General features: G+C 57.1%; 53 protein-coding genes and 1 tRNA gene (2 of these 54 running past the window's edge). 25 read left to right on the top strand and 29 right to left on the bottom strand.

Features of this window, described 5'->3' with window-relative positions; genetic code table 11:
• On the bottom strand, positions 1-1231 hold the 5' portion of the coding sequence (gene purD / locus B3759_RS08975) for a phosphoribosylamine--glycine ligase (RefSeq protein WP_291365604.1). The gene continues 50 nt to the left of window position 1, outside the view; 1231 of the gene's 1281 nt are visible here — the first part of the coding sequence; it begins with the start codon at positions 1229-1231; its stop codon lies beyond the left edge, outside the window.
• Positions 1232-1306: 75 nt separating this feature from the next.
• Here purD and xseA point away from each other — a divergent pair, with 75 nt between their 5' ends.
• Positions 1307-2779, top strand: a complete 1473-nt coding sequence (xseA, locus tag B3759_RS08980; RefSeq protein ID WP_291365605.1) for an exodeoxyribonuclease VII large subunit — start codon at positions 1307-1309, stop codon at positions 2777-2779.
• Positions 2776-3021, top strand: a complete 246-nt coding sequence (locus B3759_RS08985; RefSeq protein ID WP_291365606.1) for a hypothetical protein — start codon at positions 2776-2778, stop codon at positions 3019-3021. The genes xseA and B3759_RS08985 overlap by 4 nt, the downstream gene beginning before the upstream one ends.
• Positions 3022-3271: 250 nt before the next feature.
• Here B3759_RS08985 and B3759_RS08990 read toward each other — a convergent pair whose 3' ends face one another.
• The 7 genes from B3759_RS08990 to B3759_RS09020 form a co-directional block, all read right to left on the bottom strand.
• Entirely contained in the window at positions 3272-3961 is a 690-nt protein-coding gene (locus B3759_RS08990; RefSeq protein ID WP_291365607.1) for a fumarylacetoacetate hydrolase family protein, read from the bottom strand.
• Positions 3962-4188: 227 nt separating this feature from the next.
• Positions 4189-6705: a glycosyltransferase gene (locus tag B3759_RS08995; RefSeq protein WP_291365608.1), complete on the bottom strand. Its 2517-nt coding sequence runs from the start codon at positions 6703-6705 to the stop codon at positions 4189-4191.
• 214 nt (positions 6706-6919) lie between these two features.
• Positions 6920-7609 carry a hypothetical protein gene (locus B3759_RS09000; protein WP_291365609.1) on the bottom strand — a complete coding sequence of 230 codons (690 nt, stop codon included), beginning with the start codon at positions 7607-7609 and terminating at the stop codon, positions 6920-6922.
• A gap of 3 nt (positions 7610-7612) precedes the next feature.
• Positions 7613-9604 carry a squalene--hopene cyclase gene (shc, locus tag B3759_RS09005; RefSeq protein WP_099347241.1) on the bottom strand — a complete coding sequence of 664 codons (1992 nt, stop codon included), beginning with the start codon at positions 9602-9604 and terminating at the stop codon, positions 7613-7615.
• 110 nt (positions 9605-9714) lie between these two features.
• A complete protein-coding gene (gene hpnE / locus B3759_RS09010) occupies positions 9715-11019 on the bottom strand; it encodes a hydroxysqualene dehydroxylase HpnE (RefSeq protein ID WP_291365610.1) in 1305 nt (434 codons plus the stop codon).
• 6 nt (positions 11020-11025) lie between these two features.
• Positions 11026-11928 carry a presqualene diphosphate synthase HpnD gene (gene hpnD / locus B3759_RS09015; RefSeq protein ID WP_291365611.1) on the bottom strand — a complete coding sequence of 301 codons (903 nt, stop codon included), beginning with the start codon at positions 11926-11928 and terminating at the stop codon, positions 11026-11028.
• A gap of 108 nt (positions 11929-12036) precedes the next feature.
• A complete protein-coding gene (locus B3759_RS09020) occupies positions 12037-12987 on the bottom strand; it encodes a squalene/phytoene synthase family protein (protein WP_291365612.1) in 951 nt (316 codons plus the stop codon).
• 122 nt (positions 12988-13109) lie between these two features.
• On the opposite strand from B3759_RS09020, the gene B3759_RS09025 reads away from it, so the two are divergent.
• Positions 13110-13529 carry an NUDIX hydrolase gene (locus B3759_RS09025; RefSeq protein ID WP_291365613.1) on the top strand — a complete coding sequence of 140 codons (420 nt, stop codon included), beginning with the start codon at positions 13110-13112 and terminating at the stop codon, positions 13527-13529.
• A gap of 68 nt (positions 13530-13597) precedes the next feature.
• Here the strand turns inward: B3759_RS09025 and B3759_RS09030 are convergent, their stop codons facing one another.
• Together B3759_RS09030 and hpnA are read right to left on the bottom strand one after the other, a co-directional pair.
• Positions 13598-14752, bottom strand: coding sequence for a glycosyltransferase (locus B3759_RS09030; RefSeq protein WP_291365614.1), 1155 nt, complete (start codon positions 14750-14752; stop codon positions 13598-13600).
• 12 nt (positions 14753-14764) lie between these two features.
• The gene (hpnA, locus tag B3759_RS09035; protein WP_291365615.1) at positions 14765-15760 is read right to left on the bottom strand and encodes a hopanoid-associated sugar epimerase; all 996 of its coding nucleotides are present in this window, start codon (positions 15758-15760) and stop codon (positions 14765-14767) included.
• A 265-nt stretch (positions 15761-16025) separates the two neighbouring features.
• Between hpnA and B3759_RS09040 the strand changes: the two genes are divergently transcribed.
• Entirely contained in the window at positions 16026-17081 is a 1056-nt protein-coding gene (locus B3759_RS09040; protein WP_291365616.1) for a lysylphosphatidylglycerol synthase domain-containing protein, read from the top strand.
• 5 nt (positions 17082-17086) lie between these two features.
• Complete coding sequence (locus tag B3759_RS09045) at positions 17087-17992, top strand: prephenate/arogenate dehydrogenase family protein (RefSeq protein ID WP_291365617.1); 906 nt, start codon at positions 17087-17089, stop codon at positions 17990-17992.
• On the opposite strand, the gene B3759_RS09050 is transcribed toward B3759_RS09045, so the two are convergent.
• Positions 17983-19329: a glycosyltransferase family 87 protein gene (locus B3759_RS09050; protein ID WP_291365618.1), complete on the bottom strand. Its 1347-nt coding sequence runs from the start codon at positions 19327-19329 to the stop codon at positions 17983-17985. The two genes, B3759_RS09045 and B3759_RS09050, sit on opposite strands and share 10 nt — an antisense overlap.
• A gap of 232 nt (positions 19330-19561) precedes the next feature.
• Here B3759_RS09050 and B3759_RS09055 point away from each other — a divergent pair, with 232 nt between their 5' ends.
• Positions 19562-20206 (top strand): 2OG-Fe(II) oxygenase family protein, encoded by a 645-nt coding sequence (locus tag B3759_RS09055; RefSeq protein ID WP_291365619.1) that lies wholly within the window; start codon positions 19562-19564, stop codon positions 20204-20206.
• Between the two features lie 237 nt (positions 20207-20443).
• On the opposite strand, the gene B3759_RS09060 is transcribed toward B3759_RS09055, so the two are convergent.
• Positions 20444-20529 (bottom strand) — tRNA-Tyr (locus tag B3759_RS09060).
• A gap of 81 nt (positions 20530-20610) precedes the next feature.
• On the opposite strand from B3759_RS09060, the gene rlmB reads away from it, so the two are divergent.
• A complete protein-coding gene (gene rlmB, locus B3759_RS09065; protein WP_291365620.1) occupies positions 20611-21477 on the top strand; it encodes a 23S rRNA (guanosine(2251)-2'-O)-methyltransferase RlmB in 867 nt (288 codons plus the stop codon).
• Between the two features lie 114 nt (positions 21478-21591).
• Here the strand turns inward: rlmB and B3759_RS09070 are convergent, their stop codons facing one another.
• The 11 genes from B3759_RS09070 to B3759_RS09120 all read right to left on the bottom strand — a co-directional run bounded on the left by B3759_RS09070 (position 21592) and on the right by B3759_RS09120 (position 32643).
• Complete coding sequence (locus B3759_RS09070) at positions 21592-21729, bottom strand: hypothetical protein (RefSeq protein ID WP_291365621.1); 138 nt, start codon at positions 21727-21729, stop codon at positions 21592-21594.
• Entirely contained in the window at positions 21729-22685 is a 957-nt protein-coding gene (locus B3759_RS09075) for a heme o synthase (RefSeq protein ID WP_291365622.1), read from the bottom strand. The genes B3759_RS09070 and B3759_RS09075 overlap by 1 nt, the downstream gene beginning before the upstream one ends.
• A complete protein-coding gene (locus B3759_RS09080) occupies positions 22682-23947 on the bottom strand; it encodes a hypothetical protein (protein WP_291365623.1) in 1266 nt (421 codons plus the stop codon). The genes B3759_RS09075 and B3759_RS09080 overlap by 4 nt, the downstream gene beginning before the upstream one ends.
• Positions 23948-24131: 184 nt before the next feature.
• The gene (locus B3759_RS09085; RefSeq protein ID WP_099347232.1) at positions 24132-24878 is read right to left on the bottom strand and encodes a class I SAM-dependent methyltransferase; all 747 of its coding nucleotides are present in this window, start codon (positions 24876-24878) and stop codon (positions 24132-24134) included.
• Positions 24879-25629: 751 nt separating this feature from the next.
• Positions 25630-26610 (bottom strand): glutathione synthase, encoded by a 981-nt coding sequence (gshB, locus tag B3759_RS09090; protein ID WP_291365624.1) that lies wholly within the window; start codon positions 26608-26610, stop codon positions 25630-25632.
• A gap of 68 nt (positions 26611-26678) precedes the next feature.
• Positions 26679-27194 carry a transcription elongation factor GreB gene (greB, locus tag B3759_RS09095; protein WP_291365625.1) on the bottom strand — a complete coding sequence of 172 codons (516 nt, stop codon included), beginning with the start codon at positions 27192-27194 and terminating at the stop codon, positions 26679-26681.
• Positions 27195-27219: 25 nt separating this feature from the next.
• Positions 27220-28086 carry a flagellar motor stator protein MotA gene (gene motA / locus B3759_RS09100; RefSeq protein ID WP_010666247.1) on the bottom strand — a complete coding sequence of 289 codons (867 nt, stop codon included), beginning with the start codon at positions 28084-28086 and terminating at the stop codon, positions 27220-27222.
• A gap of 52 nt (positions 28087-28138) precedes the next feature.
• A complete protein-coding gene (locus tag B3759_RS09105) occupies positions 28139-29377 on the bottom strand; it encodes a flagellar motor protein MotB (protein ID WP_291365626.1) in 1239 nt (412 codons plus the stop codon).
• A gap of 83 nt (positions 29378-29460) precedes the next feature.
• Positions 29461-30969 carry an ArnT family glycosyltransferase gene (locus tag B3759_RS09110; RefSeq protein ID WP_291365627.1) on the bottom strand — a complete coding sequence of 503 codons (1509 nt, stop codon included), beginning with the start codon at positions 30967-30969 and terminating at the stop codon, positions 29461-29463.
• Between the two features lie 22 nt (positions 30970-30991).
• Complete coding sequence (locus tag B3759_RS09115) at positions 30992-32131, bottom strand: glycosyltransferase (protein WP_291365656.1); 1140 nt, start codon at positions 32129-32131, stop codon at positions 30992-30994.
• A gap of 11 nt (positions 32132-32142) precedes the next feature.
• Complete coding sequence (locus B3759_RS09120; RefSeq protein ID WP_010668531.1) at positions 32143-32643, bottom strand: Lrp/AsnC family transcriptional regulator; 501 nt, start codon at positions 32641-32643, stop codon at positions 32143-32145.
• A 215-nt stretch (positions 32644-32858) separates the two neighbouring features.
• On the opposite strand from B3759_RS09120, the gene trxB reads away from it, so the two are divergent.
• Complete coding sequence (gene trxB, locus B3759_RS09125) at positions 32859-33821, top strand: thioredoxin-disulfide reductase (RefSeq protein ID WP_291365628.1); 963 nt, start codon at positions 32859-32861, stop codon at positions 33819-33821.
• Between the two features lie 83 nt (positions 33822-33904).
• A complete protein-coding gene (locus B3759_RS09130; RefSeq protein WP_291365629.1) occupies positions 33905-34789 on the top strand; it encodes a LysR family transcriptional regulator in 885 nt (294 codons plus the stop codon).
• 68 nt (positions 34790-34857) lie between these two features.
• Here B3759_RS09130 and B3759_RS09135 read toward each other — a convergent pair whose 3' ends face one another.
• Positions 34858-35013 (bottom strand): hypothetical protein, encoded by a 156-nt coding sequence (locus B3759_RS09135; protein WP_291365630.1) that lies wholly within the window; start codon positions 35011-35013, stop codon positions 34858-34860.
• 45 nt (positions 35014-35058) lie between these two features.
• Positions 35059-35541 carry a manganese-binding transcriptional regulator MntR gene (gene mntR / locus B3759_RS09140; RefSeq protein WP_291365631.1) on the bottom strand — a complete coding sequence of 161 codons (483 nt, stop codon included), beginning with the start codon at positions 35539-35541 and terminating at the stop codon, positions 35059-35061.
• Between the two features lie 440 nt (positions 35542-35981).
• On the opposite strand from mntR, the gene B3759_RS09145 reads away from it, so the two are divergent.
• Positions 35982-37985 carry a TonB-dependent receptor gene (locus B3759_RS09145; RefSeq protein ID WP_291365632.1) on the top strand — a complete coding sequence of 668 codons (2004 nt, stop codon included), beginning with the start codon at positions 35982-35984 and terminating at the stop codon, positions 37983-37985.
• 475 nt (positions 37986-38460) lie between these two features.
• Positions 38461-40233 carry a putative bifunctional diguanylate cyclase/phosphodiesterase gene (locus B3759_RS09150; RefSeq protein WP_291365633.1) on the top strand — a complete coding sequence of 591 codons (1773 nt, stop codon included), beginning with the start codon at positions 38461-38463 and terminating at the stop codon, positions 40231-40233.
• A gap of 93 nt (positions 40234-40326) precedes the next feature.
• On the opposite strand, the gene B3759_RS09155 is transcribed toward B3759_RS09150, so the two are convergent.
• The gene (locus B3759_RS09155) at positions 40327-41301 is read right to left on the bottom strand and encodes a 2-hydroxyacid dehydrogenase (RefSeq protein WP_291365634.1); all 975 of its coding nucleotides are present in this window, start codon (positions 41299-41301) and stop codon (positions 40327-40329) included.
• 284 nt (positions 41302-41585) lie between these two features.
• On the opposite strand from B3759_RS09155, the gene aat reads away from it, so the two are divergent.
• The 3 genes from aat to B3759_RS09170 all read left to right on the top strand — a co-directional run bounded on the left by aat (position 41586) and on the right by B3759_RS09170 (position 43690).
• Positions 41586-42257, top strand: a complete 672-nt coding sequence (gene aat, locus B3759_RS09160; protein WP_291365635.1) for a leucyl/phenylalanyl-tRNA--protein transferase — start codon at positions 41586-41588, stop codon at positions 42255-42257.
• A gap of 62 nt (positions 42258-42319) precedes the next feature.
• Positions 42320-43075 carry a hypothetical protein gene (locus tag B3759_RS09165; RefSeq protein WP_291365636.1) on the top strand — a complete coding sequence of 252 codons (756 nt, stop codon included), beginning with the start codon at positions 42320-42322 and terminating at the stop codon, positions 43073-43075.
• A 9-nt stretch (positions 43076-43084) separates the two neighbouring features.
• On the top strand, positions 43085-43690 hold the full coding sequence (locus B3759_RS09170) for a hypothetical protein (RefSeq protein WP_291365637.1): 606 nt from the start codon (positions 43085-43087) through the stop codon (positions 43688-43690).
• Here B3759_RS09170 and B3759_RS09175 read toward each other — a convergent pair.
• On the bottom strand, positions 43663-44262 hold the full coding sequence (locus B3759_RS09175; RefSeq protein ID WP_291365638.1) for an acyltransferase: 600 nt from the start codon (positions 44260-44262) through the stop codon (positions 43663-43665). The genes B3759_RS09170 and B3759_RS09175 overlap by 28 nt on opposite strands.
• A 471-nt stretch (positions 44263-44733) precedes the next feature.
• Here B3759_RS09175 and B3759_RS09180 point away from each other — a divergent pair, with 471 nt between their 5' ends.
• Positions 44734-48024 carry an efflux RND transporter permease subunit gene (locus tag B3759_RS09180; RefSeq protein ID WP_291365639.1) on the top strand — a complete coding sequence of 1097 codons (3291 nt, stop codon included), beginning with the start codon at positions 44734-44736 and terminating at the stop codon, positions 48022-48024.
• A gap of 288 nt (positions 48025-48312) precedes the next feature.
• Here the strand turns inward: B3759_RS09180 and B3759_RS09185 are convergent, their stop codons facing one another.
• Positions 48313-48600 carry a hypothetical protein gene (locus B3759_RS09185; protein WP_291365640.1) on the bottom strand — a complete coding sequence of 96 codons (288 nt, stop codon included), beginning with the start codon at positions 48598-48600 and terminating at the stop codon, positions 48313-48315.
• Positions 48601-49156: 556 nt separating this feature from the next.
• Here B3759_RS09185 and B3759_RS09190 point away from each other — a divergent pair.
• The 5 genes from B3759_RS09190 to B3759_RS09210 all read left to right on the top strand — a co-directional run bounded on the left by B3759_RS09190 (position 49157) and on the right by B3759_RS09210 (position 53188).
• A complete protein-coding gene (locus B3759_RS09190; RefSeq protein WP_291365641.1) occupies positions 49157-49621 on the top strand; it encodes a MucR family transcriptional regulator in 465 nt (154 codons plus the stop codon).
• A 104-nt stretch (positions 49622-49725) separates the two neighbouring features.
• The gene (sppA, locus tag B3759_RS09195; protein ID WP_291365642.1) at positions 49726-50700 is read left to right on the top strand and encodes a signal peptide peptidase SppA; all 975 of its coding nucleotides are present in this window, start codon (positions 49726-49728) and stop codon (positions 50698-50700) included.
• 19 nt (positions 50701-50719) lie between these two features.
• Positions 50720-51016, top strand: coding sequence for an integration host factor subunit beta (locus tag B3759_RS09200; RefSeq protein ID WP_010666494.1), 297 nt, complete (start codon positions 50720-50722; stop codon positions 51014-51016).
• A gap of 190 nt (positions 51017-51206) precedes the next feature.
• Complete coding sequence (locus tag B3759_RS09205) at positions 51207-51509, top strand: hypothetical protein (RefSeq protein ID WP_291365643.1); 303 nt, start codon at positions 51207-51209, stop codon at positions 51507-51509.
• 224 nt (positions 51510-51733) lie between these two features.
• Positions 51734-53188, top strand: coding sequence for a mannose-1-phosphate guanylyltransferase/mannose-6-phosphate isomerase (locus B3759_RS09210; protein ID WP_291365644.1), 1455 nt, complete (start codon positions 51734-51736; stop codon positions 53186-53188).
• A gap of 84 nt (positions 53189-53272) precedes the next feature.
• On the opposite strand, the gene B3759_RS09215 is transcribed toward B3759_RS09210, so the two are convergent.
• A complete protein-coding gene (locus B3759_RS09215) occupies positions 53273-54118 on the bottom strand; it encodes an EcsC family protein (RefSeq protein WP_291365645.1) in 846 nt (281 codons plus the stop codon).
• A 201-nt stretch (positions 54119-54319) separates the two neighbouring features.
• On the opposite strand from B3759_RS09215, the gene B3759_RS09220 reads away from it, so the two are divergent.
• From B3759_RS09220 to B3759_RS09240, 5 genes are all read left to right on the top strand, one after another.
• On the top strand, positions 54320-54817 hold the full coding sequence (locus B3759_RS09220) for a hypothetical protein (RefSeq protein WP_291365646.1): 498 nt from the start codon (positions 54320-54322) through the stop codon (positions 54815-54817).
• Between the two features lie 102 nt (positions 54818-54919).
• Positions 54920-56257 (top strand): autotransporter strand-loop-strand O-heptosyltransferase, encoded by a 1338-nt coding sequence (locus B3759_RS09225; protein ID WP_291365647.1) that lies wholly within the window; start codon positions 54920-54922, stop codon positions 56255-56257.
• Positions 56258-56420: 163 nt separating this feature from the next.
• A complete protein-coding gene (gene rpmI, locus B3759_RS09230) occupies positions 56421-56624 on the top strand; it encodes a 50S ribosomal protein L35 (RefSeq protein ID WP_010669172.1) in 204 nt (67 codons plus the stop codon).
• 14 nt (positions 56625-56638) lie between these two features.
• Positions 56639-56998: a 50S ribosomal protein L20 gene (rplT, locus tag B3759_RS09235; protein WP_010669173.1), complete on the top strand. Its 360-nt coding sequence runs from the start codon at positions 56639-56641 to the stop codon at positions 56996-56998.
• A 442-nt stretch (positions 56999-57440) separates the two neighbouring features.
• A protein-coding gene (locus B3759_RS09240) for a hypothetical protein (protein ID WP_291365648.1) crosses the window boundary here: on the top strand, positions 57441-57671 show its 5' end (the start). Its footprint extends 1137 nt past the window's final position; only the first 231 of its 1368 coding nucleotides appear in the window; the start codon lies at positions 57441-57443; the stop codon falls past the right edge of the window.

Raw genomic sequence — 57671 nt, forward strand, 5'->3', positions numbered from 1 at the left:
CTTCTTTCCAGCGAATGGCTGCAACCCCTTGATAGGCGGCGTCAATGGCCTCCTTCATGGTCGGTGCAATCCCGCAGACCGCCAGCACGCGCCCACCGGACGACACAAGATGCCCCTGTGGATCACGCGCCGTACCCGCCTGAAACACCTGCACGCCCGGCACGGCTTCCGCACGGTCGATCCCTTCGATCAGGCCGCCCTTGGCATAGTCGCCGGGATAGCCTTCCGCCGCCATGATCACCACGGCGGACGCATCGTCGGAGAACGTGACCTGCACTTCGTCCAGCGAGCCCTTCGCCAGCGCCACCAATGCGGGCAGCAGATCGGATGTCAGACGCGGCAGCAGCGCTTCCGCCTCCGGATCACCGAAGCGGACATTATATTCGATCAGCTTCGGCCCTTCGGCGGTCAGCATCAGCCCCGCGAAGATCACGCCACGGAACGGCGTTCCGCGCTTCACCATCTCCGCCAGCATCGGACGCACCAGAATGTCGAGCGCCTTTTCCTGCGCTGCACGGTCGAACCCGGCTGGTGGTGAGACTGCCCCCATGCCGCCGGTGTTCGGGCCGGTGTCACCATCGCCGATGCGCTTGTGATCCTGCGCCGCGCCGATCAGCACCGCCGTTTCACCGGAGCAGAAGGCGAAGAGCGAGACTTCCTCGCCCACCAGACATTCTTCGATGACCACCGAGTGGCCCGCATCGCCCAGCTTGTTGGATGTCATCATGTCGGTGACGGCGTCTTCGGCTTCCGCTGCCGTCTGCGCCACGACCACGCCCTTGCCCGCTGCCAGACCATCGGCTTTCACAACAATCGGCGCACCACGACGACGCACGAAGGCAATCGCATGAGCCGGGTCTGTAAAGCGTTCCCATTTGGCGGTCGGAATGCCTGCCGCGTCGCACACTTCCTTCGTGAAGGTTTTGCTACCTTCGAGCTGTGCCGCCGCTTTTGTCGGTCCTGCGCAGGGAATCCCGACCTCAGCGCAGGCGTCCGCGAGGCCAGCGACCAGCGGCGCTTCCGGTCCCGGCACGACGAGGTCGATGCCTTCTTTCTGTGCGAACGCCACAAGCGCCGGAACATTGCCTGCCGCGATGGCGACATTCGTGCCGCACAGGGCCGTGCCCGGATTTCCGGGAGCGATATAGAGCTGTGTGAGAGCCGGCGACTTTGCCAGCGCCGCCGCGAGCGCGTGCTCACGACCCCCCGAACCAACCAGCAGGACTCTCATCGCATCACCTTCTTTCCGGCCACATGGATTGCGGCTCTTGTTGAGAACGCTGCGTCTGTAGCATAGGGTCGCGTCATGGACGATGGCTCTCCGACACCTCCCGCTCCCTTTCCCGGCGTCAATGTGCCGGAATATTCGGTCTCCGAGATCTCGGGGGCGATCAAACGGACCCTCGAAGGGACGTTTGGACGGGTGCGCGTGCGTGGCGAGATCACGGAATTCAAGCGTTACAGTTCCGGCCATCTCTATTTTTCGCTGAAGGACGAAGGCGGCAAGATCTCCGGTGTCGTCTGGCGCGGTTCCGTGTCACGCCTCGGGCTGGTGCCGGAAAACGGACTGGAGATCATCGCCACAGGCCGCGTCTCTTCCTATGGCGAGCGCTCCAGCTATCAGCTGATCGTCGAGAAAATGGAGTATGCGGGTGAAGGCGCGCTGCTCGCCCGCATTGAGCGGCTACGCCTGAAACTCGCGCAGGAAGGTCTGTTTGACGCCGAGCGCAAGCGCCGCATCCCTCGCCTGCCGCGCGTGATCGGTGTCGTTACCTCCATGCAGGGCGCGGTGCTGCATGACATTCGCACCACCATCGCCCGGCGATTCCCTCGTCACCTGCTGATCTGGCCTGTCGCCGTGCAGGGTGAAGGGGCCGCTGCGCAGATTGCCGCTGCTGTTGAAGGTTTCAGCCTGCTTGGTCGCCCCGGCTCCGGTGAGAATCTGCCGCGTCCTGATGTGCTGATCGTCGCCCGTGGTGGTGGTTCGCTTGAAGACCTGATGGCTTTCAATGACGAAGCCGTTCTGCGTGCTGTTGCCGCCTGCCCGATTCCGGTCATTTCCGCGGTCGGGCATGAGACCGACACCACGTTGATCGACTTCGTTTCCGACATGCGTGCCCCCACGCCCACAGCCGCCGCCGAACTGGCCGTGCCTGTGCGTGATGAACTGTTGGCCGACCTCACCCATCGCGTCGCCCGAATGGGAAGTGCGCTGAACCGGATCGCTCAGACCGCGCGCCTGCGGCTGGATCGTGCGGCCTCGGGTCTGCCGGATCTCCCTTCCCTGCTCAGCACCGCCCGTATGCGTCTCGATGACCGGTCACACAGACTGGACTTGGCCCTGCCCGCGCTTCTGGAGCGGCGCAAGGCAGCTCTTGTAGCGGCAGAACGACACATGCCTGCTCCTTCGGCCCTGTTCAGTGACCGCCGTTCCCGTCTGTCTCTGGATAACGCCACTCTGGGCGCCGCCATGACGGCTGCCCGCCGTGCCGCAGAAGCGCGTCTGGGACGCCAGCGTCTAACAGCCGCTCCGTTGCAGGCCTTGTGCCGCGAACGACAAGCGCGCCTCCTGGGCGTCGGGAATGTGCTGGAATCTGTCTCGCCTCGCGCCGTTCTCGATCGTGGCTACGTTCTCGTCCGTGATATGGCGGGCGATGCTGTCACACGGGCCGCCGGGCTGAATCCGGGCCAGCGTGTTACACTCGTTTTTGCTGATGATGAGCGTCTCGCCCGCATCGAAGCCCGCAAGGATACGGCCCAGGGAGCCCTTGATCTATGAAAAACATATTCAAAAACCTGAAGTCCATTAAACCGGATTTCAGCAGGATTGCTTCCCCTGATGCCGATGGCGCGGAAAGCCGTCCTGAAAAACTGATGTTCATCATCATGATCGTGCTCGCCTCCGTCTCCATGCTTCTCTACATCGGCGGCTCGTTCGTAAATGCCCTGCGTGTGTCGGAACAGCCTCCGGCTGTGGAGCAGACCGCTCCAGCGGCGCAATCAAACAGTACGCAGAAATAGTTTGCTTATCTGATCGGAAGCTTTTTACAGCTTGCAAGGAGAAGACAATGCAGGCCTCTGCCCTTCTTCTCCTCTGGTTTCATAAATCGGGATCAAAGGGACAGTGTCCCTTTGTGGGGTTCGGAGCAAAGCTCCCGAAACCACCTCGCCCGTGTTTGCACGATATATTAATACCTTTTCCGGACAGGCTTGAGGGATTTTTTCCTCCCCAAGCTCGTTTGGCCTGACTTCATTTCATCAGCAAGAAGCTTCAACGTTCCGTGTAGCGCACATGAAGTTTTCCGACGCCTTCACACTCTCCCTCAAGCCTGTCACCGACTTTCACCGACCCCACGCCTGACGGTGTTCCGGTAAGGATAAGATCACCCTGACGCAATTCGACAAAGCTTGAGAGAATGGAAATGATTTCCGGAATTGACCAGATCAGATCACTGATATCGCCCTGCTGACGGACCGTCCCGTTGACTGAGAGACTGATGCGCCCCTTTATCAGATGCCCAGACTGCGTCACCGGCACGATCGGGCTGATCGGGCAGGACTGATCAAAACCTTTACTCAGATCCCATGGCTGTCCGGATTTCTTGGCGACCGCCTGAAGATCGCGCCGTGTCATATCCAATGCTAGGGCATAGCCGAACACATGATCCAGTGCTGCCTGCACCGGAATATTCACGCCCTGCTGACCGATTGCTACCGCCAACTCAATTTCGTGGTGGAGATTTTCCGTATGCAACGGATAGGGAAGAACTTCTTCCGTTGTCACTGCATCGGAGGGTTTTGCAAAGAAGATTGGAAGATCATGCGCTGGATCGCCACCCATCTCCCGTGTGTGTTCGCCATAATTACGTCCGACACACCAGATCCGACGCACAGGGAACCTTGCGTCGGCCTCAAGGACAGGGATGGACGGAATCACGAGAGGCTCAAAGAGATAATGCATGAGAACAGATCCATTCTTTTGGGAAAGAATAGCATCACCTCACAGCCAGTTTCATTGATGATTAAATCTGCTCTCAGGATTGTGTGGTAGCGAGATCCTGTTCATCTGCCGATTTAAAAACACCTGATCAAGCACATTCAAGTTGCCATAGAATCAAAAACACCCGCCTCAAAAAGACGGGTGTTTCCAAAAGCCGGTTAACCCGACCACCAACTGATATTCTCGTCTTATTCAGGCGTGACCAGATCGTAATAGCTCTGATCAAGCATGAAGTGCGGCGAGTAGGCCGGATCGTGCTGGTAAATCGCGTGATCACCCCACTGCTGGTGCATATGCTGTGTTTCGGCAAAGAACCGGGCCTCATGCTCAGGTCGGTCATCGCTGCCACGCGACACGCTCTCATGATGAACAGCCATGAAGTTGTTGCACTGGATAATCCGCCAACCGGCTTCACGCATCTTCAGGCAGAGATCGACGTCGTTATAAGCGACTTTCAGATTCACCTCGTCAAAGCCACCAACTTCGCGGAAGGCTTCGGCGCGCACCAGCATGCCGGCCGCTGTAACAGCCGTGACTTCATGAGACAGGATCGCACGGGAAATATAGCCGTATTCGTGCGCCTGCAGCCCGCGATGCACATGCGAGGCTACGCCATCAGGGCCGACCACAACGCCGACATGCTGAATTGCCCCGTTGGGATAAACAAACTTTCCGCCAACAGCCCCGATATCCTCGCCAGCCATCGCCTCTCCCACAATGGTTTTCAGCCATTTGGGATCGTCCACGAAAAGATCGTTATTCATGAAGAAAAAGAATTCGGACGAACTTGAAGCGGCAGCCAGATTGTTCAGACGTGAGAAATTGAATTCCTCCTGAATCGAAAGAACCTGAACCCGTTTATTGCGGGATATTTCCTTGCAGAAGGCAAGCGCGTCTTCATCCGTCGACCAGTTATCGATCAGAATGATGTCGTAAGCCTTGTAGTCCGTGTGTTGCAGAATGCGTGACACACATTCCTTCGTCAGTTCAGCCTGATTACGGAACGGAATAATGATCGAAACCGTCGGTTCACGGTTTATGCCCCACCACACATTGTAGATGGTCAGATCATTGATCGCCTCGACCCGTGCATCATGCCCGACACGCCTCAGATGATCCGCAACCGCCCGGACGCCAGCATTCACAGCATACTGCTTGTTGCTGATCGTCATCGCTGTTGAGTTTGGAGTCTTTCGCCAGTGATAAAGGACTTCCGGAACATGCATGAAGCCTTCTCGCGGCACGATCTCCGTCAGGCGCAGCATCAGATCATGATCCTGTGCGCCATCATAACTGGCGTTCAGATCACCGACCTGTTCCAGAACCTCTTTACGCACCATGGTGAGATGACAGATATAGTTGCAGCCCAGAAGATACCGGTAATCAAAATCGGGCTTGAAATTCGGCTCAAGGAAATAGCCCGCCTGATCAACCTTGTCCTCGTCTGAGTAAATTACCTGCGGATCAAGTCCGGCAGCGGCCTGCAACATGGCTTCCAGCGCCACATCAACCATGGCGTCGTCATGATCAAAGAATGCGACCCATTCGCCTTTTGCCGCTTTGACACCCTCGTTGGTCGCGCCCGAAATGCCCAGATTTTTCTTGAGACGGATCAGCTTGATCCGCGGATCATTCCGGCAATACTCCGCCATCCTCGCCGCGACTTCCAGAGACTTTCCGCCATCATCAACAATGATGAGTTCCCAGTTGCTCCAGGTCTGCGCCATCACCGATTCAACTGCGGCGATGAAATCCGTCATATCCGGTTTGTAGGTCGGGCAGATGACACTCACCAACGGTCCCTTGGCAAGAAAATCAGGGCCAAGCTGCTGTCGACGTTCCGCCACCCGGGCTCGTAGCACATTGAAGTACCGTCGTGCCCATTGGTCATAATCGCCAAGATTGAACCGCTGTTCGGGAAGAAGATTGCTTATCGTTGCCCGCAGGGAAGAGATCTCGCGGTGCATTCTCGCAATGGTCTCGCTGACACTGAGGAGATGCTCTTCCAGCTTGTTGTCGACCAGTGATGTGGTGATAGGGCTTCCCATCAGTTCCACATCACCCGGGACAGCCACAAAGCGGATCGTCCTCGTGCCTGTCTGACGACGATGTTTCGGAATGACTAGCTCGAAGCCGCAGTTGGCGTCACCTCCTACAGCGGAAGCGACATCACCGCGAAAACGATCGGCACGAATACGGGCGAACGGCGCACCATCAATAAAGACAGCGACTTCGCACTGACCTTCCCGCGTGCCTTCTGCCGTATTGATACGCTGCACCCACCCGCGCAGTGCGCCGCGTGTGAAACCATCCACGCAGGATTCGTAATTGAACTGCGGCTCAAGGGTGACTGCAATATCTTCATCCTTGATCGTACCATCATCTGTCGCCAGACACGGCACGACAGAACGGTTTGGGAAACGCAACCCAATCCGGTGCTCTTTGCTGTCAGCAAGAAAATCTGGAAGCTTGAAGCAGAAACCCAGATTGGGCGTCATGACCCCAATATTTTCCTGCACATCCGGTCGAGGCAGATCGCAGACTACTGAACCGATTTCCTGACCGTCAGCAATGACGTGAAGTGTGGCGGGCACACGGGGGGCAGCCAGATTGCAGGCCCAGCCTTTTACTTCCAGACCATCCAGATGATCAAAATAACCAATAAACTGTGTAATCTGACGGGAAGTCGGCAAGGGAGCTTTCATGAAAATCCTCGTTTCCCTGACATGCGCTACAAAACGCACGCAGGACAAATCACTGTCTGGAAGGGCACATTAAAAACATCCCTTCCGCAGAACATACCAATTCAGAACACACTCTTCATGCAGAACAATCTGGAAGAGGCCAGAAACGTCACGACCACAAGGTATTTCCAGGCATAATTCCTGACTCCCTGCAGAGGCCTCGTCTTCTGCGGCATCACGATGATAAGCTGGAAGCCTTAACTTCAAGAAAACGCTGCATCGATTTACGCGCCTGGGATGCGTCACTCCCAAGACGGATCAGACTGCCAATTTGCAGAGGGTTACGCAGCAGCGAGGCCATCAGCGCCCCTGCCCCCAGACCACCGTCAGGCGAAAGCGCAATGCCAGCAGCAGGCGGTAGTGTCCGGTCAGCCGGATCGCACACCACGCGCAGCACACCGAAAGGTCTTTTCGTAGCCTGAGCTGCCACCGCCAGAAACCCACTCTCCATATCAAGAGCGCAACAGCCGCTTTCCAGAGCCAGATGCTGCTTTTCTTCAGCAGTCAGAACAACAACATCACTATGCAGAAGCGCCCCCGCCACCACGCCTGAGCCTCCATCCGCTCCCAGACGACGTCGCACAGCAGGTGAACAGGGATAAAGCTTGCCGTCTTTTACGACAGCGTCCGGCACAAGAATCGTGCCGGGCCTGAGCGCGGGATCAAGTCCCGCCGCCAGTCCGAACGACACGACAGACGGCACGCCCGAAGCAATTAGCCGGGCAGCGCCTTTCTCTGCGCCCTCTCGTGTGGCGCCACTGATCGCGACCGGCGAGCCGGGAAAGAACTGCCGCAGAAGAGAGGCCTCAGCCTTCAGTCCCACAAGAAATCCGATATCGGCAGGAGAAAGAAGGCTTTTGTTCATGGCTCAGAAACCGTAGCTCACTTCACCGGAGTTGCTGCTCTGAAGATTGCGGTAGCGCGACACAGCCAGCAACGGGAAGAACTGCTTGTAACCATGATACTTGAGGTAGAACACCTTGGGGAAACCAACGGCGTTGTAGGGCTCTTCTTCCCACTCGCCATTCTCTCCCTGCTGTTTTGACAACCACGCGATACCACGCTTCACCGCCGGATCGTCACGACGACCGACCGCCATCATCCCCAGAACCGCCCATGCCGTCTGAGATGGCAGGCTTTCCTTATACCGACCGCGGGGACCATCTTCGTAGCTTTCACAGCCCTCGCCCCAGCCACCATCAGGGCGCTGGACGGAACGGAGCCATTCAACGGCGCGCACCACCATCGGGTCATCATGGGAAACACCGGCGGCGTTCAATGCGCACAGGACAGACCATGTGCCGTAAATGTAATTGGTGCCCCAGCGACCAAACCAGGAACCGTCCTGTTCCTGATCGCCGCGCAGATAGTCCAGAGCCCGTTCGATCACCGGACGGTCTTCGGCGTGACCAAGCTGTGCGAGGAACGAGATGCACCGCGCCGTCACATCGGCTGTCGGAGGATCAAGAAGCGCACCGTGATCCGAGAACGGAATATGGTTCAGCAGTTCCTTGTCATTATCGACATCGAACGCGCCCCATCCGCCATTGGTGCTCTGCATCCCCACAATCCACTTGCGGGCACGCTCAATCGCTTCGTCATTGGCCGGATCATTCTGACGATGGAGCAGCATACCAACAACCGCCGTATCGTCCACGTCCGGATAATAGTCATTGCGATACTGGAAAGCCCATCCACCCGGCTCGAGGTCTGGCCGGTTAATCGCCCAGTCACCCTTCACATCGAGAATCTGACGGTCACGCAGCCATTCAGCCGCCTTCGCCATCTTCTCCTGCGTTTCCTTCTGGGCGATGGGGTTGGGACCACTACCTGCTTCCATCATGGCATGACCCGCCAGACCGGTATCCCAGATGGGCGACACGCAAGGCTGGCAGTACACTTCGTCGCCATGATCGACCAAGAGCGCCCGAACCGACTCCCACGCCGTATTGGCGCGCGGATCGCTGTCGGGCACACCGAGCGCACGATACATCATCACCGTATTGGCCATCGCCGGGTAAATAGCGCCAAGACCATCAATGCCGTTCAGACGCGGCTCGATGAAGTCGACCGACGCTCTGATGGCCTTCTTGTGCACCTTCTGCGGGATCAGCTTCACGACCGGACGCAGCACCTGATCCAGCACCTTGAAAGCATGTCCCCATTTGGAACGATACGGTCCCTTGATCCAGTCCTTCACCTGATCCGGCGGGGTGACGAACAGTTCCTGCACATGCACGCCACGCGGATTGACCGCCACAGGACGCAGCGCCGCCAGCACCAGCAGCGGCGCGATCACGGTGCGTGACCAGTAGGACATGTTCCAGACGGAGAAGAACGCCGAGCGCGGCAGCAGCATCAGCTCGACCGGCATGACCGGTGTGCCGTGCCAGGGAATTTCCCCGAACAGCGCCAGCTGAAAGCGTGTAAAGACGTTGGTGCGTTCAGCGCCACCGTGATCAAGAACCGCCTGACGGGCGCGCTGCATATGCGGCGCGTTGATGTCGTCACCGATGCATTTGAGCGCGTAATAGGCCTTCACCGTAGCGGAGATGTTGAATTCTCCGTCATGGTAGAGCGGCCAGCCGCCGTGCTCACCCTGAATACGCCGCAGATAGACGCCAATCTTGTCTTCCAGAGGCTGATCGATCCGATCAAGGAAATGCTCAAGCAGGACATATTCCGCCGGAATGGTCGCATCGGCTTCCAGCTCGAAAACCCAGTGACCGTCGTCGTTCTGCTTGCCGCCCAGTGCTGCATGAGCACGCTCGACCACACGATCCAGTTCACTGGCGGTCAGCTCGCTGACGGCCGACCCTGTGTTCTCGGTAGTGGCAGAGTTCGTTACATCGTCCAGCATGGCCTGCAGTCATTCCCCCAGTAGAAACACGTCTCTTCAGAAATCGTGTCAGTCGTTAACGCAATCCACGGCCTAACCGTGATAACCGAATCAAAACCAGTCAGACCCCATCAATCAGACATGGCCCCACGAAGCCCAAGCGCCTTCACGGCGGCGACGCCGGAGCGAATGGAACCGTCAATGGTGGCGGGCAAACCCGTCGCCGTCCAGTCCCCCGCCAGCGCCAGATTGACAAGCCCTGTCGCAGCACCGGGCCGTTTCCGCAACTGCGCGGGGGTGGCGGCGAAGGTTGCGCGCTTCTCCCACACCAGTCGCTGCAAGGGCGGCTCAGCGGATAGCGGTCCTGCCAGAAGTCCGTCCATCGCCTGACTCACTTCCTGCCAGATCTGCCGTCCAAGCTCCTCGGGATCCCGGTCGGCGTAACGGTTCGCCGCGCTGACCGTGACCGAGAGGATGTCATCCTTGAGGAAAATCCACTCCGTCACGGCACCGACGACACCGACAAAGCGGGTCTTCGCAAACGCCCCCACCGGCACCGGTGGACGCTCAAGACGGAAATGCGCGTTGAAAATGCCTTCAAACTCATCGGGCACCACCAGAGCAGGCAGCGCCTCTTTCAGCAGACCAGCCGCCACAGGCGCGGTCACAGCCAGAATGACAACGTCATCCTCGCCAACCTCGATTCGTTCATCAGGGAAATTCAGGGCCGTAACGCGGCCGTTCATGGTTTCAATGCCGGTGACGCGCCGTCCGGTACGCACTTCCGCCTTCAGAATGGAAAGATGCGCCAGCGCCGGGTCGACCAGACTCTCGGACAGGCCCACCTTCGGGAAACGCGGCAGACAGGCGCGTCCTCCCTTGGCCAGCGATTCGTTAATGACGTGGCCGAGCAGTGCCGCACTGGCTTCATCGCTCGGCGTGTTGAGAGCGGCGATGGAGAACGGATCAAGCAGGCGACGCGAGAATTCACCCGGCAACAGACAGTCCGACACAACCTGATCCGGACTCGCACCGATAAGGCGTTGCAGACTGAGCAGTTCGCCGAGCCGCATACCGGGAACACGACGGGTCGGACTGAACACCCACCAAGGCACGCGCCCCATGGAGAGATCCAGTGTCCAGACACAGGGCTTCTGGAGATCGACAAACGGGAAAATCGGCTCGTCCGGCCCCTGTAACGTGTCCAGCGCGCCGATAAGTCCCATATAGCGGAAGACAGCTTCGTTCGCCGTCAGCAGCAGATGGTTGCCGTTGTCGATCCGGCAACCGAGCTTCTTGTCCTCATAGGAACGCGCCCGGCCACCACAGGCCGGTCCGGCCTCATGCACAATGACATGCTGGCCGCTACCCGCGACCTCCACGGCAGCCGAAAGTCCGGACAGACCACCACCGACAATATGAACCCGACGCGCCATCCCTGATCAGGCCGCGAAAGCCTGCACGACGCCAACCGCCTTGCTGACCTTGGAAACCGCCAGCGGCGTGCGAACATGATCCCAGCCACGCTTCATCAGCGCATTCAGGATCGACAGATAACAGCCGCCCATCATGCGAGCCGGCACCATCGCCTTGCGATCACATTTCTTCATGGCACGGAAGGCCTGCCGGAAGTGATCCTGAGCCCGGACCGCCAGAATCTGCATCACACCCGCGAGGCCAGGAGCCGACAGAGCCTTCTGCGGATCGGCAGGCACATCAAAGCGGGCCAGCAGTTCCTTCGGCAGATACAGACGGCCAATCCGCGCGTCTTCAGCCACATCACGCAGAATGTTGGTCAACTGGAGGGCGCGACCAAGGTGATAGGCAACCCGCTCGGCGTGCTTCGAACTGTCGCCGAACACATGCACGGAGAGCCGTCCGACAGCGGAGGCCACGCGATCACAATAAAGATCCAGCGTCTCTTCGGTCGGAGCCACGATCGGCCCTGTGGCGTCCATGATCATGCCGTCGATCACGTCGTCAAAATCTTTCTGCTTCAGCGAGAAGAAGCGGATGGAGGCATGCAGCACCCGGTCCAGCGCATCCTGCGGCTTGTCGTCGTAAAGGCGGCCAATGCGCTCACGCCACTCATTGAGGCGCGCTTCCCGGGCCTGTGCATGCTCCGGGCCGCTCAGGGACGGCACATCGCCGTCCGCGATGTCGTCCACCATCCGGCAGAAGGCATAGATCGCATACATGCCATAACGACGGTATGGCGGCAGAATGCGCATTCCCGCCGCGAATGACGTTCCGGCCTGCCGCACGATGGCCTCGACCCGCGCAAGATCGGTCGGGTCACAGCCGAGCGGCGTGGGTTCGTCATGCGTTCCGATTACGTCAGTCATGGCATCCTTTCCCGGACGGTTCCGCACCGCCCAATAGTCCAGCGGGAGCAGACACTCCCCTGTCTTGTCAGTCCTGCCTGCCGGACCAATCCTGTTCTGGCAGGCATATCAGTTCTTCCAGCTCCCGAGGGCCGCAACCGCCGCCCGTGCGAAATCAGCCTTTGTCAGCGCCACCCGTTCCGCCAGCGGATCTCCCACCCGCAGACGGGCCGCCAGCAGATGCGCCAGCCTTACAACAGCGCCGCAATACATCCGCATCCGGCGATCCCTTACATGACGCAGCAACCCGAGAGCCTCTTCGTTCAGGCGATCTGTCTCGTCGAGCAATATGTCGAAAACGCGACGCAATGACGGGGAGGTCGTGTTTTCCAGAACAGCCTCTACACCGAGCCCCTGCGCCTCAAGAAGGTCCAGCGGCACATAGCACCGCTTCAGAAGGAGAAGGTCTTTCTGACAATCCTGAAGATGATTGAGAATCTGGAGTGACGTGCAGAGCGCGTCGGACGCCGGGAATGTCCTGTCACTCTCGCCATGCAGTCCCAGCAGAAAGCGCCCGACCGGATTCGCGGAGTAGCGGCAATAAAGGTCGAGTTCAGCCTGAGAGGCGTAGCGCGATTTGACGGCGTCTTCCCTGAACGCAACCAGCAGATCGGTTGCGACCTCGAACGGAAGCCCCGTGCGCAGCAGCATCTCCCGGACGCGTGCGGCGGAGCGGGCGTCCTTGCGGTCGGGCGCCTGAGCCCGACCGTGTACGATGTCTTCCATCGCATCCAGCCGCGCCACCTTTTCCTCGGGTGTCAGCCGATCGCTGTCGGTCACGTCATCGCTGAAGCGGGCGAAATCATAATAGGCATGCACATGGCTGCGCATGGCAGGCGCAAACAGCACCGAGCCGACCGGGAAATTCTCGTCTGACTGCCCCTTGCCGGACGAGACATCAGGCGCACGCCACGGATCAATTTTGTCACGGGCGACAGCAGCGCGCACGTCTTCAACTGACAGGCTTTCTGACAGAAGGGTTGGCTCCGCGTGTGCGGCTGATGAGGAATCCGGAAACATGGCGGGGTGGTTTACACGCTCCGGAGCCTGCTGCCTACACTTACCACCACGTTACTTCCGCTGGATCACAGATGGACTGTCAGTGGCATCATCCGGCAAACAGATCGCAGGAGCATCTCATCATGACAAATCCCCCTATTCCACGTGTCGGTTGCGGCGCTGCGATCTTCCGCAAAGACCAGCTTCTTCTTGTCAAAAGAAAGCGCAATCCCGAAGCCGGACACTGGGGTCTGCCCGGCGGCAAGGTCGATCCTTATGAAAAGGTCGCTGACACGGCGGCGCGTGAGATAGAGGAGGAACTAGGCATCCAGATCCAGGCTCCCGAACTGCTCTGTGTCGTGGACCAGATCGACAGAACAGCCGGACAACACTGGGTCGCGCCGGTTTTTCTGGTGGAAGCCTTTATCGGCGAACCCGCCATCCGTGAACCGGAAGCTCTCGCTGAAATGGGCTGGTTCGACCTGTCCTCCCTGCCCTCACCTCTCACCGAGGCGACCCGGCAGGCGCTTCAGGCTCTTCAGGGACGTTCAGGATATCGCTGACAGAAAACGGTTCAACGACCAGCCATTGGCGGATTGCGGGCCTTAACCCGCAACCGTGCCCGCAGACATCATCCTGCGTGGGTCGCCTCGGTGTAAGCCCGGTTCTTCCACCTCACGCCCCGACCGCGATGGTGATCGACAGCCGAGCCGACCGTCGCAGCCGTGTAGAATATCGCAACGACTGGCAGCAGCAGCGCCCAGAAAGGCGACATGCGGAAACGTCGCAGGGTCGGCATGTAGGACGCCATCGACGCCATCCATGCCAGTGCCGCCAGCTTGCGGGCCTGCCCTTTCCCGAACAGTGCCAGAAAGACGGGCAGAATCCAGACGAGCAACATTCCCAGCACCGTTCCGACAAGGATCAACGGGGAGTAATGCAGCTGAACGTATGCCGTGCGGGCAATCATACGCCAGATGTCACGCGGATGCGGATAGGGGCGGATCGAGCGTGCGAGACAGGAATGACCGAGATAGATCCGGCCACCCGAGCGCTTGACATGCGCTGCCAGCGTGCAGTCGTCGATCAGAGCACCGCGCAGGGCAGCAATACCGCCAATGCGGGTCAGCGCAGCACGGCGAATCAGGATTGTGCCGCCCGCCGCCGCTGCTGTCCGGCTTTTAGGATCAGCCACCTTGGCGAAGGGATACAGCAGCGCGAAGAAAAACACGAAAGCTGGCACCAGCGCCTTTTCAGCCGCGCTGACGCAGTTCAGTTCCACCATTTCGGACACCATATCGAGCCCTTCACGCTCGGCTTTTTCCACCAGCGTGGAGATATGGGCCGGATCGTGCTCGATATCGGCGTCCGTCAGCAGAATGTAGCCATCATCTTCAGGACACTCTGCCCGGACACGCGCCACCCCCTGTTCGACGGCCCAGAGCTTGCCACTCCAGGCTTCGTCAGGACGATGCTGCCCGTCCACAACCGTCAGTTTGCCTTGTGGGTCCGGCAGACCCCGCGCCAGATCCCCCGTGCCGCCCGAGCTGCGGTCGTCAGTCAGGACAATGCGATACTGTCCTGCGTAATCCTGCGTCAGAAGTGACGAGAGGCAGGATTTTATGGACTCAGCCTCATCCCGCGCAGGCACCACCACACTGACCGGAGGCAGTGTTTTATGTGCCTTTCCGGGGCGCAGAATGGGGCCAGCCTGCCAGAATCGTCCATGAAAGCCGAGAAGAGCAGTCCAGATCAGTGCCGAGAGACCGGCCAGATAAACCAGCATACGTCCCCGCTCTTATTTCAGCATACCAGCCTGACGGAACCAGTCTATCGCGTCCTTGACGGCGTCATACGCCGGACGTGGCGCATAGCCGAGCTCGTGAATAGCCTTGTCCGAGGAGAAGAACATCTTCTTGCGTGACATCGCCAGCATCTCCCGCGTCACGCGGGGTTCGATGCCAAATTTGCGGGACAGCCATTCGGACGCCACAGCAACCGGCCAGATCACCTCCTGCGGCAGGACAATCCGGGGCGGCTTCACATGCGCGATTTCCGCGACCATGCGGAACAGGTCGCCCAGCAGGTAGTTCTGACCGCCAAGGATATACTGCTCACCCACGACGCCGCGCTCCAGAGCCAGCGCATGACCTTCCGCTACATCATCGACATGCACGATATTCACGCCTGTATCGACATAGGCGGGCATCCGGCCTGCAGCGCAGTCGAGAATCATCTGTCCCGTCGGTGTCGGCTTGATATCGCGCGGACCGACGGGCGTGGACGGATTGACGACGACGGCCTTCAGTCCTTGATCGCGCACCATGCGAAGGACTTCCTGCTCGGCACGATATTTGGACTTCTTGTAAATGCCGATGACAGAGTGCTCGTTAACAGGCGTTTCTTCCGTCGAGATCGTGCCGTCACCGATCAATCCCAGCGCCGCGACTGAAGAACAATAGACGATCTTTTCCACGCCAGCAGCCTGAGCGGCCTGCATGAGCAGACGGGTGCCCTCGACATTCGCCGCCATCATCGGAGCCGGATCAGGCACCCACAAACGGTAGTCCGCCGCGACATGAAAGACGTAACGACAGCCCTCGACCGCCTTCGCAAAACTGGCAGGATTGGAAAGATCGCCTTCCACCAGTTCGGCTGGCATATCAGCGATATTGCGCCGATCGCTACCGGCACGGACCATCAGGCGCAGGGCATGACCACGAGCCAGAAGCACGCGGGCCACAGCAGAGCCCACGAAGCCGGTAGCTCCTGTCACAAGAGTTGGCGCGGTCATGGAATCCCTTTCCCCTCAGGCATCATGGTCAAAACATGTCATTCTGCTTTATCCTGAGGAGGATGGTTTAGACCAGAGGGGCACGATAAAAGCCTGCAGCCCTGTTACACTGGCGCATTCCGACCGGGTAGTGTAAGGACTTCGCCCTGTTTTGGAGAAGGGTCGCACATGCCGTGCCGGACCTCCTATTTCGATCTTTTCCGGACAGATTCGCCTCGCGTCCGGCCGAAGCCATGAGCGACAACCGACGGATGGTCTGATACTCTTGAAAAAACTTACCATCCTTCTCACCCTCCTCGGGCTTGCCGCGATTACGGCTGCAATGGCGTGGAACGGCTTTGACTCCGTCGTGGCGGCTGTCTCACGGATCGGCCTTGTCGGTTTTCTCCTGACGATCCTGGCACAGCTCGCCGTGGACGCCGTTCTTGGCTGCGCCTGGTATGCGGCGTTTCCCTCCATGACCTACAGGCATCTGATGGTCGCCCGCATGATCAGGGACGCCGCCTCGACCTGTCTTCCCTTTTCCCAGCTGGGCGGCATCGTGCTCGGCATCCGCGCCACCAGCCGTCACCACGCCGTGGAAACCTCCTCGATCGAATGGCCGGAAGCCGCGTGCGCCAATGTGGTCGACATCACGACAGAGGTGCTGGGACAGATTGTCTTCATCCTGCTGGCCGTCACGCTTCTGGCCGTCGGCAGCGCGTCCAATCCGCTGGTCAAGCCCGTCATCATCGGCGCTCTTCTGCTCACTGCGGGCGCTACCGGTTTCATCTGGACGCAGCAGCGCGGTGGAACAGCCGTAAAACGCACGGTGCGCCTGCTGGGCAAACACATTGCCGGACAATGGCAGACGACGGTCATGGACGGTGCCGGAACCTTGCAGGACTGGATGGAGAGGGCATGGTCGCACCCTGGCCGGATTTCCGCTTCCGCCGCCATTCATCTCGTCGGGTGGATCTGTAGCGCAGGCGTGCTCTGGCTGACCGTTTACCTGATGGGGGCCTCTCTGAGTTTTCCTGACGCCATCGCCATTGAAGGCGTCACCTGCGGTCTGATGTCGGCTTCCTTTCTGGTTCCCGCCGCCCTTGGCGTGCAGGAAGGCGCTTATATGACGCTGGGCCACGCTTTCGGACTGGACGCTTCCCTCTGCCTCGCCTTGTCCCTGCTGCGTCGTGGTCGGGAAATCAGCATTGGAATCCCCATGCTGGTATGGTGGCAGTATTCGGAGATGCGGGCGCTCAAAGCCCGCACAGCGAAAACGGAGGCCCGGACTCTTCCGGACCGGATGCCCGACGCCCTGACAGACACGACGGAAGGATGATGCCTATGACCGATTCTTCCGACGCATCCACTCCTCTGTTCGACACGCTGGTCGTCATCGGCCCGGGTCTGATCGGAGCCTCCGTGCTGCATCGCGCCCGACGCGACAGGACGATTGCACGACGTCTCATAGCCGTGGACATCAATCCGGCGTTTCGTGAGCGTGTGCGCGAACTTGGCATTGCTGATGAGGTCACAGGCGATGCGGCTGCTGCCGTCGCCGACGCTGACTGCGTGATGCTCTGCGTGCCGGTCGGCGCGATGGGCGAAGTCGCCGCAACCGTCATCCCGGCCATGAAGCCCGGTGCGATTCTGACGGATACCGGCTCGACCAAAGTGGCTGTGATCGAGGCCATTCGTCCCTTTCTCCGCCCGGACGTTCCCTATGTTCCGGCACATCCGATGGCCGGCACGGAATATTCCGGACCGGATGCCGGGTTCGCCACGCTCTTCGATAATCGCTGGTGCCTGCTGACTCCGCTGCCGGACAGCACGCCGGACAGTGTTGAAGCCATCACGACGCTCTGGCAGCTTTGCGGCGCCCGCACACGGGATATGACGCCGGAACACCACGACAGGGTGTGCGCCATCGTCAGCCATCTCCCCCATCTGCTGGCCTTCACCATTTGCGGAACGGCAGACGATCTGGCTGATGAAACCCGCTCCGAAGTGCTGGAATTCGCAGCCAGCGGCTTTCGCGATTTCACGCGAATCGCAGCATCCGATCCCATCATGTGGCGGGACATCTTTCTGTCCAATCGGGAAGCCATTCTGGAAATGCTGTCACGGTTTCTGGAGGATGCTCAGGCGATGGCCCGCGCAATCCGCTGGGGCGATTCCGATTATATCGTGGACCGGATCGAGCGCGGACGCAGCATCCGGCGCAGTCTGCTGGAAAACCGTCAGGCCTGAACGCCACCACTGCTCCGTGTAGCCACAGGCGCGGCTTCCGGGTGCCGCCGACTGAGCCGGTTTGTCTTCGATACGATAATCCGTTTGAGATCCGACCATTTGTCCGGAGCGATGCGCCGCGCCAACACGCACAGCAGAGCCGCACAGATAATCGGTGTGGGACCGACATGCGTCAGCTCAGCAAACAGCCTTGCCCCCAGCAGATAGATATAGGCCAGAAACAGAATAAATTTCTCGCCTGACCACCAGCCAGTCCGCTGCGCCTGCAACAGCAGCCATCCCATCGGAAACGCCAGACAGGCCAGATCGTAATCCAGCAGGAATGGTGAACAGAACGGCATCGCGGCGATCATCACCGCCACCTGTCCGGATGCGACCGCCCTCTCGCCAAGCTCGGCCACACGCCTGCGCAAATGGGCTACAAGCCATCCAGCGAGGCTCAAAGCCGATACCGCCGCCGTTATCTGCGCGCCATAAGCCAGCCATGCAGGCGCATGCAGCAGATGCGCGGCGGCAAAGACACTCTGCATTTTCCATGACTGGACATAGCCGTGCGAGAACGCCCCCTGAGCCTCATGGCTCATGCGCAGAAAGCCGTTCCAGCTGACAGCGCCAAAAGCGAGCCATGACGCCGCAATCAGGCCCAGACCGGAGCATATTCCGCCAGCAACAGCATGCCATCGCCGGGCGCAAAGCAGGACCACTGGTGCTGCCACCAGCAATTGCGGCTTGATCACCAACCCACCAAGGCACAGCCCCGCCACAAAAGGATGCTCCGCCAGCAGCACCATGGCCCAGCCGAACAAAGAACCGGTGAGAAGACCGTTCTGCCCATTCGCCACACCGATCACCAATCCCGGAAAGGCCAGAATCGGCAGAAGCGCCCAGCGGTGCGGCAACAGCCGCCGAAGGGCGCGCACGAAGAGAGTGCCCGTGAGGATCAGAAACAGCGCGACCGAGAGACGGTAAGGCACCAGCGCGAGCGGCACGCAAACCAGCAGAAAGGTCGGAGGGTAATAGAAAGCAAAGTTGCCGAAGGAGAGACCGGGAAAAGCGGCAAGCTCAACCAGATGGTGCTTCGCGCTGTCATATATCTCGGCCACATGCCCCTGCAGCACCTGCCGGGAAGCCGCCCAGAAACTGACGAAATCGGCGCAGATCGGCTGCCCCTCGAAATCGGTGCCCCAATGTGAAACCACGATGATGGAAAGAAACAGGCCCCATCCGTAGACACCAAGGATGCGACAATACGCCAGCGCCCGCCCGCGATTCAGCCAGTCAGCCTGTAGAAGGGTTCGCCCGAGCGCAGCTTTCAGTCTCTTTGGCCGCCTGTCCATACCTTGCCTGATGCGATGATATTTTCCGGCACCATCAGACAGAAAGGTTAACGAATTACTGTTTTATTCAGACGGCATGACATTGGGTGATGATTTTTAATCTTGTCATCGCATCAAACGACCATGTGAATACGTCCATGTGACACGCAGACAATGCAGACATATGATGCCGTGCTTACAAAAGCAGAACACGGCCTCTATTCAATATGAAGGGGTCAAGGAGTTCCGGAACATGACTGTCGCCGCCCTGAATCTTGATTTTGCCGCTCTGGCGGCCAAGCCGGTCGAGCAGGCTCCTTTTCCCCATGTGGCCGTCGAGCATTTCATTCCGCAGGATGAACTGGCCGTTCTTCAGACATCCCTGCCGCAGATCACTTCCGGGGGCTCCTTTCCGCCCGAGGCGCTGGCGTTAACGCCGCTCATGCAGAATCTCATTACGCAGCTTGAAGGTCCGAAACTGCGAGAGATCATTGCCCGGAAGTTCGACCTTAATCTCGACGACGCGCCCACCATGCTGACCATCCGTGGACGCACCCGTGAGAAAGACGGTCGTATTCACTGCGATTCCACTGCCAAACGCGTGACGATTCTTCTCTATCTCAACCCGCCATCAGCCGCATTCGGACGTCAGGAAGGCTGCCTGCGCCTGCTGAACGGCCCTGATGACGTCGAGAATTTCGCTGTGGAAGTGCCGCCCGTGAACGGCACGCTACTCGTCTTCCCCAATGGTCCGACGACCTGGCACGGTCACCGGCAATATGTCGGACCGCGTTACACGATTCAGCTCAATTACATGGAAACCGGCGCGAAGGCCCGCTCTGAACTCCGACGTCACAAACTGTCAGCGCTGGCGAAAAAGCTTACATTTGCTGCCTGATGGGCGGACAGGAATCACAGGCCTGATTATTAGGCGGGCGTAACCTACACCCCAAACTCTTTGATTCCAGCCTGCCTTAAATCACAAGACAGGAAGCAGAGAACACGTCTGGGTTTTATTACAGACGTATAAGACTACAGCAGTCACGACAGCCGTCAGACTTAAAAGCGGTTTCACAGCAGCCATCCCGCACTGACAGTGCATTGAGACCGAGAAACCTGCGAATTATATGAAAAATGGTGGAAGGAGTTGGATTCGAACCAACGTAGGCGTACGCCAGCGGATTTACAGTCCGCCCCCTTTAGCCACTCGGGCACCCTTCCGTTGGGCCGAGGAATTAAGGGTGTTCACGCTGCCTGTCAACCGGTTTGGCAGTTTCTCTTTCATTCCGGCTGTCAGACCTGATGACGACGGCATGCAACCCGTCGTATAGCAGCGCCATGCGCACACCTCGACAGTCCTCCCCTCACTCCTCCCGACAGGCTCAGCCCGATTCCCGTGATCAGGGGGAAGCCCGTCGCGGCGGCCCGCGTCATCACGGCAGAAACCGGCAGAAACCGGGTGGCCCCTACTGGATCGCAGGCGTGCACGCCTGTCAGGCTGCTCTGGAGAATCCGCACCGCACAATTCAGCGTGTCCTTCTCTCTGCCGAGGCGCAGGACGATTTCACGAAACGTCTGTCGGTCCCCCTGCCCTCCTATGTCGAGCGTGGCGACAAGGCCCGCTTCACAGCACTCCTCGGCGCTGAAGCCGTGCATCAGGGCGTCGCCGTGCTGGTGGAGCCGCTTGAGGCTGTGGCCATTGAGGACGCGCTGGAACGTCCGGGCCCGGTCCTCGTGCTTGATCAGGTCACCGATCCCCGCAATGTCGGTGCGATTCTCCGCTCAGCCGCCGCATTCGGCGCTGCCTGCGTGGTGATGCAGGATCGGAACGCTCCGGAAGAAGGCGCGGCTCTGGCCAAGGCGGCTTCGGGCGCTCTGGAGGTTGTGCCTCTGGTGCGTGTAGTGAATCTGTCGCGTTGCTTGGAAACCCTGAAACAAAACGACTGCTGGGTTGTCGGTCTCGATGCAGGTGGTGGACGGCTTGAGGGCAGCAGCCTGAAAGGTCGCCGTGCCGCTCTGGTTCTCGGTTCGGAAGGCGATGGGTTGCGTCGTCTCACGCGCGAAAACTGCGACGAAATTGCGGGCCTCTACATGCCGGGCACAATGGAAAGCCTCAACGTCTCTGTAGCGGCGGCAATCGGGCTGTATGAGCTGGTGAGAGCGGCTTAAGGACCAGACAGGATCACTCGCTCGGGGCTTTTTGGCCCCGGACCCCGGCAAAGGGACACGGCCCCTTTGATCCTGATTTATTTGTTAAAGCGTTACAGCTGTGGGCGCTGACCTCTATAGACGGATCAGCGCCACTGCATAAATCACCAGCACCATGGCCAGCGTAAAGCTGACGAGGCTGATCACCCGTCCGCGCTGGCGACGGAGCAGTTCAATCTGTTCGACTTCAGTCAGATCGGTCGGCACGGTCATCACGACATCCACCATGTCAGGGCGTGGTCAGCCAGCAGACCACAGAACAGCAGAAACAGATAGGCCAGCGAGAAACGGAACGAGATCCGCGCGGCCTTGTCACCATTCAGGCTGACACCATTGGCATCCTGCTTTTCCAGCAGCACACGAACAGCGCAGGCAATAAACCCGAGGCCAAGCGCCAGCGCGGTCACCGTATACAGCATCCCGCTCAGATGCATGAAGGATGGCACCAGCGACACCGCCAGCAGAATGATCGTGTAGGCCAGAATGTTCCAGCGTGTGTGACGGGCTCCCTTCACCACCGGCAGCATGGGAATCCCCGCGCGTCCATAATCCTTGCAGGCATAAAGCGAGAGCGACCAGAAATGCGGAGGCGTCCACAGGAACACGATGGAGAACATCACCACCGGCATGACATCCATCGAGCCGGTCGCCGCAGCCCAGCCGATCATCGGCGGGAAAGCACCCGCTGCGCCACCAATAACGATGTTCTGCGGCGTCGAACGCTTCAGCCACATCGTATAGATCACGGCATAAAAGAAAATGGAGAACGCCAGAATCCCGGCAGCCAGCGTATTTGTCGCCAGCCACATCAGGATTACCGAAAAAACCGATAGCCCCAGTCCATAGGCCAACGTCTCGTCAGCCGGGATGCGGCCACCTGGAATCGGGCGCGTCGCTGTCCGCTGCATGATGATGTCGATGTCGCGGTCATACCACATGTTGATGGCACCCGCCGCACCGGACGCGAGGCAGATGCACAGGATGCTGATCGCCGCCATCAACGGATTCATGTGTCCGGGCGCCATGTAAAGACCGGCAGCGCCCGTAAAGACCACGAGTGAAATCACCCGCGGCTTGAGAAGCTGAACCCAGTCCTTCGCGTTTGTCCCGACTCTTGCCGCGTCAAACCGAACGCGAGCGGGGCGGACCTCCGCCGTCGCGCCGCTCATCGGCGAATGTCCTGCATGGCGACATTTCCGGAAGCAGCTTTTCTGCCTGCGCTCAGCACGTTCAGCAGCACAAAAGCCAGAACACCGAGTGAGACGGCCATTGCCGCACCACCCAAGGCCTGTCCCAAACCGGTATTGCTGTCAGAAGCCAGCACACCAAAAAACATGAGGCCAAACTGCGCTCTGGCGGAATTCCGGGAGTAATGCCCGTTCGTCACGTCATTCAGCCAAGCGTAAAACCCGCCGAACAGGACAAATACGGCGCCATTCAGAACCGCCGTATGCACGCCTGAGCCCATCCATCCAGCAGCCAGAAGCACAAAAAAGCCGGAGACCCACAACACCGGCACATCAATGGCTGCACGCACCGTAACAGCCTGACGCCACAAAGCGCGAATCCAGATTCCGGCAAACGCGATTGCCGCAACGGCAGCCAGAATCGTTCCTATTTTCTGCACAAAAGCCGGATCTGCATGCACAAACGCCATGCGATCCCACACAGCAGGACCGCCGATTGCGACCGTAGCAATAACGGCCACGGCACCTGCCTTCAGCTTCTGCCCCACTGGCGCAATGCCATCGAACACTCTGGCAGCCAGACCGAAAGCTGAAACCAGCACAATCAGGGTCGCGGGCATTTCAAAATGAGGCATGACGTCAGAGGCGCCAAGAAACTCGCGGGTCGCTCCTGCGGCCAGAACCGGCGCAGCAAGCAGAAGCCCAATGGCGGCACAAAGCTGTGTCCAGACAAAAAGGGAGAAAGGAACCAGCCCACTCACTCTCTCCTGTCCACGAGGAGCGACAATGCCTGCTCCAGCCCGTGAATCACAGATGATCGCCAGCGTGGAGGCGGACATGAGAATAGCGCCGACACTCCACAAGCCCATGCCGAACAGATCACCCTGCGAAACACCGCTCAGAAACATCAGAAGCGCCAGCAGCATGACGGTGAGAGCTCCGCCATCAAGCAGAGGAAGCCCTTTCACTCCGCCTGACATCAGATCACGAGCGAGAAAAAGTCGACCAAAGGCGCCGAGAAAAGCGGGAACACCAACGAACAGTAGCATGGCGCTGGGGTGAAAAGCCGCCATTCTCGCTTCGAGTCCGGTAGGCAGAACATGAAGCTGACTGGCAAGCGCGACAGCTCCGGCTAGTCCGCCCACTGTCACTGACAGCGCGAGATAACCGGCAGTGGCGGCACAAGGAGACAGTCCGCTACGACGGCTGACCGATTGAGTTTGGGCAGGAGTCACAACGGCCATCAGCGTCCACGTCTCTCGTTCATCAGGGCTTTGATCCTGGTTCGTGACGGTCAGGCAAACTGACCATCCACGCAATAAACCGGATCAGACTAACGGAAATTCCCGTCGATCAAAAGCGCTCTGTTACCCGCCGTGCAGCACGCAGACCTGCTTCCAGCGCGCCTCGGTTCAGGCGCGCATTCAGTCAGGCGACAACTTTTTCCTGGGTTTTCGACGCATCGGCTGCCGTTACTTCATGCTCCAGCGTCACCAGCGTGAACAATCCTGCCGGAGGAACGGGTTCAATCCGGGCCCGCGCCAGATCTTCCGGAGGGAGAAGGGCTTCCATGGCGAAATCAGGATGCCAGCCGAGAGAATGAGACGCACGGGCCATGCCACGTTCGATCACGCCACGCACGCCGGTCGGAGCGAGGAAGTGATTCACAAACAGGATATAGCCGCCGGGACGAACCACGCGCTTCAGCTCGGCCAGCAACTTGCGAGGATGAGGCACCACCGACGCCACAAACATCGCTACGGCGATATCGAACGAATCATCGGCAAAGCGCGTATCCTCGGCGTCCATCTCCAGCAGGGCGTCAACATTGCTGAGATGGTCACGGCGCACACGCTCGCGCGCACGGGCCAGCATATCGGATGACAGGTCGATTCCGGTAATACGCTTGCTCGCCGTATAATGCGGCAGAGCGAGACCTGTGCCGACCCCGACTTCCAGCACGCGGGAGCCCGGCAGGCGATTCACCGCTGCAACCGCTCTTTTTCGCCCGAAGGCAGAAATACCGCCGAACACGGTGTCATAGACACCGGCCCAGCGCCGGTATGCAGCCCTGACAGCATCTGCATCCAGCGCTACACGAGGCCCGTGATTCTCCTCCTTATGGGAGACGCCTTCCGCTGCTTCACTGCGGACATCCTGCAAGACTTCGCTCATTACGCCCTATCTGCTGCCCAATGGTTGAACATTGAGACACGACCAGGGCATCGTAAAAACACGGTCGTGCTCAGTATTGTCGCGGCACATTGCCACACGAGACGGAAACGACCAAGCCCACGGAAGAAAGATGTCGCAGGCCGCCCTTTTTCGTCCCATTACGTTTAAAATGTTTTCTCTCACATGGGCAGCCATATTCTGCCTATGCTGCCCGGCCCCGCGCACCGACAGAAAATGTGATTGCGGATTTCAGCCAGAGTTCAGGATTGTTTCGAACACCCTTTTTACAATGGCTTCTTTCTCTTAATGTTATCGTGCCAAAAACATTTCTGCCCATGTCATACAGGCTGCAGCGTAGCGGATGGCAATGCATGATGTTACCGGAGAGAAGAGTTGAATATTTTCCTTATCCTCGCCTCAATAGTGATCTGGTCCATAATGCTCATATTTTACTGGCAGACCCCAATTTATAGATGGATCGACAATAAATTTGATCTGGAACGCTTTCGCAAAAACAACAAAGAAGAGAATAACTCCTAAAGCTTTTCCTCTTTTACTTTCCCAATGGCATCCATTGCAGAGCAGACGTTTCTTATTGGTGACGCCTTATAACGGAGTGATCCCCCAAACACTCCGTTCGCTCCTTCACCATGCAGCGTGAATGACACTCCCGACCCAATATTTTACAAAACATTTCCGCGCTCATTTTTTCATCTGAGCACAGAATCCTGCGGATCAGGCAGTCCAGTTATCAGGCTGACAGACGGCTTTCGATGCAATCCCACAACAGCCCTGCGGGATTAATGCCGTCAAAGCGCTCCAGCTCCTGCAGGCCTGTCGGTGACGTTACATTGATTTCCGTCAGCCAGTCACCGATCACGTCGATCCCCACAAAAATCAGCCCGCACTCTTTCAGCATCGGGCCAATGGCGTTGCAGATTTCGATATCGCGGGGTGTCAGTTCCACACGCTGCGCCACGCCGCCAACATGCATGTTGGACCGCGCCTCGCCTTCCGCTGGAACGCGGTTGATCGCGCCAATGGGCTTGCCGTCAGCAAGGATAATCCGCTTGTCGCCTTTCCGCACAGCCGCTTCATAGCGCTGGATCATGAGAGGCTCACGAGAACGGGCAAAGTGCATTTCCAGCAGAGCGTTCAGATTCTGATCGTCTTCACGAATACGGAAGACACCACTGCCACCATTACCGAACAGCGGCTTAACGATGATGTCTTTCCATTTCTGTCGGAAAGCGCGGATTTCACCGACATCCCATGTCACCAGCGTCGGCGGCATAAGCTCAGGGTAGTGTGTAACAAGCAGCTTTTCCGGCGAATCCCGCACGGAGCGTGGATCGTTGACGACCAGCGCTTTACCTGGGCCAACACCGTGAACGTGCTCGAGCAGATGCGTCGCCGTGATGTAGGCCATATCAAACGGCGGATCCTGCCGCATGAGGATCACATCCATTTCCGATAGATCGGTCCGTTTCGCTTCTCCGAATGTCGCGTGATTACCTTTTTCACGCCGTACGGTGACAGGCCGCACCGAGGCCGTCAGACGGGTCTTATCTCCCTGTCCGCCCTCAAGCAGCGCCAGAGATTCCACGCCATAAACAAACAGGCGATATCCCCGGGCCTGAGCTTCCAGCATCATGGCGAATGTTGAATCACCATTGATATCGACCCCTTCGAGAGGGTCCATCTGCACAGCAACATCAAGCCCAGAGAGCATCAGTCCAAACTCCTTTTCAGACTGAAACTCTTAAAGCACTTCCCTTCGCAAGCAAAACGCTACGGAAGTTATGGGGGAGCGGGATAGGTAATGGATAGGATTTCGATCAGTTCCGCACCCCGCGGAGTGTGCAGCGTGACTTCATCGCCGACAGCGCGACCGAGAAGGGCTCGCGAGACAGGCGCCAACAGAGTGATTTCATGTTTTTCAGACACGGCCTCATCCGCTCCGACAATGGTGACCGTTGTTTCCCGATCATTCTCATCGACATAGATTACCGTCGCGCCGAAAAACACCCGGTCACGCCGGGTCTGCTGAGCGGGATCGACCTCTATGGCCGTCTCCACCCGCTTCGTCAGAAAGCGTATACGGCGGTCAATCTCCCGCAGTCGCTTCTTGCCATAAATATAATCGCCATTTTCAGAACGATCGCCGTTTCCGGCGGCCCATGAAACGATTTCCACAACAGACGGCCGTTCGACACGCATGAGATGCGAGAGTTCCTCCCGCATCACACGTAGGCCGTCTGGCGTCACATAACGGGCCAGGCCTCCGTTCCGGTCAGTCTTGTCGTTTTGCGCCACGCGGTCTCAACCCTGTTCATCGGTCTTATCCGATGGAGAGTTCGCTGATCGCAGTATCGATCTCCTGGAAACTCGGCATCAGATGCATAGGAATGTCTTTCCGACCGATCTCGACGCTCACCTGTGCAGGATTACCCTGTAGATAAGCGACAAGCACGGCCCGGATCAGGTCATAATAACGGGCGTCTTCTTCCACAACACTCTGAATGCGGCCAGCCAGCGGGCCAACCATGCCATAAGCCAGCAACACGCCAAGAAAGGTGCCGACAAGCGCACCGGCAATCATTTCACCGAGAACCTCAGGTGGCTTGCTGATGGAACCCATGGTCTTGATGACGCCGAGCACAGCCGCCACGATACCGAGTGCAGGCAGAGCGTCAGCCAGTGTCTGCAGACCGTGCGCCACATGCGTGTCTTCCTTGAGATTTTTTGTCAGTTCACGGGACATCACTTCGTCAAACTGAAAAGCGTCGTCCATATTCATGCTGATCATCCGGAGATAATCGCAGATCAGATTACGGACCCGATCATTGTCCCTGATCTTGGGATAGGCGGCAAAGGCCGTGCTCTCCATGGGTGTTTCAATGTGCGGCTCAAGCGCCATGACACCCTGTGTCTGAGCCAGCCGCGCAAAGAAAAACAGCAGTCCCAGCAGATCAATATAATCCTGACGACCAAAAGCCGGTCCCTTGATCGCTGTCTTCAGAGCGCCCGGCACATGCTTCATATCCGACATCGAATTGGCCATGGCGAATGTGCCGATGCCGGCACCAAGAATCGTGATCAGCTCAAATGGCATGGACTTGATCAGCGGTCCGATTGCACCGCCTGATGCTGCAAAGGATCCGAATACACAGACCAGCAGAAATACCAGCCCACCGATTAACAACATCTAGTCTATCCTCGTCTCAAGGCACGAATAATCTTGCCGTGCCATGTCATCGTCACTGTGCTTTTGGTGGCTGAGCCGCCGCATTTGCAGCGGGAGCCGACTGTTCACCGCTTCCCGCCTCAGCGGACGTGTCATCCGGCAGCTTCACCTCATGGTCTCGATGCAGCACGAGAACCACGCGGCGGTTCACAGCTGCGGCCGGATCATCCGGATCAGCCAGATCGTGCGCAGCGCGTCCAACGACTTCAGCCAGTCGCTGTTCGGGAAAGCCCGCAGCAGACAGAACCTCGCGGGCAGAATCCGCCCGGGCCGCAGATAACGTCCAGTTGGACGCGCCCTTTTTCTTGTACAAAGCACCGTCCGTGTAACCGTAGATGGACAGGTTCTGCGGCATGGCTGTCAGATACGGCGCGATCAATTGCAGCAAATGCGTGGCTCGTTCATTCAGACGGGCCGATCCCGTATCGAACATCGGGTTGTGATTACTCTCCGCGACCTGGATACGCAGTCCAACCGGCAGCACATCGACCGAAATCTGTGACTTCAGCTGGGCTGCATCCGGATCCTGCGACAGCGCTTTCTCAATCTGCTTCCTGTCCTGCTGAAGATCAGCCTCTTCCGTCTCGGCAGCGGAATTGCGGCCGTCACCAAGAGAGGTTGTCGCCCCGTTCTTCTCTCCCCCTACCGGCACGATCCGGGGGAGAGCTGGCGTGATCGACGCTACCTTACCGATACTGCGATCAGGAAATGCCGGATTGGGCACTGCGAAAACACCGCGCGTGCGGACATCGTTTCCCGCGCCGGAGGTTTCTTTGCCGACTACGATGGAAACGCCGGACCCCACTCCACCCAGTTCAGCATTTTTACTTTTCTTGGCGTCACTGACCATGCCGGGCGGAAGAATGGCGTTTTTCTCGGCCTGAGAAATCTGCATTTTCTGGGGCATCGCCATCTGCTGGGCTGCCTGCTCTCCGGACATATCAGATCCGGTCGCATGACCCGCATTATCCGCATCTCCCTGCACGACGGAGGAAGATTTTCCCGGACCACTAGGCGTCTGCGCAGCCGCATCACCCGTGGTCGCCATGGGATTGAAGAAATTGGCAATGCCACGACGACGCTGTTCCGTGGTGGCGTTGATCAGCCACATCACAAGAAAGAACGCCATCATGGCGGTCACGAAATCTGCATAGGCGATTTTCCAGGCACCGCCGTGATGCCCTGCACCGCCTCCGCCGCCACGTTTGACGACGATGATTCGCGCTTTGTTGTCCCCGTCCTTACGTGGCATCTGCCTCTCCAACCGTCCGGCTATGCTGGCGGAAGGGGCTTAAAACACGCTTAACAAAAGGGTGATGTCATGGCCTTCCCGCTCTAACTGCGCGATGCAGCCGGGAGTTTCCTCAACCACGACGCAGGAAGAGCCGGAATCGGACAAGCGACCCGGTACAGATTGTATCGCTCCGCCTCACGCCCATCACGCAACCGCACGATCATCCCGGCGGGTTGACCAAGAGCAGCCCAGGGACTGCCTTGTGGGAAGGAGCGTCGTCCGTTTCGGATCAATAATCCCCAGCCCTCCTTGCAGGACCATGCTGGCAGGTCAAACAGCATCCAGCGCGGTTCGGCACCCAGCACAATGCGACCGGGGAGACGAAAAGCCAGTTCCGATGCCAGAGCGTATTCATCAGAAGCGATGAAAGCAGCGCCTTCAGATTGTTGCGCGACATTTTCGGCAAATATTGTCCAGCCGCCGCCCTGTCGCAGGGCGACGTCAAAATGTCTGTTCAGAGGCAGAAACCCGGTCGTCGTCTGACATAGCAGAAGGCCCCAGAGTGCGTAGCCGAGACCGGAAGCGATTTTCCAGCGTCGGTCTCCCTGCAGGACGATCAGACACACCAAAGCCGGATAAATCAGAACGGGCCAGTTCGCCTGCACCCGGTCTCCCAGAGCATGCTGCAAGAAAACAGCTCCCGGCACACAGGTCAGACACAACAGCAAACGATCTATATCCGAGCGCCTGCGAAATGCAGCAATCAACGCCACCACGGATAGCAGAAAGATGCCCGGCGTCAGCAATCCAATCTGGCCACCGATCAGTTCGCCAAGGTATCCCGGCGCACGCGAGGGTTGCCAGTCGCCCGTGCGCCCACCCTGCCGGATAAAGCTGGCCCAACCGTGGGTGGCGTTCCACCAGACAACCGGAAATGTCAGACACACACCGATTGCTGCCCCCAGCCAGGGCCAAACCGTGAGAAGCTGTTTCAGTCGCCTCACAGACAGCAGACACCACAAACCCAGACCGGCCACTGGCAGAACCATGGTGTATTTACTGTCAAACCCGAGCCCCGCACTGACGCCAAGCAGCACCCACCAGCGCAGATCTCCCGTTCGCACCAATCGCCCGGAAGCCCAGAGAAACAGGGCCATGAAAAAAAGCAGCGGCGTGTCCGGCGTCATGACGGTCGCGCCCACCCCGAGCGCCAGCGTGGCATTGAGCAGCACACCGACAATCCAGGGATTCACCACTGGCGCAAGAGGTCTGTCCCGCAACAGGGCGACCTGAAAATCCCGACAGGCCAGAACCGTCAGAATCGTACCGACAGCAGCAGCGAGTGGTGCAGTCAGCCTGATACCGAACCCCGTATCGCCGAAGAGCGCCGTTCCGATCCAGATCCACCACGCCACCATCGGAGGATGATCAAGGTAACTGGCCTGAAGATCGTGCGACCACGTCCAGTAATAGGCTTCGTCAGGCGTAACTGGCAGACAGGCTGCCAGAATCAGACGCAAGACCGTGAGCACTCCGAGACTGATGAACGGATGGGCCAAAATAGCGTCCAAAAGACGGGAAAACGCCTTCCGCGCAGAAAGCAGACTCACCGCAACACTCCGGGCGAAAACCTCACTTCCTGCGCCAGATCAGCGTCGAGGACACAGCATAGTTCCAGACGACGCCAATCACTGCACCCGTTGCGCTCGCCTTGTCGAACGTCTGGCCGTCATCGCGGAAGAGTTGCGCGATACCGATATTCGCCCATGCGCCCGCGGAGCATACGACAAGAAAGAGGAAGAGCCCACCGTACAGATGGGTGCCTTTCAGTCTGCGGTCACGGTAGGTCAGCGTGTTGTCGAGCCAGAAATTGACCAGCATGGCGACGAAAGTGCCGCCCGTCTGTGCGATCGGGAAGTCCACCCCGGACAGACGCAGCACATTCATGATGGCGATATTCACGATCACACCGACCAGACCGACAAACGCAAAGACCAGAAAGCGAATCGGTAGCCAGCCGTGAAACAGCTTGTCGAGCATCAGTCCGAGGAACTGGAGCATAACCAGCACGTCGAGCTTGCTCTCTCCCGCAAGGCGCGGCTTGAACGTGCAGGGAATCTCCTCCACGCGGACCTTGATTGGCGCGGACAGGATCAGATCCATCAGAATCTTGAAGCCCGCGCCGGACAGTCGGGGTGCCGTCCGCACGAACAGATCCCGCCGCAGGGCAAAAAACCCGCTCATCGGATCGCCCACCCTGACCGGCAGAATCATCTGCGCCAGCGTGATTCCGCCGTTTGACAGGGCATGCCGCCACGCATTGGCCAGACCGCTATTATCACCGCCTTCGACGTGACGGCTTCCAATGGCGATATCGCACCGTCCGCTCGCAAGAGCATCCAGCATAACGCCGAGACGGGTTTCGTCATGCTGGAGGTCACCATCCATGACGGCGATATAGGTCGCGGACGAAGACAGTGCGCCTTCGATCACCGCCGTGGACAGTCCGCGCCGTCCGATACGGGAAATACCCCGCACGCGCCAGTTGCTGCGAGCCAGTTCCCTGACAGCCTCGATCGTGCCGTCAGGCGAGTTGTCGTCGACAAAAACGACTTCCCAGTCCCGCCCGGCCAGAGCCCGCGTCAGCGCCTCGACCAGAGGCCGGACATTCGCTGCCTCGCAGTAACAGGGCACCACCACCGTGATATCGGGGCTTCCGGCAGGCCTGTCTTCAGCGGGAGAGTGAATCGTTTGTGAAAGCTTTTCCTGCATAACGAGTGTGGTCACGGAAGCTTTCCATCTCCCACCCCTTCCGGCGACGGAAAACGTGAGAGAGTTGTGCGGATTGTCTGCAGAGTCTGCACACGCACCACGTGGGGAGCCTCTGTCAGGCGGCGGGTCATTTCATTCTCCTGCGTCGTGTTCCGGGCAACCAGCCGAACAAGGAAGTCGGTGCTGCCCCGCATCATGTGGCACTCCAGCGCTTCCGGCCACGACGACACCATCGCCTCAAACTGTGACAGAACTGTTTCCTTCTGACTGTCGAGACCAATCAGGGCGAACAGCGTGATGGGCCAGCCCAGCGCATTGGCGTCCACGTCAGCATGGTAGCCCCTGATGACACCGATCTCTTCCAGACGACGCACACGCCGAAGGCAGGGAGGCGCGGAAATGCCCACCCGACGGGCCAGCTCCACATTCGTCATGCGTCCGTCCGCCTGCAGTTCGGCAATGATCAGCCGATCCACCGCATCGAGTTCCGCTTCCGTCACCAGCCTCTCCATCCCGCGACCTCGCGTGCATATAGGACGAACCCTGTCATCTGTCCAAAACCCTCCGACGTCTGCCAGTAATGCATCAAAACCTGTCCGCCAAAGCTTGCCCCGAGCGAAAAACAGGACCATATCGCTCCACAATCAGCTCCTCGAATGGAGACACAAGGCACCTTCCCTCGAGACCGTGCCAGATGACAGGACGAGAGCGAAAGGCGTCGTAGAGCATGACAATAACCACCGATCTCCTGATCATTGGCGCCGGACCGGCCGGTTACACCGCAGCCATTTACGCAGCCCGTGCGAATCTCAAGCCTGTTCTCGTCGCTGGCATGCAGCCCGGCGGTCAGTTGATGATCACCACGGACGTGGAGAACTATCCCGGTTTCGCCAGCGCGATTCAGGGACCGTGGCTGATGGAGCAGATGGCGGCGCAGGCCGAACATGTCGGCACGCAGATTATTCATGATCTTGTCACGAAAGTGGATTTCCGAAACGGCTCACCTTTCCGCATCACGCTTGACGGCGGCGACGTCTATCTCGCCCGCAGTGTGATCATTGCCACCGGGGCGCAGGCAAAGTGGTTGGGCATCCCTTCCGAAAAAGCCCTTCAGGGCGCGGGAGTTTCCGCCTGCGCCACCTGTGACGGATTCTTCTTTCGCGGCAAGAAAGTCGCGGTTGTCGGCGGCGGCAATACGGCGGTCGAGGAAGCGCTCTACCTGACGCATCACGCATCGCACGTCACGCTGATCCATCGGCGCGATTCGCTTCGGGCGGAAAAGATTCTTCAGGACCGGCTGGAATCTAATCCGAAAATTTCTGTCGTGTGGAATTCGGTCGTGGCCGACATCCTCAGCGCAGGTACCCCGCCGACCGTCACCGGCGTGAAACTGCTCAACACGCTGAATGAAACCCTGAGCACGCTGGACGTTGAAGGCGTGTTCATTGCCATAGGTCATGCTCCAAACACGAAACTTTTCCACGACCAGCTTATGTTGGATGCGGAAGGTTACATCATGACCGAAGCAGGGACGACGCGGACATCGGTTCCGGGCGTTTTTGCGGCAGGTGATGTGCAGGACAAGATTTATCGTCAGGCCGTCACCGCGGCCGGAACAGGCTGTATGGCGGCTCTGGATGCGGAACGGCATCTGGGCGGTCTCGTTTCGGAATCAGGACAGAATACTTGACCGTCTGAAGTATTTCCTTCACCAAACACCATGTAGGTACATCGGGTCAGGACTGTACCTCAAACCAGACAAGGGAGATCGGGGTGGACTGGGACAAACTCAGGATATTCCACGCTGTTGCGGAAGCCGGGTCCTTTACCCATGCGGGTGATGTGCTCAACCTCAGCCAGTCTGCTGTTTCGCGTCAGATTTCAGCCCTGGAGGATGTTCTCCAGGTACCTCTTTTTCATCGTCACGCCCGTGGCCTTATCCTGACAGAACAGGGTGAGATGCTGAATCAGACAGTCAGGGAAGTCTTCTCCAAACTGGAAATGACGCAAACCCTGCTGACGGAAAGCAAGGAAAAGGCAGCCGGACGTCTGCGCGTCACCACGACGACAGGATTTGGCAGCTGCTGGCTGATGCCACGACTGCACCGCTTCATGGCGCAGAATTCCGACATTTCCATCACGCTGATCCTTGAGGACAATGACCTCGATCTGGGTATGCGTGAAGCCGATGTCGCAGTGCGCATGCATGCGCCACGTCAGCCTGACCTCATCCAGAGGCACCTCGCGGACTTCCCGCTCTCCGTCTTCGCCTCCCCGCGTTATATTGAGCAGTTTGGCCAGCCTTCCTCACTCGAGGATCTCGCCAACCATAATCTCGTAGCATTCGGCGGCTATCATCCTCCGGTTCCGCATGTGAACTGGCTGCTGGAAGCCGGAATGCCTGAAGGCGCACGGCGGGCAGCACGGCTGGAAGTCAACAACATGGTCGCCATGGCGGACGCCATTTCCGCCGGTCTCGGCATCGGTTCGGTTCCGGGTTACGCCGTTGCGGAATATCCTGATCTGATCAAGGTTCTTCCGAACGTCGAGCCGCCCAAGGTGGAAGCATTCTTCGTCTATCCGGAAGCACTGCGTAGCTCGAAGCGTGTTGCAGTCTTCCGCGACTTCCTGACCAGCGAACTGGGACTGCGTTCCTGATAGCCGCTTGCAGTTTCACATGTTTTCAGGCGGGCACTGCCATGGTGTCCGCCTTTTTTCTATCCTGATTATGGCTTCCCGAGTGCCGTAACGACACAAGCGAACAGCCCCACGGGCGCGAGGCAGATGGCGATTGTTTCTCCAGTTGGCGCGTAATGCGGAAAACCATACGAGACCACAGCGCACACGACCCAAGAGACAAGACAGACGATCAGCATGGTCATGGAACAGGCACTTTCATGAATGGTATGAAGAAATACCGGTGGTTATTATCGTGTTGTCAGGTTCTTGATGAAGTCGTGTAATCCACCATCAATGGCTCTCTTGAAAGCCGCAAGCGTCTCATCTCCCACATAATGCTCAATGCCTTCGGCATCGACCAGAACGCTTTCCTCACTTACACCGAGCGCGCGCAGAAACGCCTCGACAATCCTGTGTCGGGCCCTTGCCTCTTCCGCCACTTTCTGCCCGGCCTCCGTGAGAAACACGCCGCGATAGGGTTTCTGGACGACAAAACCGTCAGCCACCAGCCGCGCCAGCATTTTGGCGACGGTTGGCTGCGACACGCCCAGACGTGCAGCGATATCGACCTGTCTGGCCTCCTGCGATTCCGCCAGAAGGTCAGAAATCAGTTCCACATAATCTTCCACCAGAACCTTGCGCCGTGCCTCACGATTGGCCCGGAAACTCTCTGACTGCGCGTTCGGGTCCGGCAGGGAGGGAGATGATTTCAGTATGTGCGGCGACTTCAAGATCAGGACTTTCCCGAATGATTATTCCGTCACGAATAGATCATTCCCAAGGTTCGATCCAGCTTTTGATTGAAGACGAAATATAGCATATTGCATATAGATTAGCATTTTGTTTTAATAATAGGGAAAGCAGTATATCGCCTCTCTTTCTGACCGCATGCCTTTTCCCATGAAGCGTTCAGTTCTCACGCCAGTTTCACCCTTAATTATAGCAATAGCTATATAATATTGCAGAGACATCGCCCATGCCGCGCCGCAACACGATTTTGAAATCTACCTTTATACTCATCATTGTTTCGGTGCCGCCTCATAGCGCCCTCGCTGACATGGCAACTATTCTTTCCGCATCTGGTCATCAAAAAACGTCCGTTCATCCTCGTAGGACGCCACAAAAACCTGAAACAGAAAAACCCGCTTCGGCTTCTGAGCATATCCACGTCATGGGTCATATGGATCAGGCGCGAGGACGCATTTTCCCGGCGCTAGGAGCGGTATCCTACGGTATCGACGAAAAGCAGATTCAGGCGACGCCACAGGGACAGAACGCGACCTTCAGCCAGATCATGCTGCGTCTGCCGGGAGTGGTGCAGGACAGTTACGGCGAGGTCCATGTTCGTGGCGAGCATGGTGGCCTGACCTATCGTGTGAACGGCGTGCTGCTGCCGGAGGGTCTCAACGGCTTTGGTCAGGAACTCGACACACGCATCATCCAGTCCATGAATCTGCTGACCGGCACCCTGCCCGCCCAGTTCGGTTTCCGCACCGCAGGCATTGTCGACGTCAACACGAAAAGCGGTTCCCAGCTCAAGCATAATCAGCTTTCACTTTATGGTGGCAGCTACCAGACCTTTGCGCCTTCTCTCCAGCTTGGTGGACACAAGGGAAACTTCGAGTATTTCACGACAGTTTCCTACAACCGTAACGCCATCGGCATCGAAAACCCGACCGGTTCCTTTCGGCCTGTACATGATCTGACCGAGCAGGAAAAAGCATTTGGTTATTTTTCATGGCATCCCGACGACGCAAACCGCCTGTCACTTCTGACAAGCGCTTCCTACAGTGATTTTGAAATACCCAATACGCCGGGACTGCCACAGCTCTATGCACTTGATGGCACCGATATCCAGAAATCCCCTGTACAGTCGCGCTTTCTCAGGGATAGCCAGACAGAACAGAACTATTACGCCGTCGTGTCCTGGCAACACACGCAGGATAACCTGAATTTTCAGGCCTCACCGTTTTTCCGTTACGGACGCATTGATTATACGCCCGACCCGATCCGGGATCTGGTGTTTCAGGGTGTCTCTGAACATGAGGTCAATGACTTTACGACAGGCGGCATGCAGTTCGATCTGTCATGGAACATTGCGAAGAATCATACAGTGCGCGCCGGCGCTCTCGGGCAATACACTTCTGAACGGCTTGATACGAATTCTCTGGTTTTTCTGACCAGCAGCGAGAGCCAGCAGTTATCCGCAACACCCCAAAGAGTGATCGACAATAGCGGTAACTGGTCAGTCGAGGCAGGCGCCTATCTTCAGGATGAATACAAGATCACTCGTTCCCTGACCTTCAACTACGGTATCCGTTATGATCGGTTCGCATCCTCGTTTGATAACGAGGGACAACTGAGTCCACGAGCCAACCTCGTCTGGAAGCCGCTCAGAAACACCACTTTTCACATTGGCTATTCACGCTATTTCGCGCCACCTTCACCACAATACATCTATCCCTCCACACTCGCCCGCTTCGCCGGAACAACCAATGCGCCGGCCTCCCCAGCAGGAGACGCCACGAAAGTCGAGAAGTCGCATTACGTCGATATTGGTATTCTGCAGCGCATTACTCCGCAGTTTCAGGTCACAGTCGATGCGTTCTCCAAATGGGCGCATGACATGACCGATCTGGGTCAGTTTGGTCGCGCCGTCATTCTGGCCCCCTTCAGCTATCGTCGTGGTCATATTTACGGCACAGAACTCGGCATGTCCTGGCGCAAGGGACACTGGTCCGTATTCGGCAATTTCTCATTCGTAAAGACAGGTGCACACGATATCAATTCGGCGCAATATCAGTTTTCGCAGCAGGAGCTGGATTATATCCGGCATCACGATATCCAGCTTGATCATCAGGGAAAATACACTGCCAGCAGTGGTGTATCCTGGAGCAACACCCATCATCTGGCCTATGTCGATTTCATTTACGGAAACGGCCTGCGCAGCGGGTTCGCCAATATCGACAAGGAACCGCAATACGCCGTTTTCAATATCGGCTATCAATACACGATGACGCCTGTTCCACTCGGCCACGCGCTCAGGCTCCGCGCCGATGTGGTCAATCTCTTTGACAAAAAATATCAGCTACGGGACGGTAGTGGCGTCGGAGTGTATCAGGCGCAGTATGGGCAGAGGCGTGGCATTTACGGTGCCGTCATTGCGGATTTTTGATCCGTAAACCAGAACCAGCCACCAATATTTCAGAAACAGGCTTCATGAAACCATTCGATACGAGAGCAAAGAGGCACATATAATTTACAAGGATTTAACTCACTGCCTCTACCGTTTCATCCATTAGCTTCAATACCGCAGACTACATTGCACACTGTTCTCAAAAGAATCTTTTATCTGTTCCCATTGATCTTACCAGCCGTCAAACACAGGAGAACATTCTGACGCAACTGGCCATTTCGCATGTTGCGCTGTCCGTCTCGTCTTTGTTTTCCGGCTTCCGCCCCTGTTCTTCCTTGGCTCTTCATACAGGAAAGCTCAGGGTTGACGCAGAAAGCCAATAAGGGATATCGCCTCCCCTCCTCACATACGGCGGTAATCGGATCATCCTGAATTAAGAGGGCAGGACGTTACAATAACTTAACCAGTATGAGCCATAAAGCCCGACCAAGCACCAAAAGGGATAGACATTGCTATGAAAGAGCAATCCGTTCGTATTCCTGACAGCGATCCGGCAGAACAAAACATCCGATTTCTCTGGTCGGCAATCGACGAAGTACTCATTGTGGCCATTACGGACGTCAATGGTGTCATCACGCACGTCAATGACCGCTTCTGTCAGATCAGCGGATATTCCAAGCATGAACTGCTTGGTCATACCCACAGAATTCTGAACTCCGGTTATCATAGCCAGGATTTTTTCCGAAATCTGTATGCAACGATCAAGACAGGGAAGATCTGGCGAGGAAAGATCTGCAACCGGGCGAAAGATGGGTCGCTGTACTGGGTTGCCACCACCATCATCCCCCGCAAGGACGAGCACGGCAAAATCCTCTCCTACGTCGCCTATCGTTTCGACGTCACGCCTCTGATCGAAGCCCGGAACAGGATGAAACATCTTGCCCGGCAGGACCCTCTGGTCAATGCGCTGAATCGCATTGGTTTCTCCGAAGGGCTGGCAGCTACGCTCGAACAGACGATAGAGACGGATGAAACCCGTCTGATGGTACGGATTGATCTCGACGGCTTCAAGGAAGTCAACGATATCTACGGTCATGACGCCGGTGACAGGGTGCTGATTGAAGTCGCCGAGCGGCTCAGAACCTTTGCAGGCCCCGATGCAATCATCGGCCGTCTGGGGGGTGATGAGTTCGCCATCATCATGGATATGTCCGAAACAGATACCTGCGTGGAGCATCATCTCCAGCATCTGCTTAGCGACATTGAAGCCCCGATTGTCCTTGACGAGACCTGCGTGTCCGTGTCGGCCAGTATCGGCTACACATTTCTCGACAGCACGACGCTATCCGGTCAACAGTTTATGAAAGACGCGGATATCGCGTTGCTTCAGGCGAAACAGCGCGGTGGCCAGAGTGTCGTTGCCTTTACACCGAGCATGGGCCTCAAGGCCAAAAATCATCAGTTGCTGATGAGCCAGATTCATCTTGCCGCCGACCGGGGTGAGCTGGAAATGTACTATCAGCCCATCATCAATCTGGCCCTTGGCCGTGTCACAGCCTGTGAAGCGCTTCTGCGCTGGCATCATCCGGAACTTGGTCTTCTCACTCCGGTTTCATTCCCTGAAGTCTTTGGTGATTTCCGCACCGGGCTGGCGATTGGCAAATTCGTCAGACGGTCCGTTATCCGCGATCTCGCCAAATGGATCGAGACAGGCGATTACAACGGCAATGTCACGCTTAACGTCAGCATGGCGGATTTCGGCACGGATGGTCTGACTCAGGAATTCTGCGATCTGACTGCGGAAGCCGGTGTGCCACGCGAGAGGGTCAAAGTCGAAATCACGGAAACCATTTTCCTCGGCTCAACACGATCAGACCGGGTAAGACGCGAAATATTCAAACTATCCCGACATGGTTTCAAGATTGCGTTCGATGATTTCGGCACGGGCTATGCCGCGATCAGCCATTTGCGTGAACTACCTCTGACACACATCAAGATCGACCGCAGCTTTATCAAAAACATTGATCAGAGCGCGCGTGATCTGAAAATCACCTCAGGCCTGATCCGTCTTGCACGTAGCATCGACATGGCGATCATTGCTGAAGGTGTCGAAACAGTCGACCAGTTACGCATTCTGAACGATCTGGGGTGCACTGCCTGTCAGGGATATCTTTTCGCCATGCCGGTTCCTGTAACGGCGCTACCGGACGCTGTCGAAAATGCAGGAATAATTCTGGATGATTTCAGACGGTCCACGCGGAGTGGCATGCTTTCCGGCTCTGCCTGATAACCCCGCACAGCCTGTGACCAGCCAGTTTTCTGGTCGCAGGCACACTAAAACCCGAAGATCTTCAGTTTTCAGCCAGAAACAGGTCGCCGCTCATGCCTCCACGGGTGACACGAGCGGTTTCCCAGCTGCCATGGCAACGACATTGTCCAACGCCAACATACCCATTTCAGTCCGTGTCTCGACCGTGGCGCTTCCCACATGCGGCGTCATGAACAGGTTGGGAAGTTCCAGCAGTCGCGGGTCAGGGTGCGGCTCATTCCGACAGACATCGAGCCCGGCAGCGGCAAGTTGCCCATTCCGCAGCGCCTCGATCAGGGCATCCTCATTCACAAGCCGCCCACGCGCCGCGTTCACAAAGATCGCTCCCTTTGGCAGCCGTGACAGGAAGGCCTGATCCACCATGCCATCCGTCTCGTCGCTGCCGGGAAGATGCAGGGTGATGATCTGACAACGCGGCAGCATGTCCGCAAGATTTTCCACCCAGGTCGCACCATGCTCCAGTTCAGGAGCCAGACGGCGCCGGTTGTTATACAGCACGGTCATTCCGAACCCCCGTGCCCTTCGTGCAACGGCCTGCCCGATCCGTCCCATGCCAACAATGCCGAGCGTCTTGCCGCTGATCCGCATGCCCAGCATTTCATCCATAGCCAGATCACGACCCCAGCCCTTCCGGACCAGCGCCGTATATTCCGCAGCGCGCCGTGCAGCAGCCAGAATCAGAAGCAGGGCGAGATCCGCATTGCACTCGGTCAGCACATCAGGCGTGTTGGAAACAGCAATGCCACGCGCACGGATGGCTTTCACATCCAGATGGTCGAGCCCGACACTGACGGTCGCAACCAGACGCACGGAGGCCGGAATTTTAGCGACAGCGTCACCCTTGATCGCGGCATGATGCGTCACCAGCATAGCTTCCGCCTGCGTCTCCTCCGCCAGTTTGAACAGGGCAGCCGTATCCAGCGGCGTCTTCGGAGGAGGAGGCGCATCGAATTCCTGCGCAATCCGCGCCTCCACAGCTTCAGGCAGGCGAACGCTGCGGACGATACGGGTGCGAGAGGAAGACATGACAAACTCCGTAGACTGAGTGGTGGACGCTAAACAGGTCCGGATCATGAAGCGAGTAAGGGGAACACGACAAGAGGCTGTCAGTTTCGTGATAAAGCGGTAGCGAGATGATGACAGGCGCTCCTTTTGCCGACAGAAGCCGAACCTATTTCCTTACGTAGAATTCCTTTGTCACATATCATCATCCGACTGGACGAGAGTCGTCCAGACAGCATGACGCAGAACATTCCTGCCGCATCGGTTCTGGCGGAAACTCTCTGCGTGAAACGGAAAGAAGGATCGGCATGAACGACCAGCTCGAACTGACGCCGGAGCTGATGCTTGGAGCCTACTCCGTCGGACTGTTTCCCATGGGGAATAGCGAGAATCCTGACACGATCGACTGGTATGATCCTGATCCGCGCGGTGTCATGCCGCTCTACGGCTTTCATCTTCCCAAACGCCTGTGCCGGACCGCGCTGAGCGACCGCTTCACCGTGACGACCGACCACGATTTTGAAGGCGTCATGCGGGCCTGCGCCACCCCTGCGCCGGGGCGTGAAACGACATGGATCAGCGAAACGATCATCAGCCTGTTCTGCCGCCTGCACGAGATGGGCTACGGCCACAGTATCGAAACATGGCACGACGGCGAGATGGTCGGCGGGCTGTATGGCGTTGCACTGGGAAGCGCTTTTTTCGGCGAAAGCATGTTCAGTCGTGAGACTGACGCATCAAAGGTCGCGTTGGTGCATCTGGTCGCCCGACTGCGCCTTCTTGGCTTTGACCTGCTGGACACCCAGTTCGGCACGACTCATCTCTCGCAGTTCGGTGGTGTCGAGATTGACGCGAGCGACTACAAGACCCGTCTGAGACAGGCTGTCCGATCCGAACAGCGCTGGACATCCCTTTCCACCGCCGAAATTGCTACCGAAATCCGACGGATACGCGAAGAGACCCGTCTCGCGGGTGGTTGACTGACTGGTGCAGATGGGGTGCTGTCCGCAGGAATGTTCATGAAATGAGGACTGTTCGACGTATGCGACAGGTCACCGGGAAGTCTGATGCAGGAAACAAAGCTGGCGTGTTGGGACGATGTCTCGCACTGACGCTGATGGCTGGTGTGATGCACGGAACAGCATTGGCCGATGGTGATCACCCGCCCCTCACCCCGCTGAAAGACGCCGTCATCACCTACAGCGTGCAGCCGGATGGCGCGCCGCAACCGCAGCAGGTGAAGGTGTGGTTCACTGCCGAGGGTGCGAGAATGCGTATCGACGCCCCCGATGGTTCGGCGTCCACCATCCTCAACCGCACTGCCCAGACCGTGACGATCCTGCTGCACAAACAGCGGGTTTTCACCCAGCTTGAACAACGCGGCAGTGTGAGAAATCCGTTCCTGCTCGACGTCTCCATGCAGTTCACGCGCCACGGCAACCGCACTGTTGCAGGCATTCCCTGCACGGAATGGGGCGTCGCGTCCGGACATGGCGACGCCACCGCCTGTGTAACGACGGACGGCCTGATTCTGGCTGAAAATGGCGTCGATGCTGATGGCGCCAAAGGACATCTGTCCGCAGAATCCGTATCCTACGAAACCATCCCGGCCTCCGCCTTTGCCGCTCCTTCCGACTATCAGGAAGTCCATCAGCATCGCGTCGCAGGTCAGGGAGCTGGCGCGCCAGCTCTTTCAACCGGACCTTTGGGCGGAGCAGGATCTTCACCTGCGGGAGACGCTGCCGCGACACCGGCTCCGGCATCATCCAGCACGCCGGATACCGCCGGGCAGCCCTGAGGCAACGTCATGAAAAACCCGATAGCGCGACGCATTTCGTTCCTGTTGCTGACATTGCCTCTGAGCGTCCTGCTTTCCGGCCACCCTGCCCGCGCAGAGGAGGCTGATCCCTCCGCAAACGGGCCTTATGTCACGCCTTCCGTGGATGTGAGCGTACATTATGAAATGGTGTCGCCGCAAAGTCCCCTGCCCGTGCATCAGGACATGCATTGGCAGGTCGCTTCTCTGCGGCAGCGGATCGATCCTGAAAACTCGGCCGTCTATATGGTGACGTCCTGGCGCGATCATACGCTGACTGTGGTGGACACTCTGGGCCATCGGCGAAGCGTCATGCCCGCACCGGGTGCGACACTCACCCTGCCGGGACAGGTGCCGCCGGGTTCATTCAAGAAACTTGGGACCGACATGGTCAGCGGTCAGCTTTGTACAGTCTGGCGCACGACGGATCAGGACGGCCATGAAAGCGACGCCTGTTACACAGAGGACGGCATCCTGCTTCAGGTGAAGCAGCAGGGACGCATTTTGGTCAGGGCGCTCTCCGTTGAGCGGACGCCGCAGCCCGACACACTTTTCGTCATTCCCGAGAGCTATTCAACAGTCGCCCCAGCCCGCTGAGTGGACGGGAAAGGCGACGGCATCCGCTCCGCTGTCCGGCCTTTTCCCTTCTTCGGCTTTCCGGGTGGCAGATCGCGTAATCTGCGGGCCGGCGAGCCGACATAGAGACCGTTCGGCTCGGTGCTTTTCGTCACCAGAGATCCCGCTCCGATCACACAGCCTTTGGCAATCGTGACGCCGGGCAGGATGGTGACATTCAGGCCAATCCAGCATCCGTCTTCAATGACGACATCCCCCAGCACTGCCTCAATAGTACAACGCTGTTCAGCCGGACCGACGTCATGTGTCGCAGTGACGACCGAAAGGAATTGTCCGACCCGGACATTGTTGCCAATCGTCAGTCGGGCCGCGCCATCGAAAAAGAAACCGACATTGATGAAGCTTTCCCGGCCCATCGTAATGTTGGTTGAACGCAGATGACAGTCCGGCCAGATACAGGCTGAAGGATCAAGACTGGCGCCCAACATGTTCAACAGACGGGTGCGCAGGAAAGCCGGGATCAGCTCGCTCCCGATACCGGCAAGACAGAGCCTACGCAGATGACGTGTGAAAATATTATCAGAGAGGGTCATCAGAGACTTCACTGTTTAATGCCACAGGCAAAGTCAGCACTTACCTGCAATCTGTTTCTCAATATGCAATATGCATTACACAAAATATTATAGAAAACAATTTCATAATTCTTTTCTGTGTTTATAAAAATACTTTTGTTTATATTTTTAGACTTATTATATTTATTGTGATTAGTTTCTATTATGAAGGATATTATTACAAAATCACCATCTTTGCCTGTCATCACGAACAGTGCGCCTCTCCTGTGCACCACTCATAAATGAAGACCACCTTTTCAAAGCTTACATCCACAGGTACAGAGAGCCCCTTCATCTGTCAGCGTATCAGTTCCTTGAGTAGAATGATCAGAGACGTCAGGCCCCTCACGGATGAGCCATTCATGACGGCGAACAGGGTGTCCCCCCTGAAACCAGCCGCCTCTATCGAAGCACCTTTCCGAAGCAAAGGCTCATGATCCGGAGAGGCCGCCGGTGAATCTGTGTGCCTTCTTCATCCGTCGTCCTGTCGCAACCATTCTTCTGTCTCTGGCGATGGTGTTCGCCGGGCTGCTGTCCTACCGCGTCATGCCGGTCGCCGATCTGCCGGATATCTCCGTTCCCGTTATTTATGTCATCGCCAGCCAGCAGGGCAGCTCACCGCAGCAGATGGCCAGCGCTGTAACGACACCGCTGGAACGTCGCCTTGGAAGCATTGCCGGGCTGACACAGATGACCTCCGACACCACGGACCGGTCATCCTTCATCCTGCTGTTCTTCGATGACAACCGGAATGTGGATGGCGCTGCCCGTGACGTGCAGGCCGCTCTTCAGGCGGCGCGTCAGGACATGCCGAACACGCTGATCGACACGCCGCAATATTATAAAGCCAATCCTTCCGACAATCCGATCATGGTCGCCGTACTGACGTCCGACACACGGCCCCTCAGCGAACTGCGTGATCTGTCGGAGACCAGACTGCTTCCACAACTGGCCGGCATTCACGGCGTGGGATGGGTGCAACCGGAAGGCGCTGCCAAGCCCGCCGTGCGCGTCGAGATGAATCCCTATCTGCTCTATCATTACGGCATCGGGTTCGAGGACATTCGTTCCGCTCTGGCGTCCGCCAACGCCAACACCCCTAAGGGCTATCTGGATATCGGCACGCAGCGCGTGATGCTGACCACCAACGATCAGGCGCGGAAAGCCGACCAATATCGTGATCTGATTATCGGCTATCGCAATGACCGTCCGGTGCGTCTCTCCAGTGTGGCGACGGTTCATGATGGTCCACAGAATGAGCGCGAGGCCGCCTGGTTCAATGGCAAACCCGCCGTCATGGCGATCATCCGGGCGCAACCCGGTGCCAACGTCATTGACGTTACCGACGCCATCCGGGCGCATGCTCCCCGGATCCAGAGCGCGCTTCCCGGTGACGTCAAACTGACTTTGGCCGACGACATGTCCCGGTCAATCCGCGCGGCCCTGATGGATACCCAGCTCACACTTCTGATTTCCGTTGTGCTGGTCGTAATTGTGGTGCTGGCGTTCCTCCGCTCATGGCGTTCCACCCTGATCCCGGCTGTCACGGTGCCCGTTTCACTGGCCGGTTCCCTCGCCGTGATGCACCTGCTGCACTTCTCGCTGGATACGCTCTCGCTGATGGCGCTGACCATCGCCACGGGATTTGTGGTGGATGATGCGATTGTCGTTGTCGAAAATATCGCCCGTCACATGGAAGACGGCATGGACCGTATGGAAGCGTCCCTGCTCGGCTCACGGGAAATCGGTTTTACCGTGGTGTCGATCACCATCTCGCTAATCGCAGTCTTTCTGCCCCTGCTTCTGCTGTCCGGAATTCCAGGAAAGATCTTTTTCGAATTTGCGATGACGCTGACGACAGCAGTCACCATTTCGCTTTTCCTGTCTCTCTCTCTGACGCCCATGATGTGCGCCTACCTGCTTGAAGTGCATCACGGCGAAACGACCATCGGCCACACCGGATGGTCTCGTCGGGTGCATCAGGTGTTCGATGGCGTTGAAACTATTCTGAACGGCATGCTGCACGTTTACATGCAGTCACTCGACGTCGCGCTTCGTCATCGCTGGCTGGTGCTGGCCTCCCTGCCCGTCAGTCTGGCAGCCACAATCGCTGTCGTTGTTTTCATGCCGAAGACAATTCTGCCACCGGAAGACATCGCTCTGGTTTCAGCCTATTTGAGCACAGATCAGACCAGTTCGTTTCAGGCCGTTTCCGACAAGACCCGGCGTGTTGTGAACACGATGATGCAGGATCCGGAAGTGACATCCGTGGTGGCATTTACGGGTGACGACGCAGCCAATGAATCGGCAGCATTCGCCTCTCTTACGGACAAATCCACAAGACAGGACACACCAGAAACCATAGCCGCAAGAATACAGTCTCATGTCGCAAACATTGCGGGCCTCGACGCGCATATTTCCAACTCGGGCGATGTGAACGGTGGAGGCTCGCGTCAGCAGACGGGAAATTACACCTATGTTTTCCGAAGCGACGTCGCGGACGATCTGACAACATGGGTGCCCCGTCTTAGCGAAGCCCTGCGACACAGCAAGGTCATTTCCGATGTCAGCACCAATATCCACAATAATGGCTCTTCATTGCATGTGGACATTCGCCGCGACGTTGCCGCACGTTATCTGATTACACCGCAGTTGATCGGCAACGCTCTGTTTGATGCGTTCGGTCAGCGCACCGCCTCGAATATCTCCACGTCGCTGACGACCTATTATGTCGTGATGGAGGCCGACCGGTTGTATCGGGAAAATCCCGAAATGCTGAAAACGCTGTGGGTTTCAACAGCAGGCGGAACAGCGGGCGGCGGCACTGTCTCTAACTCGATCCGTGTTCCACGCTCAACGGATTCCAGAGAAGCCGAGTTGAACCGTCTGTCTTTCCGAAACCAGATTGCCAACCGACTGGCTGGCGGCGCAGGGGCCTCCAATGGGTCAGCGGTCTCATCCTCGGCTGAGACCATGGTGCCGCTGGTCTCGGTAGCTGATCTCGTGACGCGCCCCACCTCCCTACAGGTCAGCCACGAAGACAACTTTGTCTCCGGTTCGATCTCGTTCAATCTTCCGACAGGAAAAGGGCTGACGGATGCAGAAGCGGAAATAAAACGGGTCAGTAACGCCATTCACATGCCCGACACCATTCGCGGAAGCTTCACCGGTCGCGCGGGTGACTTCAAGAAAGCGCTAGTGAATGAGCTTCTCGTTTTCCTTGCTGCTCTCGTCACCATGTATGTCACTCTGGGGATTCTGTATGAAAGTTATATTCATCCCCTGACCATTCTATCCACACTCCCCTCCGCTGCCGTCGGGGCTGTGGTGGCGTTATGGCTGTCCGGGCAATCCTTTTCGCTGATCGCCATGATCGGGGTGATCCTACTCGTCGGCATCGTCAAGAAAAACGCAATCCTGATGATCGATTTTGCCCTGCATGCCGAACGGCAACAGGGGATGGAGCCTGCAGACGCCATTCGTGCAGCCTGCGCGACCCGTTTCCGCCCCATTCTGATGACCACGCTAGCAGCAGCATTAGGGGCACTTCCTCTTATTTTCGGCAATGGTTACGGCGCGGAATTACGCCGTCCGCTAGGCATTGCCGTCGTGGGTGGACTGGCCATGAGTCAACTCCTCACCCTTTATTCCACGCCTGCTGTCTATTTACTGATGATCGCAATTGGAAAATGGGGGAAGGTCATCTGCTGCCGACTACAAAAGGCTTTCAAAAACAAACATTAAAATTACATCTTTTCTGCGCTTATCACAGATAACAAAGAAACTGTTTTCTGGTTATGCCTGTGAAACAGAAAATTTCCCTACCATCGCCAGTCACGCCTATTTTCTTGAGCAGCGTTTTTGGAAAGATGACAAAAAATAGTATTTACGATCACCCTATGGTTACAAATCATTGTGTAAAAAGAAGTCTATAATGACAGCATAAAAACTTGTCCCTGTTCCGGGATCAGGGCGCAAAGAGATCACCTGTTCTGTGAAAGGCTTCCCTAACAGTCGATTATTACAAAACAGTCATGCCGGGACTGGTATTGCTTTTCCAGCAGACATGCTATATTTACGGAATCGACTGTATTTACGAGTATCTACGGTCGATATCGCATAGTTTACAACAGACGTTTCAGGGAATGGTTCGATGGCCAAAAGTTGCTGCAAGACAGACGGGTGCGCTCCGGCAAAGAAGGGCTGCTGCGGCCTGAAGAAAATTGTCGGTGTAATGATCGTAGCCGGAATTGCCGGTTTTCTGTGGAAGAAGTTCAAGTAATCCAGAAGATTACATTGCCCGAAACCTGTTTCGGGCATCCCACCTTGCCTGTTTCCATTCCATCGCAATGAAATACCAAACACAATAAAAATATATCATTATGCGCAAATATATATTCTCAATACATAAGCGCGACAGATTATCTTTTCCACGAATAGAGACCACCTAATCTTCGACAGGCATCTTAGCCCAAAAAAACAATCTTAAAAAATTGAAAATGTTGCAGATATTAGCGAAAAAATAACAAAATGGACCCGATGTTTTGCAGTCCGTCTTTATGCACAATCATATGCTTAACTAAAATTTAGAAACTTGCAGGTAACGTTAGAAAAATCCGAACCATTTCTGGCTTTCCATGTTTTTCTTTTCTATCTTTTCAAGAAATAGTTTGCTGTGATTTTTCATATCAATTCAGAGAAACATGCAGTTTTGTGACTTTTATCCTCGTTTAAAGAAATTATTGAACATAATATATCGTGAAGGTCTTGCACCGGGAAGCATACTTCATTATTTCAACAGATAGAGCCGAATAGGCTCCACACGATTTTCTGTAAATGTGCGCTGAATTGTTTAAAAGTGTAACGGAGTTTTTTTATGTCTGAGAATAAACCCCTTTCCCCCCTGCTCGAACTGACAGCGCAAATCGTTTCTGCTCATGTTTCAAACAACTCTGCCTCCGCAGAGACGCTTCCCGTTTTGATCCGTGACGTTTTCACGGCTCTTGAGACCGCCGGACAGGCCGCTCCAGAGCCCGAGAAACTGCAGCCTGCGGTTCCGGTAAAACGGTCCGTCTTCCCGGACTACATTGTCTGTTTGGAAGATGGTAAAAAACTGAAAATGCTGAAACGGCATCTACAGAGTGCTTATGGCATGACGCCTGAGCAGTATCGTGAGCGCTGGGGCCTGCCGACAGACTATCCCATGGTTGCTCCCAACTATGCCGAGCGTCGTTCAACGCTTGCTCGTGAAATTGGTCTGGGCCGCAAGATCAGCGCTACCAGCGCTTCTTCCGAGAGCGATGACACTGCGCCGCGCCGTCGTGGCCGCAAGGCTCAGTAAAGCCTGTTACATAGGCATGACTTCTCACATTAAAGTCATGCCTATGATTTCTTCATGGAAACAGTTTTCCATGAGCCTTTAGTGTTGTGCTGGAATAAACTGTAATGAGTTCAGGCGTTGACGAGACTGTGGCGTACTCTGTTCAGAAGCGGAGACTGCGTCGCTGGCGGATTGGCGCGATCGCAGCTGTTGCCGTGTCGATCATGATTGCAGGGCGATATGGTCAGCAATCCAGAAGCGAGAGCCTTTATAGTGGGGGCAGAATAATAAATACGCCTCACCTCGTACAGTTAAAAGTCCACGGCATGATCGGTTCAGATGTCTCACGCTGGACAAAAGCCCTTGCCGATGCTGGCAAAGACAGCAACGTCAAAGGGCTGCTTCTCGATATTGATAGTCCGGGGGGCGCTGTAACCGGCGGCGAAGAATTACATGATGCTGTGGAGCGGTTTGCTCACAATAAACCCGTCGTGGCTACCATGCGGGGTATGGGCGCATCCGCAGGATACATGATCGCTCTTCCGTCCAAACGTATTTTTGCCGAACGAAGCACATTGACCGGTTCTATCGGCGTGCTGATGGAAGCGCCGGAATTCTCAGGGGTGCTCAACAAGATCGGCGTCAATGTGCAGGAACTGGTGTCTGGACCGCTAAAGGGTCAGCCTTCCCTCACCAAACCGATTTCTCCCGAAGGTCATGTCATGCTTCAGGGAGTTGTCAGCAATCTTTACGACCAGTTTGTCACCATGGTCGTCACAGGGCGCCATATGCCTGAAGAAAAGGTGCGCTCTCTTGCCGATGGTCGCCCCTATACAGGCGAACAGGCCCTGAAAGTGGGACTGATCGACAATATTGGCGGTAAGGAAGATGCTCAAAACTGGTTAAGCAAAGCTGCAGGCCTGTCCGGTGAACCCAAAATCGTGACAATTGGTGAAGAGCATAAAACGTTCAGTCTGAAACGGCGTATCTTTGGCTGGTTTGGCGGACGGGTCATGTCATGGCTCGGCCTTGATGCAGACATTTTTCTGCCTCAGACGCGTGCAGCTATTGACGGCGCAGTTTCGATCTGGAAACCTTAGCTCTCGGCGGGGAGGCGAGATGACCAGATCCGAACTTGTCGCTGAAATAGCAGCGGCTAACCCTCATCTTTTGCTCAAGGACGTTGAATTAATCGTTCATACGATTTTTGACGAACTGACAAGCGCGCTTGCACGCGGAGATCGTGTCGAACTCCGCGGCTTCGGGGCTTTTACTGTCAAGAAACGGGAAGCCAGAGCGGGACGCAATCCGCGCACTGGTGAATCCGTATCTGTCGACGAGAAAGTCGTACCTTTTTTCAAGGCAGGAAAAGAGCTGCGCGAACGTGTCAACGGCGCAACGCCACAGGACGAATAGCACCGAAAAGGTGCTTTACGAGGATTAACGCCCTCATTTCGCATGTCTTGTTCGCGTTCTTGATATACTGTTAGAACTGATCTCATCCCACGGTCAGTTTCCGACGGCCGTTTTTTCGGGCGCTGTTATGGCTTTCGTATACGGTTTGTCAGAACGCTGCTTAAACCAGGCAAAAAGCCTGAGAGTCAGTGTGCCGAAAACGGGGGGGATGCTGCTTCTGGCCTGTGTCATTGTTTCAGCACAGGCGCAAGCACGCACTCCTGGCAGTCACGCACCACTACAGCGTTCAGTACCGCACACCAAAACACATCACACCAGAAAATCGGCGCTACAGGGCTGTCTGTCCGGCGGGTCCGTTATCATGACGCATGGCCGTAAACTGGGCGCGATCGGCTCTCATGGAAAGCTGCTGGCTCCAGTCGGACGGGCCATCTATTACACGGACAGCAAACACGGATGCCTGCCGGGGAAGCATGTCCGTCGCCGCGGATAAGACTTTTCTCATTTCACTATTTATAAGATTTTGCTCACCGCATGAGAATAACTCCCTCTCTGGTGGTATTACTTCCTTTCATCCGTCTGGATTTGTGAACGAACGGATTTCATCCCGACCTGTGTTGGGCTAGGTTCCTGCAATCAACGGCCTGCGACAAAAGTGTTTCTTTGCGGCAGACCTCAGGCAGCGTGTCTGAAATGCACCAGGAAACAGGCTTCGCCATGAGCAGAACAGGGATCCAGATGGCAGACAAAAATGCTTCGACCGTCATACCCGTCATTCTTTCAGGGGGGTCGGGAACCCGTCTGTGGCCAATGTCACGTGCGAGTTTTCCCAAACAACTGTGGCCTTTGCTGAGCGCGCAGTCTCTTTTGCAGGAAACAGCCCTGCGAGCCCGAGGCATTTCCCTCTCAGCACCCGTGATCGTCTGTAATGAAGCGCATCGTTTTCTGATCGCGGAACAACTGCGTGAGGCAGGAATAGAGTCGCCTAAAATCCTGCTGGAACCGGTAGGACGGAACTCCGCACCGGCCATCGCCGCCGCCGCCCTGCTTGTCGCCCAGACGGACCCGCAGGCCATCCTCTGGCTGATGGCCGCAGACGCCGCCATCACAAAACCGGAAGCCCTGAACACCGCCATGCAGAATGCAGTCGCCGGCGCTGAACAAGGGCTAGTCGTGACCTTCGGCATGAAACCGACACGACCGGAGACTGGTTACGGCTATATCGAGGTCGGACAGACGATTTCGGGACTTGAGGGCATCTCTACGGTAAAGGCCTTCCGCGAGAAACCGGATGAGGAGCAGGCCGAATTCTTCCTTAAGTCCGGTGACTATCTGTGGAACTCCGGCATGTTCGTCTTCAGGGCAGATACCCTGCTTCGCGAGATGGAAGAACATGCTCCGGAAGTCATGACTGCCGTGCGGGCAGCCTTTGAAGCCCAGAAAGGTGATCTCTTCTTCGAACGTCTTGGCGTCGAGGAGTTCAAGACTGCACCGGACATTTCAATCGACTACGCCATTGCCGAACGAAGCAGCAATGTCGCTGTGGTGCCCGCCGATCTCGGCTGGTCCGATGTCGGCAGCTGGGATACGCTGTGGGATATCAGCCCGAAAGACACGGCCGGAAATGTCGCCGTCGGTGACGTGCTGATCGAAGATTCGAAGAACAGTTACGTTCGTTCAGAGAAATACCTGACGGCGGTCGCTGGCGTCGATGATCTTGTGGTCGTGACAACGGATGATGCTGTGCTGGTCACGCATCGTGACCGGGCGCAGGACGTCAAGAAGATCGTTGATCGACTGAAGAAGGCGAAACGACCGGAAGCAGCAAGTCACAACCGCTGCTATCGTCCATGGGGCTTTTACGAGAGCCTGATCCAGAATGACCGCTTTCAGGTCAAACGGATTGTCGTTCAGCCGGGCGAGAAACTCTCCCTGCAGAAGCATTTCCACCGCGCCGAACACTGGATTGTCGTCGGTGGCGTCGCTCTGGTGACGCGGGATGAGGATAAGGTCCTCGTGCGCGAGAATGAGAGCATCTATCTGCCGCAGGGCTGCATTCACCGCATGGAAAACCCCGGCAAGATCCCTCTGACCCTGATCGAAGTGCAGACAGGGGCCTATCTGGGGGAAGACGATATCGTGCGGCTTGAGGATACCTATAACCGGTCCTGATTGGTCCCCACCGACAGGCGGCAAACAAAAAGGGGCTTTCCTGAAAGAAAGCCCCTTTTTAATGCCCGAACAGTGTTCTTAAAATCAGGCGTCCTGCGTGCTCGCCAGATCACGCAGAGCGACTGCGGTATCCCGCACTGTCGGACCATGCTCGCGTTCCAGACGGCGAATGGTGAAGTGCGCCCGTGCCAGCGCCTGATAATGGGCCAGGAACGCCGCATTGAGCGACGCACCACAGAGCGCACCCGCGACCGGCATCAGTTGCAGCGAAATCTTGTGTCCCAAAGCCAGTCCGTAATGCGACGCGACCTCGGAAATCAGCATCACGACCGGCCGGCCACGCAGCACGGTGCGGGCGGAGAAATACCCCAACTCGCTCTCCCTGCCCTCACCGATATTGGGAAAGGCACGCAGCGCAAAGACCTCAAGACAGGCGCGACGGGAGTCGGGATCAGAGAGATCCTCGCCTTCCTCACGGGCAATGCGAGCGATCTCACGCATGATGGTCAGGGTGGTGAAGCTGATGTCCGGCGCAAGACCGGCAAGTCCGGCAAAACCACCGACCGCGCCTGACACGGCGACCGCGGCCTGCAGGGCTTTTTCACGCATGCCTTTGCCCGTTGACCGATCGGTCGCCTCACCGCTGGCAGCAGCATCCAGCGACCCGGACATCCCCAGAATCGCCACGTCGAATGACCGGGCGATGGCTGTCTCGGCAATGCCCTTGAGCTTGTCCTGCACACGGGGCGTCATCCCCAGTCCGCGCAGGCCGAGTCGGGTGGCATGCCCGACGGCTCCCCCCATCAGGTCGGCCATACGGACCAGAACGCCACGTCCGGCCTCCACCTGCTTCAGCGCATTTTCAAGCTCCAGGATCTGTCCATCCGTGAGAGCTAATGGAGCAAGTTGTTGTCCTGTGCTTACGGTCATCGGAAGGTATCCTGTTCCAGCTGGCTCATGTGTTGCTACTTATAAATATAAGCGCTTTCGTTCGCGCAAGGTTGCGGAAACATTCATTGACCGCAAGCGTCATACATCCGACTTTGATTTATCGCCGTGCAGGAAAGCATCAGGACCATGTTATCACCCGCCGCCATGAGGTCGTCCCTTTCGCCCAGGAACCTGTTCAGAGTGGTTCTGGAAAAAACGACTGCCGGGCTTACTCTCGTTACCCTTCTGGCCATGCCGGGACTGTGTCATCCTGCCATCGCGGCATCGCACACGCCGCGACACAAGACGACGACGCGCCCCGCCGACCCGACGGACTTGTCTTCCGGCAGGCTTGCCCCGGCGACCACAGCCAAGTCACTGGAATCGCAGGAAGGCGCGCCGCCTCCACCGGATGGTTACGTGCCTGTCGAGGACATCGATGAGACCATAGAGTCGCATTATTCCCTCGATGTCCGCAAAACGCCGCATGGCGAGCCGCTGCCTTCCATTGAAGCCCAGCAGATTCCCAGAGACGCCAATAACGGGGCCACCCAGTTTGATTTCTTCGGGATGCCCGTGAAATTCATTGCGCCCGTCGGCGCGCCTTACAATGCGCCCTTCACCTATCACACCTATGCCGGACAATCCGGGCGTGGCGGAGATGCCGTCGGCAGCGCGGGAGCGGCCGGAGAACCTTAACGTCAGCAGGGTTTCAGCATGTCATTATCTATTTCTTATAATATTCCCCCTTTAACAGCTAAGACGCCTGCATTCTGAAACCCTCTGATTATCAAGAGCCGTATGTCTGCCACAGAAGCCACTCTCTCTGATGCTCCGGTCACGGATGCACCTGTTCCTCCGGCCAGCGCCTCTTCCGGAGAGGCTTCCAGCACTGGTAGCGGCAATACGGAAAAACCGCCCGAAAAAGGCGCGTTCGTCGGTGCAGCCAAACTTCCCACGCAGGAAGGGCCGGCAGGGATCCGCTACGATTTTAATGCAGGTTGCCGGGTGGCGTTGCCGGACGGCAAATGGACGATTCGTCTCAAGGATCTCGATACAGGAAACATTCTGTTCGAAACGACGACAGGCAGAGCCAACGTCAACAGTTCCAAGCGCTTCTACGTCCGTTTCGGCATCCAGATTCATGATGAGGCAGGCACTCTCATCCTGTCCCATGACTATGATTGCCGGAACAAGCCTGTCCTGATCCAGCTTCCAGTCGGCACGTTGGGCGATACGCTTGGGTGGTTTCCTTATGTCGCCCGCTTTGCAGAGGTGCATGGCTGCAAGGTGACCTGCGTGATGGCGGCACCCATCATCCCGCTGTTCAAAAGCGCCTACCCGCACATCACTCTCGTCACACCGGAAGAGATCGAAAACAGCGAAACGCTCAAGACCTTCTACGCGACCTATACAATCGGTCTGTTTTTCGACGATCAGGCCAATATCTGGCAGCCGACTGATTTCCGTCTTGTCGGTCTGCACCGGACTGCGGGCTATATTCTCGGGGTCGACCCGACGGAAGAGCCTCCGGTCATTGCGCCGGACGAAGATCCTACCCGCCCGATTGAAGAGCCTTATGTCTGCATCGCCGCCCAGAGTAGCTCCCAGTGCAAATACTGGAACAACCCGAGCGGCTGGCTGCAACTCGTCGCGTATCTGAAAGACTGCGGTTACCGGGTGATCTGCATTGACCAGAAACCTGTGCATGGAACCGGCATTGTCTGGAACCAGATCCCCTATGGCGCGGAAGACCAGACGGGTGATCGATCGCTGGCGGAGCGCGTCCGGTGGTTGCGGCACGCCGAGTTCTTCATTGGCCTCTCCAGCGGCTTGTCCTGGCTGGCATGGGCGGCGCGCTGCAAGGTCGTGATGATTGCCGGATTCACTCATCCCACCAACGAGTTTCACACGCCGTGGCGCATTGTGAACTGGCACGCCTGCAATTCCTGTTGGAATGATCCGGCACATCGCTTTGACCACAAGGATTTTCTCTGGTGTCCGCGCCATGCCGGAACGCCACGTCAGTTTGAGTGCACGCGCCTGATTACGGCCGAGCATCTGAAACGGGTCATCAAAACGATTCCGGGCTTCCCTGTGCGCAATCCCGAGGGTGACTCGCCGGATACTTCGGCATGATTTTCGTACACGCACGATAATCCTGTGGAAGAGCTTGAAAAGTGGGGCGCTATTCTGTAAGAGCGCCTTTCCTTCACGCGTCCGGGCCTGTGGGGCATGCCCGGCCGTGCTTTGCTGTTTTCATCCTTCGGGAGGAAGACAGCCTTACGTCAAGGAGACTGAAATGCCCAAGATGAAGACGAAGTCGTCGGTCAAGAAGCGGTTCAAGATCACCGCGACTGGCAAAGTGCTCTGCGGTCCTGGCAACAAGCGCCACGGCCTTATCAACCGTTCGCAGAAGATGAAGCGCACCAACCGTGGTCCTCAGACCATGACGGAAATGGACGCCAAGACTGTGAAGCAGTGGGCCCCCTACGGGCTGGCTTGAGGAGCACTTTATAAATGGCACGTGTTAAGCGGGGCGTAACGACGCACGCCCGTCACAAGAAAGTTCTCAAGCTCTCCAAGGGCTTCCGCGGACGTTCCTCCACGAACTATCGCATTGCGCTTGAGCGTCTCGAAAAGTCGCTTCAGTACGCATATCGCGATCGTCGTAACAAGAAGCGCGAATTCCGCGCTCTGTGGATCCAGCGTATCAACGCTGCCGTTCGCGAGCATGGCCTGACCTACAGCCGTTTCATCAACGGTCTGGACAAGGCTGGCATCGAGATCGACCGTAAGGTTCTGGCAGCCATCGCATTCGATGACGCCGCCACCTTCGGTGAAATCGTGAAGAAGGCTCAGGCTGCTCTCGCTGCCTGATTGCTGTCCTCACGGACGATGTAAGAAAGCCGCCTCTCGAGGTGGCTTTTTTTTATGGTGAAAACAGATTGTCGGAACGACAGATTCCGCCTTCAAAACGGACATTCGGTGAACTGATAGTGTTTGCGTTCACACGGTCGTCTTCTCTCCTTGCTGCTTTCTCGCAATTCTGCTGAAGAACCTGTCGTGGAGTAGGCATACACTTCCCACCACCCACATTGAAAACCAAACCAGATCAATGAGGTCCTTACCGTGAAGGCCCCAGAGCACGCTCAAGGTCGACCTTGACCAGTATGCTGTTACGGGCCAGCCTATGTAAGGCATCTCGTCGAAGACACGAACGCTCTAAGTGATCGTACGTCTAAGCAGTGGCAGCAGGATGTGTTCGCTCAGATCGACGTGCTGCTATGCACCATGCCACTTCTATCTTGGATCGTAGGCGATGGACTACACGCGACTTCGCTCTCTATTGTCTCCGCTCATCATAGCCTTAAAGGACGTCGGCACGCATCCTACGCTGCCGACGCTTTGCGAGGAATTGGGATTACCCGCGCCTGTCGCTGACGGCACCAAGCATGATCGTATGGCCTCCAGCATTGAGGCAGTGACCGACACCGATCTGCCTGCAATTGCATGCAAGCTGTTGGGTTTCCGTCCGCCGAACGCTGCAACA

The sequence above is a fragment of the Acetobacter sp. UBA5411 genome, assembly GCF_002409645.1.
Taxonomy (GTDB): Bacteria; Pseudomonadota; Alphaproteobacteria; order Acetobacterales; family Acetobacteraceae; genus Acetobacter.

Bases quoted from the DNA above. Each gene is read 5' to 3' on its own strand.
- xseA (WP_291365605.1), top strand. From the start codon at position 1,307: ATGGACGATGGCTCTCCGACACCTCCCGCTCCCTTTCCCGGCGTCAAT.
- B3759_RS08985 (WP_291365606.1), top strand. From the start codon at position 2,776: ATGAAAAACATATTCAAAAACCTGAAGTCCATTAAACCGGATTTCAGC.
- B3759_RS08990 (WP_291365607.1), bottom strand. From the start codon at position 3,961: ATGCATTATCTCTTTGAGCCTCTCGTGATTCCGTCCATCCCTGTCCTT.
- B3759_RS08995 (WP_291365608.1), bottom strand. From the start codon at position 6,705: ATGAAAGCTCCCTTGCCGACTTCCCGTCAGATTACACAGTTTATTGGT.
- B3759_RS09000 (WP_291365609.1), bottom strand. From the start codon at position 7,609: ATGAACAAAAGCCTTCTTTCTCCTGCCGATATCGGATTTCTTGTGGGA.
- shc (WP_099347241.1), bottom strand. From the start codon at position 9,604: ATGCTGGACGATGTAACGAACTCTGCCACTACCGAGAACACAGGGTCG.
- hpnE (WP_291365610.1), bottom strand. From the start codon at position 11,019: ATGGCGCGTCGGGTTCATATTGTCGGTGGTGGTCTGTCCGGACTTTCG.
- hpnD (WP_291365611.1), bottom strand. From the start codon at position 11,928: ATGACTGACGTAATCGGAACGCATGACGAACCCACGCCGCTCGGCTGT.
- B3759_RS09020 (WP_291365612.1), bottom strand. From the start codon at position 12,987: ATGTTTCCGGATTCCTCATCAGCCGCACACGCGGAGCCAACCCTTCTG.
- B3759_RS09025 (WP_291365613.1), top strand. From the start codon at position 13,110: ATGACAAATCCCCCTATTCCACGTGTCGGTTGCGGCGCTGCGATCTTC.
- B3759_RS09030 (WP_291365614.1), bottom strand. From the start codon at position 14,752: ATGCTGGTTTATCTGGCCGGTCTCTCGGCACTGATCTGGACTGCTCTT.
- hpnA (WP_291365615.1), bottom strand. From the start codon at position 15,760: ATGACCGCGCCAACTCTTGTGACAGGAGCTACCGGCTTCGTGGGCTCT.
- B3759_RS09045 (WP_291365617.1), top strand. From the start codon at position 17,087: ATGACCGATTCTTCCGACGCATCCACTCCTCTGTTCGACACGCTGGTC.
- B3759_RS09050 (WP_291365618.1), bottom strand. From the start codon at position 19,329: ATGGACAGGCGGCCAAAGAGACTGAAAGCTGCGCTCGGGCGAACCCTT.
- B3759_RS09055 (WP_291365619.1), top strand. From the start codon at position 19,562: ATGACTGTCGCCGCCCTGAATCTTGATTTTGCCGCTCTGGCGGCCAAG.
- rlmB (WP_291365620.1), top strand. From the start codon at position 20,611: ATGACGACGGCATGCAACCCGTCGTATAGCAGCGCCATGCGCACACCT.
- B3759_RS09070 (WP_291365621.1), bottom strand. From the start codon at position 21,729: ATGACCGTGCCGACCGATCTGACTGAAGTCGAACAGATTGAACTGCTC.
- B3759_RS09075 (WP_291365622.1), bottom strand. From the start codon at position 22,685: ATGAGCGGCGCGACGGCGGAGGTCCGCCCCGCTCGCGTTCGGTTTGAC.
- B3759_RS09080 (WP_291365623.1), bottom strand. From the start codon at position 23,947: ATGGCCGTTGTGACTCCTGCCCAAACTCAATCGGTCAGCCGTCGTAGC.
- B3759_RS09085 (WP_099347232.1), bottom strand. From the start codon at position 24,878: ATGAGCGAAGTCTTGCAGGATGTCCGCAGTGAAGCAGCGGAAGGCGTC.
- gshB (WP_291365624.1), bottom strand. From the start codon at position 26,610: ATGCTCTCTGGGCTTGATGTTGCTGTGCAGATGGACCCTCTCGAAGGG.
- motA (WP_010666247.1), bottom strand. From the start codon at position 28,086: ATGTTGTTAATCGGTGGGCTGGTATTTCTGCTGGTCTGTGTATTCGGA.
- B3759_RS09105 (WP_291365626.1), bottom strand. From the start codon at position 29,377: ATGCCACGTAAGGACGGGGACAACAAAGCGCGAATCATCGTCGTCAAA.
- B3759_RS09115 (WP_291365656.1), bottom strand. From the start codon at position 32,131: ATGCAGGAAAAGCTTTCACAAACGATTCACTCTCCCGCTGAAGACAGG.
- B3759_RS09120 (WP_010668531.1), bottom strand. From the start codon at position 32,643: ATGGAGAGGCTGGTGACGGAAGCGGAACTCGATGCGGTGGATCGGCTG.
- trxB (WP_291365628.1), top strand. From the start codon at position 32,859: ATGACAATAACCACCGATCTCCTGATCATTGGCGCCGGACCGGCCGGT.
- B3759_RS09135 (WP_291365630.1), bottom strand. From the start codon at position 35,013: ATGACCATGCTGATCGTCTGTCTTGTCTCTTGGGTCGTGTGCGCTGTG.
- B3759_RS09145 (WP_291365632.1), top strand. From the start codon at position 35,982: ATGGGTCATATGGATCAGGCGCGAGGACGCATTTTCCCGGCGCTAGGA.
- B3759_RS09150 (WP_291365633.1), top strand. From the start codon at position 38,461: ATGAAAGAGCAATCCGTTCGTATTCCTGACAGCGATCCGGCAGAACAA.
- B3759_RS09155 (WP_291365634.1), bottom strand. From the start codon at position 41,301: ATGTCTTCCTCTCGCACCCGTATCGTCCGCAGCGTTCGCCTGCCTGAA.
- aat (WP_291365635.1), top strand. From the start codon at position 41,586: ATGAACGACCAGCTCGAACTGACGCCGGAGCTGATGCTTGGAGCCTAC.
- B3759_RS09165 (WP_291365636.1), top strand. From the start codon at position 42,320: ATGCGACAGGTCACCGGGAAGTCTGATGCAGGAAACAAAGCTGGCGTG.
- B3759_RS09170 (WP_291365637.1), top strand. From the start codon at position 43,085: ATGAAAAACCCGATAGCGCGACGCATTTCGTTCCTGTTGCTGACATTG.
- B3759_RS09175 (WP_291365638.1), bottom strand. From the start codon at position 44,262: ATGACCCTCTCTGATAATATTTTCACACGTCATCTGCGTAGGCTCTGT.
- B3759_RS09185 (WP_291365640.1), bottom strand. From the start codon at position 48,600: ATGCCCGAAACAGGTTTCGGGCAATGTAATCTTCTGGATTACTTGAAC.
- B3759_RS09190 (WP_291365641.1), top strand. From the start codon at position 49,157: ATGTCTGAGAATAAACCCCTTTCCCCCCTGCTCGAACTGACAGCGCAA.
- sppA (WP_291365642.1), top strand. From the start codon at position 49,726: ATGAGTTCAGGCGTTGACGAGACTGTGGCGTACTCTGTTCAGAAGCGG.
- B3759_RS09200 (WP_010666494.1), top strand. From the start codon at position 50,720: ATGACCAGATCCGAACTTGTCGCTGAAATAGCAGCGGCTAACCCTCAT.
- B3759_RS09210 (WP_291365644.1), top strand. From the start codon at position 51,734: ATGAGCAGAACAGGGATCCAGATGGCAGACAAAAATGCTTCGACCGTC.
- B3759_RS09215 (WP_291365645.1), bottom strand. From the start codon at position 54,118: ATGACCGTAAGCACAGGACAACAACTTGCTCCATTAGCTCTCACGGAT.
- B3759_RS09225 (WP_291365647.1), top strand. From the start codon at position 54,920: ATGTCTGCCACAGAAGCCACTCTCTCTGATGCTCCGGTCACGGATGCA.
- rpmI (WP_010669172.1), top strand. From the start codon at position 56,421: ATGCCCAAGATGAAGACGAAGTCGTCGGTCAAGAAGCGGTTCAAGATC.
- rplT (WP_010669173.1), top strand. From the start codon at position 56,639: ATGGCACGTGTTAAGCGGGGCGTAACGACGCACGCCCGTCACAAGAAA.